This is a genomic window from Neobacillus niacini NBRC 15566 (assembly GCF_001591505.1).
Taxonomy (GTDB): Bacteria; Bacillota; Bacilli; order Bacillales; family Cytobacillaceae; genus Neobacillus; species Neobacillus niacini.
The window spans coordinates 1-57,671 of sequence record NZ_BCVA01000028.1; the positions used below are offsets into that span (position 1 = coordinate 1).

Below are 57,671 nucleotides of genomic sequence, written 5' to 3' on the forward strand. Positions count from 1 at the left end.
GGGTCAGTTCAAAATCTGTCGTTTTTTTTCGTTACCGGATTAATTGTTTTTTAATGAATTCGCATATTCTTGTACCATTTCAGTGGTAACATTTTTTCTAAGTGTAATGATCCGCAGGTTAATTCTGTTCATTTTATTGGTGACTTCATTAATTTTATCTGTTGTAAAAGGTTTCCCTTGTTTACATAACTCAACGGCTTCTTCAATAAACCTTTCACGTATTTCGTCCAAAGCTTTAAACTCTTGGTAACTTTGATTTTGATTTTTCGCATGTTTAATTAAGTCTTTATGTACGCTCATGATTCCACTCCTCGATAGTAACTTTTATTATCATAACACATTTTAAAAGGAAACAGGCATCGCACGTAAGCAGGATTTTTGTTTTTATATACGTAAGTGCTATTATTTTTTATATAGGAAAAAAGGAGATGCTTCTATTGGTAAAAGAGATTGTCTTAGATGAAACCTTGATTAAAGTTTACAAGTATGAAGAAGAAAAAGTAGATGATTTATATAAGATTTCTGTCGAATTTAACGTAACGAGTGAGGAATATCATGATATCACGACACTTTTGTATAAAGGTACTTTTAATGTAAAAGTTCCTGAGAGGGATTTATCATTTAGAGCAAGTATTCAGCAATACTCTACATCATTTACAAATTTATATATTAAAGGACAAGTCGGTGAGTTTAAGTTAAGTTTGCTGGAAGTAAAAGAATAGGAGAGAGGAATCGTATGAGGTTAAGCATTTTGGATCAAGCACCTATATCTTCTAATCAGAGTGCTGCTGAGGCACTTAAAGAATCAATGAAGTTAGCTCAAGCTGGAGAAGCATTAGGGTATACCAGGTTTTGGATTGCCGAACATCATGACTTACCTGGCCTTGCATGTTCAGCGCCAGAAGTAATGTTAGGGTATATTGGGGCCAATACTAATAAGATAAGAATAGGCTCAGGGGCAGTATTATTACCTCATTATAAACCATATAAAGTAGGGGAAGTATACAATATGTTAGCTACGTTATTTCCTGGCAGAGTCGATGTGGGGATTGGACGAGCTCCGGGTGGTTCAGCAGAAGCAACCAATGCATTATCTGATAACTTTTTACTGCAGGTGTGGAACATGCCGAACACGATACAAGATTTACTGTATTTTCTAGAGAATAATATACCCCCTGAACACCAGCATGCGAAAGTGACGGCCTCGCCAGTACCAAACATCCCACCAATACCTTGGCTGCTTGGCACGAGTAAAAAAAGTGCAATACTTGCAGCAGAAAGCGGTCTTGCGTACGCTTTTGGACAGTTTATGAGTGATCAGGACGGTGGTGCCATCATTGAACAATACAAAAATGACTTTAAGCCTAGGAAAAACAATGATGTCTCACAAGTAATTGTAACAGTGTCAGTGATATGTGCAGAAACCACAAAAAAAGCAGAAGATGTGGCTTTAAGTTCACTGGTATGGGGACTGCAAAGAAAAAGAGGAGAGGGGCATAGAGGAGTCCCTTCCATCCAAGAAGCAAAGAACTATCTTGAAAATGAAGATAAAAATATACTTGGAGAAATGAAAAATAGTATGATTATTGGTAATCCTCAACAGGTAAAAAAGAGAATAGAAGAACTTCAAAAGAAATATAATGCAGATGAAATTATGATCGTAACGATCACACATTCACCGGAAGATAAAATTCAATCCTATAAATTGATTGCAGAAGAATTTCTAAGTAGGCAATGACTAAGGAAATAGGGGAGTAATAGGTATAGGGCTTGGTGGGACTCGAACCCACAAACTACTCGGGCAGTTTACGTTTGAAACTGTCGGTTGCTCTACAATTGAGCTACAAGCCCTGTTTTTATTTTGGTTTTAAGACCAAATATTATTCATTCATTTTCTTGGTTTCATTTTAGCGATTTCCTCAGTCACAACAAATGCAAGATCATCATTTCCAAATAACGACAAGACACCAAGAAGTGTTTCGTCGCCAATTTCTCCAGCTTCATCTTTCGATACCGCTAATTCCATTGCTTCTTTTAAAGCGATGTTCTTGGCCTGGTGCGGATAGGCGCGTAAATACAATTCCTCTGGATTTAAATCATGATTGATACACCATTGAGCAAAAACGAGGATCATCATTTTTTCTTCGCCTTGATAGTTCTGAATAATTTTTTCTTCTAACTGTTTTTGATCCATTAAGAAAACTCCTTTAAAAACAACATAACTTCATTATATCGGATTTGCATGAATCACAATAGTAATTCCAAAATGTAAAAGGTGAAGAGTAAATAGAGAGACAAAAAGACAGGAATTGATATTTTACATAATTACGTAAAATATAAATTTGACGTAATTAACCCAGTTAGGTAATATATAGAAGTGAGGTGATTTTATGGTAAATCCATTAAAACAAAATAATTTTAATAAATTACAATCTCTTCTTTCCGAACTTCCTTGGTATGTTGATGAATATATCAATCATAAATTAAGAAAGCTTTCGACGGCTTCCTTATTTAATTACTGTCATGATTATAAGATCTTTTTCAATTGGATGATCCGTGAGCAATTATTTATCGGAAATGTTAAGGATATTCCTTTAAGCCGTTTAGAGCAAATGACCGTGATTGAGATTGAAAGTTTTTTAAATTTCCTTCATTACGAACTAAATAATAAAGAATTAACCGTCAATCGGAAATTATCAGCGTTAAAGTCCCTGTTTAATTACCTGCAGAACATTGCTGAAACCCCTGATCTACAGCCTTATATTAATCGAAATGTATTGGCTAAGATTGAATTTAATGAAGTCAAAGACAGCATGGAAACAAAAGCTGCCAAAATGGAAGGCAAAATTCTTCTTGGTGATGAATACGAAAAGTTTCGTTTATTTATTGCTCATGATTATGGTGAATTAAACAAAGATAACAAAAAACTTTATAACTTTCATCAATTGAATAAAGAGCGTGATACGGCCATTGTTTCCTTGATTTTGGGGTCTGGGCTTCGTCTTTCTGAGTTAGTTGGAATTGAATTAGACGATATTGATTTTAAAAAGTACTGTGTAAGAGTAATTCGAAAAGGAAATAAAGAGCAATTCGTGTTCTTTAGTCAGACTGCGATGGCTGATTTGCAAGCATATTTAGCTGTGAGAACCACTAAGTACCAGGTTGAAAAGAATAATAAGGCTTTATTTATCGCAGCGTCAATCGGACCAAAAGGAAAAACACGAAGACTTACGGGACGGTCCGTAGAAAAATTAGTTGAAAAATACGCGACTGCATTTGGTAAACCATCATTATCTGTACATAAGCTGCGTCATTCCTTTGCAACAAGATACCATGCCGAGATTAATGATGTACCAAAATTGCGGCGACAATTAGGTCATTCATCGATTCAAACGACCATGATCTATACACATATAAAGAATGATGACTTAAAAATTGCTGTAGATAAAATGGATATACCAAAAGAGCAATTAGAATGAAAGTCAGCAGTAAATGCTACTGACTTTTTTATTTATTCTAGTTTACATAATATTGTTATGGAAACAAAATTATAAAATATCTCAAATCACAAGTATACTTAAGATAATGAGACGAAGAGAAAAATTTCGTTTTTTTGATTAATGATGATTGTTCGTTTCCGTTTTCACGCAAAAAAACACAGATATTTCTGTGCTTTTTTGCGTTTTCTTTTCCTGGTCTACTTACTCTTTTTGCTAGTGTGAACGCTTGTGTTATTTAAATTCCATTTATGGTCCCCATATTTCCAGGTGGATTCCACAAGTGCGATTGTGTCGGCATTTGCTATACCTGTAATTCTTTGCACCCCTTTTAACACCATCTCACCTGTGTTTAACTTAACGGGATTTAGAGACTGAAATGAATTTACTGTTAGTTCTGTCGGCTCATTTAACCGTCCTTTATAATAAAGTCCTAGTTTTTTGTAATATTTTTTGCGATCTTTTAAATCGAACATATAGGTTTTCCCTGTTTGAGGAATGGTTATTTTCGCTTTATAGCCATTTTCAAAGGTACTCGCAATCTCTAATGGTTCAGGCACAGCCAATTCTTTTTTGATAAAATCTTTAAATGTATATAAATAATTAAGGGTTATACCTCCGCTCCCCCCTGTTAATACATTTGAAAAAATATCCTTTACTCCATCCTGATTGAGATCTACCAGCTTTAAAGACGCTTTTGAGCCGCTTTCAAGTGGAATTTTGTATTGTTTTTCATCGGTAGTTGATATATCAATAAAGATCTCTTTTAAATAGCCTTCTTCCTCTTCATAAGGAACCCCTTTCAACTGAATGTTTTCATTGATTCCATCTCCAGTAACATCCGATTCAAGTTTTGAAATCGTGACGGTTTTCGCTTTTTCATCGAAGGCGTGAACACCGGTAATCGCAGTGACAGACATGAGAAAAAATGCAGCAGCAACTAGTAGTAATTCCTTTTTCATTGTATTCCCCTCCAAAATCTGATACACGTAGTATGCCCAATTTTGGAAAAAACATGAAAAAGACTCCCAATATTTAGGGAGTCTTTCATTATAATTTTATTCATCTTCTTTCGATGAACCTTCTACCTTCCAAATGGTCGAAACTTTTCCATTATCGTTTTCATCAAGGATAAAAGATCCATTCGAATAACGGTCATTTAACCGAATTTCTGATGTTAAAACTGTTTCGATGTGACCCTTTTCGGTTTGAATGTAGATCGTATCTTCTTCATTCGCAACCACAAAGCCTACAATTCGATGAGGATTCGCTTTTAACTCTCGTAAAATGACAACCCCGCGTTTCGCACGTGTTGTTTTTTCGAATTCCTTTAGCTTCATTCTCTTAATGGAACCACGTTGTGTGGTAATCACAATGGTTTCTTTACTTTCTGGAGTAATCACCTTACCGCCAACAACAACGTCCCCATCCTTCAAATTAATCCCTTTTACACCGGCTGCTCGAATACCAACAATACTGATTTCCTCTTCATGGAACCATAATGCATAGCCGAAATTTGAAATTAAGAAGAATTCTTTCGTTCCATCGGTAAGATGTACATCAATTAATTGATCATCATCCTTAAGATTAACACCCACTAATGGCTTCGAATAGCGCTGTGCTTTATACTGCTTAAGTTCTGTTTTCTTTACCATTCCATTTTTGGTGACAAACACTAGGTAGGCGTCAATCTCAAAATCTTTCACCGGAATCACTTGGATGATATCTTCATCGCGGTCAATTGGAATGATATTAGCAACGTGCTGCCCTAAATCCTTCCAGCGAATATCAGGCAGTTCATGAACAGGACAGTATAAGTAATTTCCTTTATTCGTAAACAGGAGCACTACGTCCTTTGTGTTCACATCAAGCTGAGCAAGTAAACGGTCTGAGTCCTTCATGGCCAAATCTTGTCCATTAGAAGCTGCAAAAGAACGCTGGCTAGTCCGTTTGACATACCCTTCTTTTGTAATCGTTACAATAACATCCTCACTAGGAACGGTTACTTCAAGATTAATTTTCAATTCTTCAATTTCTGCTTCTATCTTGGATCTGCGAGGGTCAGCAAATCGTTTTTTGACGTCTTTTAATTCTTTTTTTATGACAGAAACTAGTTTCTTATCACTTAATAAAATGGAAGTCCATTCCTCGATTTTATTCGCTAATTCTTCTGCTTCATTCTGCAAGGCGGTTATATCGGTATTAGTTAAACGGTAGAGCTGCAAAGAAACAATCGCTTCTGCTTGGGCTTCAGTAAACGCAAATTTTGCAATTAAATTATCTTTTGCATCACGTTTATCTTTGGAAGCACGGATCGTCGCAATCACTTCATCAAGAATCGATAATGCTTTCATCAACCCTTCAACGATATGCTGACGTTCTTTTGCCTTGTCTAACTCAAATTTAGTTCTTCTCAGAACAACTTCTTTTTGGTGCTCAATATACGCATCAAGTAATTCACGTAACCCTAATAATTTAGGACGTTTTTTAGCAATCGCCACCATATTAAAATTATATGCTACTTGCAAATCACTATTTTTATATAGATAGTTTAAGACACCATTTGCGTCCGCTTCCTTCTTCAATTCAATGACAATACGTAACCCAGTTCGATCTGTTTCATCACGAACTTCTGATATTCCTTCAACTTTGCGATCGAAGCGGAATTCGTCTATTTTCTTAACAAGATTCGCTTTATTCACTTCATAAGGAATTTCGGTTACAACAATCTGCTGCTTGCCGCCCCGTAAATCTTCAATATCAGCTTTACTGCGAACAATGATTTTCCCTTTACCAGTTTCATAGGCCTTTTTAATACCGTCAATTCCTTGAATAATACCTCCGGTTGGGAAATCAGGACCCTTAATAACTGTCATTAATTCATCGATCGAAACATCAGGATTGTCCATCCGCATGATGACGCCATCAATGACTTCACCAAGATTGTGTGGCGGAATATCGGTTGCGTACCCTGCTGATATTCCTGTTGAGCCGTTTACCAGCAAGTTTGGGAACATCGCTGGTAAAACAGTTGGTTCCTTTGAAGTATCATCAAAGTTAGGAATAAAATCGACTGTTTGTTTTTCAATATCGCGAAGTAATTCTCCAGAAATTGCTGATAAACGTGCCTCGGTATAACGCATCGCAGCTGGAGGATCTCCGTCCATACTTCCGTTGTTTCCATGCATTTCAACAAGCACATTTCGAACCTTCCAGTCCTGGCTCATCCGGACCATCGCGTCATACACAGATGAATCACCATGCGGGTGATAGTTACCGATTACGTTACCGACAGTTTTTGCTGATTTTCGGAAGCCTTTTTCATGTGTATTACCCTCTACATGCATGGCATAAAGAATTCTTCGTTGAACAGGTTTTAAACCATCTCTCGCATCTGGCAAGGCCCGTTCTTGAATGATGTATTTACTATATCTGCCAAAACGATCGCCGAGAACATCCTCTAGAGGTAAGTCACGGAATTTCTCATTTGTGCTCATTCTTCAGATTCCTCCTCAACGACCATAATATTTTCATTTTCAAGGATCGTATCATCTTCTTCTAAACCAAACGCCACATTGCTTTCAATCCATTTACGACGAGGGTCAACTTTATCCCCCATAAGAGTGGTAATACGGCGCTCTGCTCTTGCGGCGTCATCTATTTTAACACGTATTAATGTCCGTGTTTCTGGATTCATCGTTGTATCCCAAAGTTGGTCTGCATTCATCTCGCCTAGACCTTTATAGCGTTGAATCATATAGCCTCTGCCAACTTTTTTTATGGCGCCCTGAAGTTCATCCTCGTTCCAGGCATATTCGATAATTTCTTTTTTACCGCTGCCTTTACTAACCTTATACAAGGGAGGCAGAGCAATAAATACTTTACCTGCTTCGATAAGTGGTTTCATATACCGATAGAAAAAGGTTAACAGTAACACTTGAATATGTGCACCGTCTGTATCAGCATCCGTCATAATAATGACTTTATCGTAGTTTACATCCTCTATATTAAAATCAGTACCTACACCTGCGCCAACTGTATGAATAATCGTATTAATTTCTTCATTTTTAAAAATATCCGCCAGTTTCGCTTTTTCTGTATTAATGACTTTACCACGCAACGGCAGTACAGCTTGAAAGCGGCGGTCACGACCCTGCTTCGCTGAGCCGCCTGCGGAGTCACCCTCAACCAAGTAAATTTCATTTCTTTGCGGATTTCTTGATTGAGCAGGTGTCAGCTTCCCTGATAAAAGGGCATCAGAACGCTTTCGTTTCTTGCCGCTTCTAGCATCTTCCCGTGCTTTACGTGCTGCTTCACGCGCTTGGTATGCTTTAATTGACTTTTTAATCAACAACGAGCTAATGTCTGGGTTTTCTTCAAGGAAGTAAGTCAGGTGTTCAGAAACGACTGCGTCTACTGCCGATCTAGCTTCACTCGTACCTAATTTTCCTTTGGTCTGCCCTTCGAATTGTAATAATTGCTCGGGAACCCGGATAGAAACAATCGCAGATAATCCTTCACGAATATCTGCACCCTCAAGATTTTTTTCCTTTTCCTTCAATAGTGAAACCTTGCGGGCATATTCATTGAAAACACGCGTCATCGCTGTTTTCGAACCCACTTCATGCGTTCCGCCATCTTTCGTCCTGACATTGTTTACAAACGAAAGCATGTTCTCTGAATAGCCATCATTAAATTGAAAAGCAAATTCAACTTCAATCCCATTATGGCTTCCTTCAAAAAAGACGACCGGATGAAGGACATCTTTTTCCTCGTTTAAGTAAGAAACAAAGGCCGAAATCCCATTTTCATAATGGAAAACTTCATGAAAATCATTACGAGCATCAATGATTTCAATCTTTAACCCTTTTAAAAGAAATGCTGATTCTCTTAACCTTTCACACAATGTTTCGAAATTATAGGTTGTGGTAGAAAAAATAGTGGAGTCTGGTTTAAAGTGAATCGTCGTACCTGTTTGATTGGTTTTACCGATTTTCTCCAAGGTCGTTACCGGTTTACCACCGTTTTCAAAACGTTGTTCATAAACAAAGCCATCTCTTTTTATCGTTACCGTTAACCATTCAGATAAGGCATTTACGACAGAGGCACCAACACCATGCAGGCCGCCGCTTGTTTTATAACCGCCTTGACCAAATTTACCTCCAGCATGAAGAACAGTTAAAATAACTTCAGGAGTCGGTTTCCCCATTTTATGCATGCCAGTCGGCATTCCGCGTCCCTTATCCATGACACTTATTGAATTGTCTTTGTGAATTTTTACAATGATTTGGTCCCCAAATCCTCCTAGAGCCTCATCGACAGAGTTGTCGACAATCTCATATACAAGATGGTGTAATCCGCGTGTATCAGTGCTCCCGATGTACATTCCTGGTCGCTTCCTGACGGCCTCCAGTCCCTCTAGTACCTGTATGGCATCATCATTATATTCAAAAGCTTTCTGATTACTTGCCACTAAAATACCCCTTTCATTCCCTGCAAAAGAAAAAACATCTTTTAATTGCTATCTTTATGAGTAAGTTAATTCATTCGTGTAAAAAAATTATTTCTATTATTTAGAACGAATGTTTGCCGCTCTTAATTGTAACACATGTTTGCGGCGTCTATGCTTTATTTTAGCGATTTATTTTGATTTGGCAAATGTCTAAATTGAAACAACATCATTTTGTAACAGAATTTTTAGTAAAAAAATGAAAAAAAACTGCCAAATGTTAGCAGTTTTCTTTGGTATAACGATTATTTTGTTAACGCATGTGCCACTTTTATACAAAGATCCATGATAACGGTATATCCTTTTTCTTTCAAAAATTCATATGCTTCTTCATTTACTAAGCCTTGCTGTGCCCAAAAAACATCCGCATCGACTTCGTCAAAATCTTTCGCAACATCGAACAACTGTTCTGAACGGCGGAAAACATTAACGATATCAATATGTCCCTCGATATCCTTTAGTGAAGCAACCGCTTTCACTCCGAGCACTTCATCAACCGCAGGATTCACAGGTATGATTTCATAACCTGCTTTCTGCATAACTTCCGAAACCATATAAGAGGTTCTGTCAGGTTTGTCACTTAAGCCTACAACAGCGATACGCTTAGATTTTTTTAGTATAGCTCCGATTTCTTCCAAGGATGGATTTTCAACTGCCATGAACAAACACTTCCTTTATTTCTCGTATTTAACTATCACTTTCACTATAACATAAATCAATTATTTGCCCAAAAAAATAGCTCCCGTGTAACGGGAGCATGTGTGTTAAACACAGATAGTTGATGGAATGGTTTCGGAAGCAGCTTTCGGAACCGTAAGGCGAAACTGTACACCGTTCTCTGTATTTTTAACTGCAACACTTCCATCCATATTTTCTATCAATATTTTCGTCATAAATAATCCAATCTCCTTACCATAGTTCCTAGTAGTAGTGAGATCGAACATACTGGTAAGAAAGGCTGGCTCTAGGGGACCTGCGTTATCAGTAATATCCACAACTAAAAAGCAGTCTTCTGTCCCTATGTTTATATCTATTTTTCTATTCTTAACTTTGTTTGTTACAAATGCATTGCGTGTATTGGTTAGAATCATTAAAACAACCTGACTGTATTCATTAGGAAATCCATAAGCCATATGCTGTTCGCGGTATTCAAACTCAACATGTATGTCGTGATTCTTAAGGCTGTAAGAGAAGATTGATAGTGCCTTTTCTATTGAATCTGAAATAGAAAAGGTACATTTCTGTTTAGTCGGTTGATAGATTTTCCGTAAATCATTGATTGTACGTGACATAAAATTGATTTCATTCATGCCTTCTTTGGTAAAAGTATTAATATATTGATCATTTATTTCACTAAATTGAAGGGCCTCACGGACGTCCTGAATTAAGAGTGAAAGGCTATTAAGCGGCTCCTGCCATTGATAGCCTATGGTAGAAAAAATCTCGTCCATCGAAGAACGACTAGATTGTTGAATGAGGAAATGATCTCTCTGACTATTCTTTGCTGCTTCCTCCACGATTTTGTTTTCTAAGTTTCTTATTACAACCTCATATTTCTCTACCATCTCCCGGTAGTTTTCTTCACTTTCTTTTTGCTTTTTTTCAAGCACTTTACGCAAAAAGATATTGCTTATTACAACAAATAGTATTAATACTACTAAAATGATTGAAATATATATACCAAGCACTTTTTATCACCTATTCAACTGTTTTAAACGGTCACACAGTTTCTTCCCTTAATTTTTGATTGATATCGTGCTTGATCTACCTCAGAAATCAGTTCCCTTTTTGATTTTCCAACAGAGAATTCTGCCACTCCAAAACTGCAGGTTACGGAACCTATTTCAGGAAAGGCAAAGTGATTAATTAATGAGCGGATAGATTCAGCAAGGACCATCGCTCCTTGACTGTTCGTTTCCGGTGTTAATAAAATAAATTCGTTGCCGCCCCATCTGGCAAATACATCTGATTCTCGGATTCTTTGCTGAACAATTGTTGAAATCGTAACGAGCACTTCATCCCCTTTTTGATGGCCGAAATAATCATTTACATTTTTAAAATAATCGATGTCCATCAGAATAATGGAAAAAGGATGGTTATACCGTTCTGACCGTCTTATTTCACTTGAAAGCAGGTCCTCGAATTTTGTCCGGTTCAAACTCCGTGTTAATGGGTCCATCGAGGATAGAATTTCATTCTTTTTATACTCTTCTTCTAGAGCACTGATTTCTGTACAGACAAACAAAATTTGTTCATCCTTGGTGTTATGAGTGGCTTTCATTAAATAAATCCCTTGTTTGTCTGTTTGACTTTTCCACATTACCTTTGCATAATTTTTTTCAGTCTGAAAAAATTCATCTATCCAATTTTCCTTGTCCTTAGGATAAAAATAATTTGGGTCTTCAACAAACAAATTAGCAACTAGATTAGATTTATGTAAGCTATTCGTGTCTTCTATGCCTGTAAAGCTAGAAAATGCATGATTGAAATCTACAATATGACCGTGTTCTACAATGAATAGTACATGATCCTGTGTTTCTAAGAGAGCTCTTATTAATAGGTTTTGTTTGCATGATTCCTTTTCGTGCTGAATTTGCTGGACTGATTTTTGAATCGCGAGTAAAAATCTGTCTAAATCGATTGGTTTTAAGATAAACTGATTGACGCTATGGTCTATACAATGGATAAAGGTTTCGTTATCATCCTGTGCCGTGGTTACAATAATTTGAGCTTTTTTATTGTGTTTACGGATATTTTGAATCATCTCTAAACCGCTCATAGAATTCATTTTTATATCTGCAATAATCAAGTCAGGAAGGTGCTGCTTATACAGTAGAAAGCCTTCTTCACCGTCTATGGCAACATGGACATCTGAAAAACGGCGATTTAAGATTCGTAATAATTTTTCGCGTGAAAACACCTCATCTTCTACATATAAGACCTTTACATCTTGGTATTGATGACTTTGATTTTGTGGTTTGGTAATCGCCATGATATTTCACCTCTTTCGTGATGGTTAAAATTGTATATGACAAAACCGACCACTCGGCCGGCTCACCTATTGTTTTAAATATTATAGTTAAATTATATTTCCTGTGAACAATCACATCAATCGATAACCAAATGGTTTGAAAATTCTCCATATATTTGTAATAAAATCGACTCTAATTGTTCTTAACTTAGACAGAATATTATTTAAAAGATGCAAAAAAAAATAGACCATCTTTGTGGTCTATTTCTGTGTTACTGCCTTATTAGGGTCGATAAGCAACGCAGTCCACGCTGTCTCATCTCCAAAGACTCTTGACCAGGAAGCCATTCCCGCAAGTTGATAATTGGCTGCAAGGTTTGCTCGTTTCCTTAACGATAATCCATCCTCAACCCATACTTTATAGGTAGTATTCTCTTCCGCGGCATAATATTCTGCATAATTTTGACCGCTTGCCTCGTCATAGACAGGCTGAATTCCTTTTTCTGCAAGCCATTCTTTTACCTTTGCCATTGACATTGATTGTGAGGAAACCTCAATTGTACCATCCTCTTTCATTTGTTCCTTCCACAATCTAGTATATAATGGGACACCAAGTATTAACTTTTCTTTTGGTACTTGCTTTAACAAGTTTTGCAGATTTGTCTCTACCCATGGAAGGCTAGATACACTCCCAGCCACAGGAGAAGATCCCGGATGTTCATCATATGCCATAATAATTAGGTAATCCAGAATACCTGCAAGCTTATCTCTTTCGTAGAAGGATGACCAATTATTATTTTCACCTGCATAGAACGTAATGTCCATTGAAACAAGTAATCCGGCTTCATGCAAATAGGGTGTTGCTTCTCGCATAAGTTGAGTGACAAGGAGACCATCTGCGGGATAGACATTTTCAATATCAAAATTAATCCCTTGTAATTGGTACATTTGACTGTAATGGAGCAGCTGGACAATGATTTTTTGACGAGTCTCAAAGTCTTTTAATGCTTCATGCGTAAGGACTGGGTCAAAAGAATTTGAGAATAATCCCCATACTTGATACCCTTTGGATTGTGCCCATTTGCTATATTCTAAGGAAGCTAAATTACTTATTGTCCCGTCATTTCCAGTCAAGGAAAACCAAGTTGGTGACACAACATTTACTCCCATCATATCTTGTATTTGGGTATGATCTGGATTCTTCGTGTATACGGCTTCCCAGGTAAGATGAATTGGACCGTTAATTTTTGGAATAGCTGCCGTTTGGTTTTTTTGTGGGATTGTAATGGTAACCTCTTTGTTTTTATCTACAAATTTCTTGTTGATGTATCCGCTTATTCCATTTTTTTTTCTTACTAGGTAAAATTCATCTTCTTCTGCCTCAATCATTACAGTCTCTTCTTTTGATAGTTCGGAGGTATAGGGTGCTTTTAGAGAGGGCTCCGTTCGCAACCGTAGCTTTTCAGGGTGAACATCTTCAGCCGTGATTTCCGCTTGCACATAGTGGTCACCGGTTTTTTGAATCCAAATAGCTCCCGTTTCCTTTAAAACGTTATACTGAATTGGATAAAAGGCGAGCAGCGGATCAAGTGCCACAAATAGTTGGCCATCTTTTGAGATAATCGGTGAAACTTGAAGCTCCACCGGCTTTTGATTAACAAAGAAGGTTAAGGAATCAGAAGGCATTTGGATAACTTTTTCTGAAGTGGTAATGATGATAGAGTTCGATTTTTCATCAAAAATAATGCTGTGATCTATGTTCTCCTTCATAAATGAAAGTGGAAGAAAGATAGAATTCCCTTCAATAAATGCATTTCCCCGCTGACTTCCTTCAAAAAGGATCGGATTTTTTTCTTTAAAGTAAGTTGCTCTTTCCTTAGAGGCAAATGGATAAAATAAAAAAAGAATAGAAGTTGCAATCAGAAGAATTGCAATCATCAATCCCCCTAGAATCCACTTTGGTGATAAAGATTTCTTTTTCTCGTATTCAATTTGTGCCATGTTTTTCCCCCTCACCTCTATCGTACGGGAAGAAAGAAAAAATGAGAAGGTATTTTTATGAATTAGTTTAAAGCAGTGGTAGTGTTTTTTCACTATTACATGGTAAAATAACAAGACATGCACTATTTATAGAAGGAGATTTGGTTGATGGTTCAAATTATATTAGTTCTAATACTCGCCTACCTGCTGGGATCCATTCCGTCAGGTTTAATCATTGGGAAAGTTTTTTATAAAACAGATATCCGTGAACATGGTAGTGGGAATTTAGGGGGAACGAATACGTTTCGAACATTAGGAGTAAAAGCTGGTATCGCTGTAACACTGGCTGATATCCTAAAAGGGACGTTAGCGGCCTATCTCCCTGTTTTGTTTGGAATAGATATCAATCCTTTGCTTGCAGGAGTTTTTGCTGTTATCGGTCATACCTATCCAATCTTTGCTGGTTTTAGAGGCGGGAAAGCAGTAGCAACATCCGGCGGTGTTTTATTGTTTTGTGCCCCGCTTATGTTTTTAACGATTTTCGTGGTCTTTTTTGTAAGTCTCTACATAACCAAATACGTATCGTTATCATCTATGCTTGCTGGTATTTGTGCAGTGATATATGCAGCGATTGATGGGGACATTCCTCTTCTTATTGCAGTCACTCTTTTGACATTATTTGTGATTTATCGACATCGCGCTAATATTAAACGAATCATGAACAAAACAGAACCTAAAATAAAATGGCTTTAAGGAATCGAAATTGGCTCCTTAAAGCCATTTTTCATTAAGGCTCTCTTTGAAAAACTTTCATTAAACATTCATAATCTCAATCATTTTCTTTCCTCTTTTTGAAGTAAAATAAAGGTAAAGGTATCCTTGGAGGGATGAATCATGACTAACGATAATCAAACCTATTTGTTTTCAACCGACGTTACAGACGATGAAAACCACGAATTTGTCGTTGAATTTTATCAGTGTTTAATGGATGACCTGCCGGAGAAATTTCCTTACAAAGTAACCAAGACTTTCGACGAACTAATTGATTTTTTCGAAGAGATGGACTAGTAAACCTTCATACAAACGGAGTCCCGCGATGGGAGACTCCGTTTTTTATATTTTTACAAGTTTAAATGCAAACTTTCCTTTCTCATTCTTACTATAATCAAGCTTTGTTTGGTGAAAGTGAAGATAATCCTGTTCATGAATAAGGATCTTTAGCCCTCCAAATTCGAATAGCTGATCCCCAGTAATTTTCCGCTCTTCCAGAGACAGATTGAGTTTTGGACCGCCTCAGCCAACCCCCATACTCAACCGGACTAAAAGCTCCTCATTCGGTGTCTGCCTTTCTCTCTCGATAACATTTTCTAATATATGGCATGCACTCTCCGTTATCTTAAACAAAACCAACCACCTCCTTGAATTTTTTCGAAATATAAAGGAAAAAGTCGAAAAATAGCATATAAATATATTATAGTATTGGTAGAATGGTTTAAAATATTTTGCCTCAAAACAGAACATGAAGGAGAAATTATGAAAAAGAAAGCCATTGTTACGTCTGTATTTATCATTACTACTTGTATTTTGCTGGCGTCAGCAGTTCTGATTCAACAACAGAAGAATAAATCTGCTGCAGCGAAGGTACATCCGTCAAAAGAGCATTCTTCGAGATATCAACCCGTAATTGCCAGGACATTGACGGAAAAATTAACCATTGGTGCCATTGGAGACATATTAATTCATGATACGGTTTATCAGGACGCTTTTAATGGAACACAGTATAATTTCAATCCTATCTTTGAAAATGTAAAAAGTACATTGGAATCGCCAGATATTCTTACGGCTAACCAAGAAAGTATGTTAGGCGGCTCTGACATTGGTGTTTCAAGTTATCCCATGTTTAATAGTCCGCATGAAGTCGCCGATGCGCTCGTTAATACAGGGGTTGATATTGTCTCTATGGCAAATAATCATACGTTAGACAAAGGAGAACGTGGAATTCTGTCCGCAACAGATTATTTAAATAGTATTGGTCTGCCTCATGTCGGGAGTTTTTTAAATGAAGAAGACCGTCAAAAATTAAGAATCATTAATAAAAAGGGCATAAAATTAGCATTTCTATCTTATACTTACGGAACTAATGGAATACCTGTACCAGATGGCAAGGATTTCTTAGTAAACCTGATTAATCGTGATCTCATGAGCGATGAAATTCATAGGGCGAAAAAAGAAGCGGATGTTGTGATCATGAGTATTCATTGGGGAAATGAATACCAGCGAATCCCCACAAGTGAACAAAAGGACTTGGCTAACTTCCTTGCAAATGAAGGTGTAGATATCATTTTTGGGTCTCACCCTCACGTCCTCCAGCCGATGGAATGGATTAAAACGGAAGATGGCAGGAACTCATTCGTTATTTATTCCTTGGGTAACTTCATTTCCGGTCAGGTACGGGACTATAAAGATATTGGCGGGATGGCAACAGTTGAAATTACGAAACATGTTTCGGAAAAGGGAAATAAAATTGAATTATCAAACCCAGTTTTTTATCCAACCTATGTATCCAGCCAAAGGAATAGAAATTATCAAGTAGTGCCACTCGAAAATGCTGGCTCCTTTGGACTTCCAAATGCTTCGGCTAAATATCAGGAAATTCAAGATCATATGACTCAATGGCTCCGTTAAATCGGGGCTTTTTTATGAGTATTTTGGAAGGATGTTTCAGAATGAAACAAAAGAATTATCAGGGTCTATTTTTATCTATGTTGTTTATCGTCCTAAGCTATTTCTTTACTAGGGATTATTATAGTCCCTTCTTTTGGATCCTCCTTTGTTTATTACTAGTTCTATTGTTCCTCAGGGAAGAGAATCGGTTATTCGCTTGGCTGATGATCTCCTTCTTTGGGGGCCATTTGATTGTGATTTATCTAGATAAGTTTATCGAGGGTATGATTGTTGCTCCTTTCTTTCGGGTAATGATAAATCAAATTTTGTTCATCGTTCCAATCCTATCAATGTGTTATGTCATCATTCAGTTTAACAAAAGGATTAGCTGCTTTTTAAAAAAACCTGAACCTTTTAGTATAAGTAAATCTCTTTATATCGTTTTCCTGCTTTTAACCATTGGATTAATTTTTTTATTTATTTTAACTGAGGATATGAACGTTTTTCTTTATCTTATTTCATTCTCACTTATTCATGCTGTCGTACAGGAAGTGACATGGCGGGGTATTCTGCTAACCCAAATGATCAACATTACGAGTAAAAAAACTGCAGTTCTTCTAACAAGTATAGCCTTTAGTGTGAATACCACGATATTTGGATTTGCTCCCATTATTTTTCTGCTGTATTTAACTTTAGGCTTGGCCTATGGTTTTTTAACAACCAAATACAATAGCATTTTACCAGCAATTGTGGTTCATACAGTGGTGTTACTATTTTCTTTCTTAAATGGCTGGATTCAACTGCCAATATAATAGGGTGAAGCAACATCATCGATAATTGCAGGAGCTTTATTATATAATAACAACATAGGTATTTTGAAAGGAGAAACAGATGAACATCCAAATCAGCAGTGCAGCAGCAGCGTGGTACAAGCAAGAACTTAATCTAAAAAACGGTGAATTTGTCCGTTTCTATGTACGATATGGCGGGTTTAGCCCGGTACAAAAAGGATTTTCGCTTGGGATATCGAGTGATGAACCGAATGATATTGGTGCAAAGACAACACAAGATGGAATAACGTTTTATGTTGAAGAAAAAGATTTATGGTATTTCGATGATCACGATTTAATTGTGAATTTACATGAAAAATATGAAGAGCCTATCTTAGATTATAAAAAAGCTTAATCAACCTAAATCAAGCACACATGTCATCATGTGTGCTTTTCTCATACCATTCTCTCAAGCTGTTCGACAACTTGCTCACATATTTCATGTGTCCTTAACGAATCTCTTGCAGTAATCGATGGGAATTGGTTAGTGCGAATGGCGTTAATAAATTCTGTTACGATCTGTTCAAATCCTCTTTTATATAGGGTAGAGTCCCAGTTGTTAAAAGAGACGGCTATTTCTTTCTGATCACGATAGATGGTTAATCGATCTAAATCATTAACGACCCTTTTCTCATTTGGTCCCATTACCTCTAGCTTTTCTTCAACCGCTCCGTTGTCGCGATTCATAATTGCCAGACCTGTCATATCCTTAGAGATCAATTGAACCACAACATGATAAAGCATTTCATTCCTAACTCTTCCATGAACGACAACATCCTCAATTTCATCTTTAAACAGGTTACGGACAGTATCAATAACATGAATAAAATCATCATAAACAAAGGAACGAATCGTACCAGGAAGTGCATGGCGATTCTTTTGCAAAATAATCATATTTGGATCATTCACTTCTGCCATCGTCTGATAAAACGGGGCAAATCGCCTATTAAAACCAGTCATCAAAATTAGTCCTTGTTTCTCAGCTAATTCAACAAGCTCCTTGGTGGTTTCGAAGTGATAGGTAATCGGCTTGTCTACATATACATGAATACCATTCTGCAAGAGTTCTCTAACAATGTTTTCATGTGATTCAGTAGACGAGTGGACAAAGGCTCCTTTTATCCCGCTGTTAATGATTGATGTAAGGCTAGAATGAGTATTGGGAAAGCGGTAGTGATTACTAATTTCCCTTAAGACCTCTGTATTTCTAGTGAATACGTGAATTTCAACATTAGCAAGCTTACTAACCACAGGCAAATATGCTTTTTTTGCAATATCCCCAATTCCGATGATACCCAATTTCACCATGGTCTCATCTCCCTCTTTTAATCTCAAATCACCAAATATGATGTTGTAATCCTTCTTTATTTAATATTTCGATTTGCCTTTCTCCAATTAAATCAAAATGTGAATAGCCGTCCCGGCGGCGGTGAATCCATTCTTTTTTTAACCCATATTGTCTTCCCCATTCAGCCAATCTTACAAGATCATGACAGCCTACCTTGGTGACGGTTTTACAGCCTGGGAAACGATCATCCAGCCAATAATGCGTTAAGAATGCGATTTCCCCATTATCAATTTTTTGTTTCCAATCCATTACTTCCTGTTTTTTGATTCCAAATGCCATAAACTCACCCCAACGTTCATTCCCTTACTTTTTCTTTATTTCTTCATATTTCATGAACCATTCAGGAAACGCCTTTTTAAAAGCGATCGGTCTAAAGTTGTCTTTTTTGACCACAATATGAGTCGATGTTCCTTCTGCACAGACTTCCTCGTCACCATTCATAATGGCATAGCCATAGACGGTTTTAAGCCCATCATTTTTTTCAATCCACGTTTTTACGAAACCCCTATCGCCGTAGCGCAGCGGTTTTTTATAGGTTGCCTGAATGTCATATACAGGTGCAAAATATCCCGCGTTTTCCATATCTACATAACTGTATCCAAGATCCTCAATCAACCCGCTTCTCCCGAGCTCAAAGTATTTTAAATAGTTTGCATGATAGATAACACCCATCATGTCTGTATCTGCATATAAAAGTTGAATCTCTCTTGTAGAAATAAATAGATTGTCCATTTTTCTATTCCCCTTCCCTGCTTAAAGAAAATTTAGTTAGCGCCTTTTCTACATCATCACTCTCTATATGAATGGCTTTTTCTAATAAATTCTCTGTATGTTCTTCTCCCATAAGCCTCATTGCTTGGGCTTGAATCATTTCATCTGCTAAATTGGTTGCAAATCTTCCGTTTCCCTTAAAGGTATGATTTTCAATCCTTTGTTTTAAAAGAGCCCTTGCTTCTTCATTTATTTGGTATTGAAAGCTTTCTATATATGTCTCGATAATCGCTAGCAGCTCTTCCGCTGAATAATCCGGGAACAGAAAGAATTTCTTAAAACGGGAACGCAGCCCAGGGTTGCTTTCTAATAGCTGGTCCATTTCTTTTGGATAACCTGCAAGCACCACAACAAGATTTTCATTATGCTTGGTCATTTCATCCACAAGGGTATCCACTACTTCTTTACCAAAATCCCCTGCTGTTTGGCTTAAGAGTGAATAAGCTTCATCAATAAATAACACGCCTCCAAGGGCTTCTCGTATCTTTTTCTTTGTTTTTCCCGCGGTTTGTCCAACATATCCTGCAACGAAATCAGCCCTGCTGGCCACAATTAAATGACCTCTTTTTAACATCCCGCATTCTTTTAGAAGTTCTGCATAAATTTTAGCCACAGTTGTTTTACCAGTACCAGGGTTACCTGTGAACACGGAATGAAGCTGAATCGGTACCGTTGGCAGCTTTTTTTCTTTTCTAAACTGCTGCATTTTAACAAAGGAAACGAGCTTCTCCAATTCACCCTTCAGTTCAGTCAATCCTATTAACCGTTCTAGTTTTTCAAAAGGTGATTCCCGGCGTTCATCCTTCTCGACTCCAAAGTCTTTTTTATCCAATAGCGTGTAGGTGAGAATATCCTGATTTGAAATAGGATTGTCCGACCCTTTTTTAAAAATTGCATCTAACACAATATTCCGTACGGATCTTGCGTTTCCAAAGGTATCATCTACCCTTTCCTGTTCAAGGCGATGATTGATTTCTATCTTAGCTTCTTCTGTAAGGATATAGTCGTTTTCCGACGCGATTTTTTCCGCGATTAATAATAATTCCTCATTGGAATAATTAGGTAAATGAATGAGATTGGATTGGGGAAAGCGGCTCCTTAATCCTGGGTTGGCATCTAAAAAGACTCGCATTTCCTCTGGATATCCTGCTAGAATAACAGCAAATTTACCACCGTATTCCTTTCCCGTCATAAGTGAAACAAGCGTATCAACCGCTGTTTGCCCATAATCATTTCCAGTTTGTCCTTCTCGTTTTAAACTATAGGCTTCATCAATGAACAGGACGCCGCCAATCGCCTTTTCAACAACTGCCCTTACGTTCTCCTCTGTTTGACCAACAAACGCACCTACGAGCTGTGAACGGTCTGTCTCAATTACTTCTGGACGCGGCAGGACCTCGAGTTCGTAATAAATTTTGGCTAATAAACGAGCGATAGTTGTTTTCCCTGTTCCTGGATTTCCGGTTAGCACCATATTAAGGCTTAGTTCATCCTTTATTTGAAATCCAAGTTCTTTACGGTCTTTTTGGTATTTTAAAAATTGATAAAAATTATTAACTCTTTTCTTTACAACATCCATTCCGATCATTTCATTTAACTCATCTAAGGCCTTTTCTGCATGTTGTTTCTCGTTTTCTTCAATCAAAAAGACCTTCTGCCAGTCTTTCTTAATGTCTTCGAGGCCTGATAAATGTAATTTTAAGTCATCATAGTAGGTTGCTGTATGAAAAACACCCTTTATCGATTCCTCATACTCTTCTGCAGCCTTTAAGAGAAGACCGCTAACCTCAATCGCGGCCGTAAGCAGTTCAGAAAGATGCTTATATTGCTTAGAAAGCGGCTTGTTTCCAAGTGTCTCTGCAAGATTCATCTTTTCCGTGAGATCTTCAACTTGATCATCTGCCTCAGATAAGAAACTTTGACAAATTTGTATGTATTGTTCCGCTACTTTTTTCTTAGCTGTTCGGTTATCTGTCTCCCTCATGGCAGGAAACGTTAAAACATCAAGAATATCTTTTTTCTTTTTCCAATCATATTGAATGAAATAAGACCTTGCCTTTTCATTCTCAGGGTATAGTTCTAAAGCTTTGTGAAGCCATGCAGAAGCTAAAGAATCTTGATTCTTACGTTCTAGACGCGAAAGTGCAGCTACAGTTAACATCCTTGATAAAAGGACAGGGTTAGATTCATTCTGAATGGCGGTTAGAAGTTCATTTTCATTTGAAATAAACCCTTTGTCATTCAGTTCACTCTCCCACTGCAGTAATTTTTCATTATGGTTTAACGAATTTGGAATTTGTCTAATCAATAGGATCACTTCTTCTTAAAAATTTCCTTTTTATCTTACCACAATCGATCCACTTACACGAAACTCAAGGCTTTAATAAAATTAGTCTGTGGATTTGTGCTAATAGTGAAAAATTAAAAAGGACCTGTACGAATTGAACAGGTCCTGGTTTTAGTGCCTTAGACTTCATCCTTAATTTCTGCACGGAAGGATTCAATGCTTTCGCGGCGTCTCTCGTTCTTCGCTTCGATCTCCCGGCGCTGTGTTTCGCTATTGGTAAAACGAAGTGATTCTTCAGCCGCTTCCATGTTTTCAATCGTATCATGAATCATTGATTGCAGCTTTTCTACATTATCACTTCGATCATCTGGTTTTGGTTTGTTGTTATAAGTCATCGATAGGTTCCTCCTTCGTGGTGTCGTGGTACAGATATAGTTTGGTTTCGAACTGAAAAAAATATCACAGAAAAAATTTGCTATAAAAAAGACCCGCTGGCTAATGCCTGACGAGTCTTTATCATCTAATTATTCACCTTTAGTTTGGATCACTTGGGCGTGTTTACCAGATGTATCTTGGTATTTTTTCCCTTTGTTGCCTCCGTATCGTTGGGACTTATTCCCAAGTTCATCGGTACTGTAGCCTTGTTGACTATGTTTCGGATTACTCATGTAATATCCCTCCTCCTTAACATTTTGTCCGTTTTAAAGGAGGAACATGATTGGTAATCTATGTGAGTTTACTCGGCTTTACCAAGTCGCTTTTCTTCTAATCGCATTTCAATTTTCTCCATTGCAGCTCTATCTTTTAAAAGTTGACTTTTATTTTCGGATACAAGTTCTGCAAAAGAACGTTTTCTAGGTTTTCTCATGTCTATCACCTTCCTTATGACCTATTCTAACAGTTATTATGCCCGGAAACGGTTGCAATTATTACAACTTTTTGAAAATTATAAAGAAAAGTATGCAATAAAGCTTTAAAGGACTAAATCATGAAAAAAGACAGTGGATTCCTCTATCCACTGTCTACTTCAGATCCTTGGTATATTGTTTCATCGCGTCAAGATTCATCGCACCAATATATTTATTTCCGATATTCCCTTTGGTGTCAATAAAATACGTTGTGGGAATCGATAGGACTTGATACATCTCATTTACTTTATCTTCCGCATCTAACGGAATCGGAAACGTAATCCCATTTTCATCAACAAATGCTTTTACATCTAAATGTGGGTCAATGTTTACAGCTAAAATAACAACATCATCCCCAGCTTCTTTGTGAAATTCCTCCATGGCTGGCATTTCTGCCTTACAGGGTGGACACCAAGTCGCCCAGAAATTGAGCATTACCTTTTTTCCTTTTAAATCAGACAGTTTAACGGTATCTCCGGCCAATGTTTTTAGTTCAAAATCCGGAGCTTTTGCACCTACTTTTAGACCACCCATACTTGCGGCCTCTTGACTTACATTTTCGGGTTCAGCCTTTTTATCCATAGCCTGCACGATCGCAACTCCAAGTAAGGCTATTAATACAACAGCGGCTATTATTTTTTTTACCATACCCCGAACCCCCTTGATTCAATAATATGCTATATTAATTTTACACTATAAAGTAAGTTGAAATACAGGTTGTATATGCCAAATATGTGACAAGTTAAAATTAGTTTATTAAACGTAATCTAGAAAAGCAAATAATGTTATTTATTTAAAGCGTTTAGGACACTAGTTGTGACGCGGTCTACAATCAAATCGATATCCCTTTCAGACAAAGTTTGTTCATTCACAGCGGTCACTTTCATTGCCTGAGTGCCTTCAGGTACATCAACACCTAATGGTGAAATACCTTCTAATCCCATCATCGCTTTAATATCGATGAGTTTCGCTACATTTTCTTTAGAAAGTTCGCGATCGCCTTTTAGTTGTCGTGATATCCAATTTATTTTTGAAGTGAATTCTAAGGATTCCATTAAGTAATAAGCGTGTTCTAAATTCTTCCCCCATGTTAAGGCGCCATGATTCTCTAGTAACACACCCTGATGATCATAGACATGTTTTTTGACTGCTTTTGGGACCTCATCTGTTGAAGGTGTTCCGTATTGGGCTAATGGAATGGTTCCTAAGGAGACAACAGTTTCAGGCATAATTGCCTGATCCAAAGGTATCCCAGCTATAGCAAAAGCCGTTGCATATGGAGGGTGAACATGTAAAACGGCATGAGCATCTGGACGTTCATGATATACAAGGAGATGCATTTTCATTTCCGAAGTGGGTTTATAATCTCCTTCCATTACATTTCCTTCCCCATCTACTTTTATAATCATTTCTGGAGTCAAGAACCCTTTGCTTACATTGGTTGTAGTAATTAAAAATTCATTTTCAGCGATGCGGACAGAGATATTTCCATCATTAGCAGCAACGAAGCCTTTTTCGTACACACGTTTTCTGATCTCACATAGTAGTTTTTTATATTTAATCTCGATAATCATTCCTGAACCCTGCTTTCCTTTTTGAAAACCAATGTTTTCATTAGTATACCCTTATTGTTTTTGATATTAGGAATTTATACATCATTTAAATGAACACAATCTTATGAAAATTTGTTAAGATGTAACCACAGAGAAGAGTTGTGGATATGAAGATACTCGTTTTAGGGGGAAGTCTCTTTTTAGGAAGGACATTTGTTGAGGAAGCACAGAGGCAAAACCATGAGGTGACCATTTTTAATCGCGGAAATCAAAATGAAGGTTTGAAAGATATTGAGATAATTACTGGTGATCGTCTTACTGACTTAAACAAGCTTAAAAACGGCTATTGGGATGCTGTTTTAGACACGAGTGGCTTCATCCCTTCTTCAGTTTTAAAGTCTACAAAAGTGCTAAAAGATCGGGTAAAGCATTACACATTTATATCAAGCATCTCTGTTTACAAAGATTGGGTACAGGAAGGTTTTAATGAAACTTATCCTGTTTACGACATGTCATTAGAGGAAGCAAATGGGCTTTCAAAAGATGGTAATTTATATAAGTACTATGGACAATTCAAAGCGTTATGTGAAGTCGTTGCTGAGGAAAATATGCCTGGGCGTGTTACAAATATTCGTGCTGGTCAATTAATTGGACCTAATGATTATACGGACCGCATCCCTTATTGGATACATAGAATTGCAAAGGGTGGCAAGGTCTTAGCACCAGGCAATCCAAACAGACCTGTACAAATGATTGATAATAGTGACCTTTCAAAATGGATATTAATGTTAATGAAGAATGAGACAGCAGGAACTTTTAATGCAACCGGACCTGATTATATTCTTACAATGAAAGATTTATTTGAAACATGTATCAAGGTGACCGGATCTGACGCGGAGATTGTTTGGGTGTCTGAGAAGTTTCTCCTTGATAACCAGGTTGCACCGTGGACGGAAATGCCTCTTTGGGTGCCTGAAGAATTTCCACTCGAACCAGAGCTTAAGGAACCATGGAAAGGTGCCTTTACGGTGAATATTGATAAAGCAATTGGTAGTGGACTTACTTTTAGACCTTTAGAAGAGAGTTTAGCGGACATTTATGAATGGGAAAAGCAGCGTAATTTGGCTGATGACGAATGGAAATCCGGAATGCGTGCTGATCGTGAAAAAGAATTGCTTGAAATGTGGTCTAGAAAATAAGAAAAATCGATTATCGCTGATACATAAGAACTAACGCAGATATATTTCATTTAACGCTGATATATCTCAATTATGGCTGATATATTGGAACTAACGCTGATATATATCGAGTTACGCTATAATAAGAAATGGTCCCTGCTAGAGGGACCATTGTAATGACAGTTTACGCTTCTTTTTTGATTTTTTACATTAATTTTCTTTTTTCCCTTAACAGTGCATTAAATTCACTGTCTAATTCATTGTATTTAGGATTTTTTTGGTCAATTAGGGATAATTCACCCAAAATCGTAGCAATTCTGTTTTCGATTATCATTAAAGTTTCTTTAATATTAGTAGGTTCAGCACTATTTTTATTAAAGTACTCTTCCGGTTTCATTTCCAAACGCTTTATCCGCTGATTTTCAAATACAAGCAGTTTATCACAAAGCTTATTTAAAAAATAGTAATCGTGCGAAACAGTAATAATCGCACCTTCGAATTCATTTAGTGTTTTTTCAAGCTGTTCCCTGCTTGGCAAATCCAGGTGATTGGTTGGTTCATCCAATATAAGAACATCATACTCCTTCATTAGCATGTCGACTAGTTTTACTCGTGTTCTCTCACCAAGGCTTAGTGTGCCAATGGGCTTCGTAATAAACTGTTCTTTTAATCCGAGATTTGCAAATAATGTTCTTGCCTTAAGGATATTTTCACGGTCTGTAAACCCTAATGCTTCTAAAGCCGTTTTATCAGGGGGTATATTATCAACATCTTGGCTTAGGTATGCTACCTTTAATGATTCACTTTTCCAAAGCTCTCCGCTAATAACAGATGTTTCCCCAAGGATCATTTTAATTAAAGTGGTTTTACCACAGCCATTTTCTCCTAACAAACCAATACGCTCTCCGTGATTAATATAAAAATGTGAATCGCGGAAAAGGGCTCTCTCATCGAAGCTTTTTGTTAAACTCTTTGCCTCAATGATTCTTTTTCCTCTATTTCCTTTCGTATCAAACTGAAATCTGACTTTTGTCTCCTCTAAAGGTTTGTCGATTTTGTTCTTTTCAAGCTCGCTCTGCAATCGTTTCATTTTAGATTTTACTTGAGCATCACGTTTTTTTGCCTTAACTCGGTGATATTCCTTATTACCAAAATCTCTTCCTTGTTTTGTTGAAGTTCTATGAGCTTTCTCTGACCAAGAGGTTAATTGCTCCATTTGCATTTCGATTTCTTCTTTTTTACGTTGTTGTACCTCATAATGATGCATTTGAGTTTCTAGCCTGTGCTGTTTTTCCTTCTGATAATCACTGTAGTTTCCATTGTAGAAATGAAGTTTGGAATTTTCAATTTCAAATATCCGTGTAACGGTCTTATCTAAAAAATGCCGATCGTGAGAAATAATTAACACAGGCCCTTTAAATTTTTCCAACTCTCCAATCAACCAGTCAATTCCTTTAAAATCTAGGTGATTGGTCGGCTCATCGAGAATTAAGAAACCTGGCTTGGAAGCCCACACGTTGGATAATGCTAGTTTTAACTTTTCTCCACCACTTAAATGATTTAGACGATTCTCTCCCCATTGATATACCTTTTTCAGACCCAACTCACTAGAGTGCTGCAATAAGTCTCCGTCAATTGAAGATATTTCATTACCTTCATAGTCTATAGATTGTGTAAGGTAACCAATCTGTAAATCAGGTGACTTTTCAATAACCCCATTATCAGCAGTAAGTTTACCTGTTAAGATATTCGCTAAAGTGGTTTTACCTGTACCGTTATATCCTACGAGCCCAATTCTTTCACCATTTTTTATTTCAAATGAAATATTGTCTAAGATTTTCCTTAGATTAAAGTTCATTTCTAGTCCAGTTGCTTTTATAATAGATAAATTGTTTTTGTTCATAAAAAAACTCCCTTCCATTGAACCTGAAGAGAGTGTTTGAGTCATGTCGTTTATGCATCATAAAAAGCATACGTTAATAAACCTAAAAAGGCCTTTATTAACTATGTTTTGATTGAAATATAAACGTTCAGGACTAAAAAAGGATAGACTAATCCTATTCTTCAGGTTCACCATTTTTCGTTATTCGAATAAATGTGCTGAAAAAATAAGATTATAACTTCATTCCTCTTTACCATTCCTTTACGTTTGTTATCACTATTTTATTTTATCTAAACCTAAATTGTCAATGATTTCCGTGAAATTTACATCTGAATATGGTTTTCCACTCTCGATATTATTTTTTAAATTGGTAAGTGTATACTTCTGCCAATCATGCAAATTCTCCATATCCCATTTCTCTAGGAATAAAGTATGTAAAAAGATCTCTCTAATTTTTAAAAAGATCGGAATCTGTTGAATAAGTTCTTTGCTGAGGGTGTTTTCCTGCTGATAACCGGTTAAGAAATGCTCCCAGAAGTCCTTGCTGAACTGATTGTTTTCTGGAGTAAAGGAGGAAGTTTGCCAATAAGCATGATAAAAGGTAGTGGCAAGATCATAAGCAAACCAATGATAAGCGCAATCATCAAAATCAAAAAGTGTTAACCTTCCCTTATTCACAAAAACATTACCCTGGTGAAAATCATTATGTATGAGCCCAAATACGTCAGGAGTTTTTGGAAACTGTACTAACTGATTTAATAGTTGTTTGTACTTATCTGCTATGGTTTCTGAAGGTATTTTTGGGAAAAGATTTAATAAATCAGGTTGATGTACTGTCCAAATGGGCCGGTCTACTTTTATCCTTTTTCCCGCACTATGCATCTTTCCCATTACATTTCCCCAATGGTAAAATAGCTCTAGGTTCCAGACGTCACGATTGGTAACATCAATGGATGTCCCCTTCGCTTTCTCGAATGCCACTACAAAATGGTGATCGCCTAATGATTCGATCAAATTCTCATGAACAGATTTTACAGGTAATGATACAGGTACACCATACTTCCATAATCCGTTTATAAATGCTAATTCATTCATAATATTTTTTTGCTGTCGTACAGAGGAAGGTGAAACTCTAAATATGAGATTACCATAGGAATAGACAGTATTATGAAAGCCGTCATTGATTGGAACAAGTTCCCCTTCCGTATAGCCATATAAAGGTAAAATATTGTCAGTAAACATTTTGCTCTCTCTTTCTTAATGGGCAGCTATTTTAATTTTTTATAAATTTTGTCTGCATAACTCCCAAAACGAGAATTCGTGGCAGTCCCTCTTTTTTCAAGCAGCCTATCCATTTCCAGCCTTTTTTTCAACAGTTTTGCTTGAAGGCGTTCTCTCTGTTCATTATCCGTTGCTGCTTCCAGCAATTCTTCAATTCTAAAAATTTCTTTTTTTACATCTTCAGGAGAATATCCTGCGTTTTTTAACACGCGATATGCCATTTTCCATTCATCAGACATCCCTGGAAAATGATCCTTTATTTCCAGTGGCTGTCCTATGCCAGGAAGATCTTCGAACTCATTCTTCTTTATGGCTTCCTTAATTTTATCTTCAGCGATTTTTGAAAAGTCCATTTACACCGCACCCTTCGAAAAGTAACTAGTATATTTTTCACTGAAATATATGTTATTACCCCTAAAAAACCACCATGCAAATGCTGCATGGTGGTCTGAAAATTAAGCTTCTTGTAATTTTTCGCGAAGTACCATTGGAAGGATACCGCCATGACGGTAGTAATCAATTTCAACTTCAGAATCGAAGCGAACAAGTACTTCAAATTCCTTCTTGTTTCCAGCTTCGTCAGTAGCTGTAACTTTTAGAAGATCACGTGGTCTAACGTTTTCATCTACTTGTACATCGATTGTTTCTTTACCAGTTAAACCAAGTGTTTCAGCGCTTTCGCCATCTTTAAATTGAAGTGGAAGCACGCCCATTAACACAAGGTTTGAACGGTGAATACGTTCAAAGCTTTCTGCAATAACTGTCTTAATACCTAATAGGTTTGTACCTTTAGCAGCCCAGTCACGTGAAGAACCCATTCCGTAGTCTTTTCCAGCAAGAACAACAAGTCCAGTGCCGTTTTCTTTGTACTTCATGCAAGCATCATAGATTGATGTAACTTCACCAGTTGGCCAGTAAGTTGTGAAGCCGCCTTCCGTACCTGGTGCGATTTGGTTACGGATACGAATGTTTGCAAATGTTCCACGCATCATAACTTCGTGGTTACCACGGCGAGAACCGTAAGAGTTAAAGTCACGAGGTTGAACACCTTTTTCTAATAAATACTTACCAGCTGGAGTATTCTTACCAATAGCACCTGCAGGAGAAATATGGTCAGTTGTTACTGAATCCCCAAACTTACCTACCACACGAAGTCCAGTTAATGGTTCAACTGTACCTGGTTCAGGTGATAAGCCTTCAAAGAATGGAGGATTTGCAATATAAGTGGAATCCTCATCCCATGTATATAAAGGCTCATTGCTCGTTTGGATTTCGTTCCAACGTTCGTTGTCTCCGAATACATTCGCATATTCTCTACGGAATAATTCAGGAGTTACAGTACGTTTTACTACATCATTTACTTCAGCAGTTGATGGCCAAATATCCTTGAAGAATACATCGTTTCCATCTTTATCTTTACCGACTGCTTCAGAAGCAAAGTCAATGTTAACAGTACCAGCTAGAGCATAAGCAACTACTAGTGGTGGTGAAGCAAGGTAGTTACCTTTTACAAGCGGATGAATACGTCCTTCGAAGTTACGGTTACCGGAAAGAACAGATGTAACTAGAAGATCGTTTTCAGCGATTGTCTTTTCAATTTCTTCTTTTAATGGACCGGAGTTACCGATACAAGTTGTACAACCGTAACCAACAAGGTTAAAACCGATTTGCTCTAGGTATGGAAGTAATCCAGAATCACGAAGATATCCAGTTACAACCTTAGATCCTGGTGCTAAAGAAGTTTTAACAAACTTAGGAACTTCCATTCCAAGTTCAACTGCTTTCTTCGCAACTAGACCTGCCCCAACTAGAACGTAAGGGTTAGAAGTATTAGTACAGCTAGTGATAGAAGCAATGGCAACTGCACCAGTTTTAATCGTTGTTTCGTCACCATTTTGGAAATTAACAACTGCTGACTTTTCAAGCTCATCTGCTTGTAAGCCGAAGCCTTGGTTTCCTTGTGGTGCAGAAACTGCCTTAACGAATTCTTCTTTCATTTTTGAAAGTGGAATTAAATCTTGTGGACGCTTAGGACCAGAAAGATTTGCTTCGATAACGGAAAGGTCAATTTCAACAACATTTGTATAAACTGGCTCTAATGCTGGATCAAAGAATAATCCGTTTGCTTTACAATATTGTTCTACAACATTGATGTGTTCTTCTTCACGGCCAGTTAAACGCATATATGCAAGTGATTCATCATCAATTGGGAAGAATCCACATGTAGCACCATATTCAGGAGCCATGTTCGCAATTGTTGCACGGTCTGCTAATGGAAGTACGGATACTCCAGGACCGAAGAATTCAACAAATTTGCCAACAACCCCTTGGCTGCGAAGAACTTGAGTTACTTTTAATGCTAAATCAGTTGCAGTTGCGCCGTTTGGAAGTTCGCCAGTTAACTTAACACCAACTACTTCCGGAACTGGGAAGTAAGAAGGCTGTCCGAGCATTCCTGCTTCTGCCTCAATACCACCAACACCCCATCCTAAAACACCAATACCATTGATCATAGTAGTGTGAGAGTCAGTACCAACCAATGTATCTGGATATGCTTCTAATTCACCGTCAGCTGTCTGTGCTACGTGTACCACATCTGCTAAGTACTCAAGGTTAACTTGGTGTACGATACCAGTTGCTGGTGGAACAGCACGATAGTTATTAAATGATTTTTGAGCCCAGCTTAGGAACTGGTAACGCTCTGCATTACGTTCAAATTCATAATCCATGTTAACTCGTAAAGAGTCAGCTGAACCGTAAGCATCTACCTGTACAGAGTGGTCGATAACAAGGTCAACAGTTTTTTCTGGATTGATTTTATCTGGGTCGCCGCCTAGGTCTGCCATTGCTTTTCTTAGAGAAGCAAGGTCAACAACTGCAGGTACTCCAGTAAAGTCTTGTAGGATTACGCGAGATGGCTTGAATGGAACGTCCACTTCTTTAAGCTCATCTGTTCCCCATTTTGCTAAGTTTTCAACGTGCTCCTTTGCGATGACACGGCCATCGTACTGACGAAGCACGGATTCAAGTAATACTTTTACGGAATATGGCAATTTTGAAACGCTGCCAATACCAGCCTCTTCAAGTGCACTTAAGCGGTAATAGTGATAACGTTTACCGTTTACTTCAAAGGAAGTGCGTGCGTTAAATACATCATTTTTCACCATCGTGAATCCCCCTCATTCGTCATCATTAACTAAATTAACGAAAAGTCGAAAAGTTTGAATATTCCTATCCATCCCCACTTTTCTCACAATTCTAATCTTAATACAACCTTTTACATAAGTAAATAACAAGAAAGTTATTGCGATTGATAAGTTTTTCTTATGGTTTTTATGTATATTGTTCAAAATATTTAGAAAAATCTTATAATGCCGTATAACTGAATAGTCTCAAAGATTAGAATTGTGTCTAATTTATTATCTCAAAAAACTTATTTCTTGTCATTTATTTTTACTTAGAAGGAAATATTATCTCTATTGGAGAGAATTCTCCAGAATACCCATAGGAGGTGAATGGCATGCAACGAAAAAAGTCAAACCATGTAATTCCAGGCGCAAACGCTGCTAAAGGACAAGGAATGGGTGCTGGATATAATGAGGAAATGTCAAACGAACCATTAACAATAAAAGAAAAAATGAACAACAAAAAACGTAAAAAGAATCAATAGTGGACATATAAAAAGCAGGAGTTGATCCCCTGCTTTTTAAAATGGTTCTATTCGGTAAGATTTACTTCTTCCACGATACCTTGTAAGTCTTGTTGAAAACGCTCAAGCTGGGCTCTTTGATGTTCTGAAGCCACTTCTAATGCATTTTCTATCTGCTGATAAGCTTCATTTACTTCTTCTTTTAAATGCTTTAATTGATGACCATAACTGGCACTGTCACTAATAATGGTCTTAAATAGTCCTTGCGCTTCTTCATAGCCCTGCTGTGCGGCCTGAAAAGCCTGCTGCTTATCCTTATTATATGGAAATCGATCAATCTCCGGCATTGACTGGTTCACTCCCCTCACGTTTCTATAACGTTAAATTGCACAGCACTTCAACAAATTATTCAGCATAAAAAGTCACAAGCATTGCATCCTAACAATATAGGAGGAGGGATGAAAATGGTGAACAAAAACGACGGCAAAGATATGCGCAGAAATCAACCGAAGATCTCTGGTCAGCCTGAGCCTCTAAGTGGATCGAAGAAAGTAAAGAACCGTAACCACACACGCCAAAAAAGCAAATCACATCATGATATGTAGGAAAGCGGTCCAAGTCTGAAGGCTGGGCCATTCACATGGATAAAAAAATAGGTATGATGGGACCTTTGAAATAGTGCTAACCCCCTCTAGACCAATGAGGGGGTTGCTTTTATAATTGAAGTAAGGCTTGAAGTATTAGCTGTTCTTCTTCCTCCGTAACGGTTCTCAAATCAATGATAAATTCATCTTTTTGAATCCGTCCAACAATTGCTGGTTTAAATTCTGTTCGTAACTTTCTTCCAACCTGTTCTGCTGTTAGAGTTTGATGTTTTAAAGAAATGACCATGGTTGGCAGCTGGACATCCGGCATCGTTCCCCCGCCTACTTGACTTGTGCCAGGAAAAATTTTCGCCTGAAAATCATCTGTGCCTTGTAACAAGTTTGTAACAAACCTCTTCGCTCTTACGTCTAATATATCAATAGAAACCAACAAATCACGGATTGTGGGAATATTCTGTACACCCCTTTCACCGCGTGCATAATCAATTAGCGTCCCTTCTAGCGCTGCCAAGGTCATTTTATCCACGCGAACGACGCGTGCTAATTGGTGTTTTTTTAGACAGTCAATGATTTTCTTTTTACCAGCAATAATCCCTGCTTGCGGTCCGCCGAGGAGTTTATCCCCACTAAAAGTAACAAGATCTGCACCCATTTCAATGACCTCTCTTACAACGGGTTCCTCTCCTATACCATGTTTTCTGAAGTTAAAAAGGGCACCACTGCCAAGGTCTTCATAAAAAATAACATCTTCTGCACTCTGAGTGAGCTTAATTAGTTCATCTGACTCGACTGATTTGGTAAAACCAATCACCTTGAAATTACTGGTATGTACTTTCATGATAATAGCCGTTTCAGAATTAAGGGCTTTTTCATAATCATATAAATGAGTTTTATTTGTAGTCCCGACTTCGACTAATTTTGCTCCGCTTTCTTCCATTATAGAGGAAATACGGAATGAACCGCCAATCTCAACCAACTGTCCTCGTGACACAATAACTTCCTTATTTTCCGCAAGCGCTCTTAAAACGAGGTAAACCGCGGCCGCATTATTATTGACGACCATTGCAGCTTCAGCACCGGTAATTTCTTTAAGAAGATCTTCTACATGGCTATGCCTGGAACCTCGCTCCCCTTCAATAAGTTTGTATTCAAGGTTTGAGTAATTTTGCGCTGTGTCCACCACATGACGGATGGCATTGTCACTTAACCTTGCTCTTCCTAGATTGGTATGAAGGATGGTTCCTGTAGCATTGATTACTTTTTCAATGGTATATGAAAATTGATTTTTTATATTTCTGCCTAAAAGTTGAAAAACATCATGTATAAACTCATTTGTGCCCGGAATGGCTCCATTCCAGTCACCATTTACTATTAGTGATCTAATTTGATCAAGCGCTTCCTTTAGCTGCTTGGTTAATGGCGCAACATCTAGATGATTTTCCCTAAGGAGGGATTCAAACTGCTCGTGGTTTTGCAGTTCATGTACTGCCGGAATTGAACGTAACCATTCTTTCACGAAAAAAACTCCTTTACTCTACCTACTTTAGTCCCGCTTTTTCATTTCACCCTTTCATTCTGAATGAATAAAATAAACCATGCAAGGGGGATTGCTATGAAACCTAAAAAAAATATACAGCCCATCGATTTTGACCTTGTGGAAAAGTGGTTAGAAAACTACTGTCTTGATCCTTTAACTACACAAGATGATCTAATTCATTTTCGAATTGATTTATATGAGACAGACCAAGAATGGATTGTTGAGGCACTACTTAACGAGTATAACAGCTCGGAAATTAAAGTTTTTATAAAAGATAATAAGCTCGTTATAACTGCTGTTAAATCTACCACTCCCGCTGCTCAACAGATGAAAGAACGCACAATCGAGTTCCCCTTTGAAGTTATTCATCAAAAGGTAAGTGCCAATTATATTAATGGTATATTAGAGGTTCTCATTTCAAAAAATGAAAAAGGTCCGGGGAAGAACTGCTATATTACACTGCCTTAAGTTATCTTATGGCATTATTTTTTTGAGTTTTACAGTTAACATAATATATTTATATACACAATAAACCCTCATACCAATTCTGATATGAGGGTTAGTTTTATTTTTGTGAGATTTGATTTATGATATCATCCGTGTCAGGGAATACCCCAGTGTCTAATTTGGAATAGATTTTCTCCCCGTTGACAGTTACCTCAAATGCTCCGCCTGAAACAGGAATTAATTCCATTTTTCCAATGGTACGATTAAAGTGCGTGAATAGTTCTTCCGCGAGACCCGCGGCTTTTGGTGCATAGTTTCACTGCATGCAGAATTCAACAATAACGTGATACTTGTTCATCTTAACTCCTCCATTACCTGTAAATCTAATTTCAAACATCACTATAGTAAAAACATTTTAACGCAGTGCTATTTGTCGTGCAAATCTTTTGCTTTAACATAGTGTGTGCATTTTTTTTGGAAACAGTTATACTAAATGAATGGAGGTGGAAAAATGAGTGAGCAAGAGAAAATACGCCTAACCTCTTTATCAACAAAAGCGGGCTGAGGCTGTAAAATTGGTCCTGAGGACCTGGCGCAAGTTTTGCGTCATTTACCAAAGCAAGAACCTGTTCCAGAATTATTAGTGGGACATGAAACTTCTGATGATGCAGGTGTGTATCAGTTAACGGACTCGATTGCTCTTATTCAGACAGTCGATTACTTTACACCAATTGTGGACGACCCATATATGTTTGGCCAGATTACTGCTGCAAACGCACTAAGTGATGTATATGCAATGGGTGGCGAACCGAAAACAGTCTTAAATATTGTCGGTTACCCTATTAAAAAACTTGGTGCTGAAATGCTTTCTGATATATTGCGCGGTGCAGCGGATAAAGTAAAGGAAGCGGGTGCCTTAACGGTCGGAGGTCATTCGATTGATGACCAAGAGCCAAAATTTGGTCTATCTGTAACGGGAATTGTTCATCCTGAAAAGGTGTGGAAGAACGTTGGAGCTAAGCCTGGCGATGTGTTAGTTTTAACAAAACCAATTGGTGTGGGAATCATCACTACCGGGATTAAGCGGAGCGTGGTAACACCAGAGCAAGAACAAATTGTTACAGATACCATGGCAGAGTTAAATAAAACAGCTGCAAACATTTTAACGAACTATCATCCTCATGCTGTAACGGACGTAACTGGATTTGGGTTGTTGGGACACAGCAGTGAGATGGCACGCGGCAGTGACGTGAGTTTTGAAATCTTCTATTCAAAGGTTCCGATTCTGGATGGTGCGCTGGAGTTAGCTAGGGATGGAGTGGTTCCAGGAGGATCAAAATCGAATCATAAATGGATCCTTGGAGATGTCGAGTATGAGGACCTGTCCCCCGAGGAACAGTTAGTCCTATGTGACGCGATTACTTCTGGCGGCCTTCTAGTTTCCATTAGTGAAGAAGAAGCTATTCAATATGTGGACAACCTGCACGCAGCCGGTAAACACCATGCTGCGATTGTTGGAAGGGTTACGGAAAAGAAAGAGAAATTAATTTATGCACAAAGATAACAGCGTGGCTTGGGCTACGCTGTTTTTTTGTGTACCCTCATCAAAACGAGTACAGTTTTTATTTGAAAGTGTACAGATTTTACGAAAAACCGTACAGTTTATACAAAGAACCATACAGTTCAAACAAAAAAGTATACAGTTTATACAAAGAACCATACAGTTCAAACAAAAAAGTATACAGTTTATACAAAATACCGTACAGCTTCTACAATTCAGCCGAAAACAAAATAGATGACCCAATCATTCAGGTCATCTATCTAAATCGTGATTAAATTCCACTCGCTTTTGTTTTGTTCATGGTCAGTTTATAGGTTAATTTATTTATCATATCTTCCGTCATTTTCGCTAAGTCATATTCATATTTGAAGCCCCACTCTTCTTCTGCGGCAATCGCATCAATGGAATTTGGCCAGCTGTCGGCAATTCTTTGGCGGACAGGATCTACTTGATAAGTGAGTTTAAATCCTGGGATATGTTTCTTAATCTCATTTGCGATTTCTTCTGGATCAAAGCTCATTGCCGTAACATTGAAAGAGTTACGGTGTTTAAGTCTGCAAGGGTCTGCCTCCATCAAGTCGATAATGGCATTAAGGGCGTCAGGCATATACATCATATCCATATACGTACCTTTATCAATGTAAGATGTATAGCTTCCATTTTTAATGGCTTCATAGTAGATTTCTACAGCGTAGTCCGTCGTTCCACCACCTGGCAGTGCTACATATGAAATTAAGCCTGGGAATCGAAGTCCCCTCGTGTCGACTCCAAATTTATGATAATAGTAATCGCCTAAAAGCTCGCCAGCTACCTTGTTAACGCCATACATAGTCGTGGGGCGCATGATGGTATCCTGTGGTGTGCTGTCTTTTGGTGTAGACGGTCCAAATGCACCGATCGAACTTGGAGTGAAAAATTGTGCATTTAACTCTCTCGCTGTTTCTAATGCATTCATCAAACCGCCCATATTTAAATTCCAAGCTAAGACGGGTTTCGCCTCTGCTGTGGCCGATAATAATGCTGCCAAGTGCATGATGGTATCAACCTTATATTTTTTCGCGATTTCGCCCATCTTGTTTAAATCGGTAACATCTAAGACTTCAAACGGGCCGCTCTGAGCAGCTTCACTGTCATTCTTTCTTATATCCGTAGCAATTACATTATCAGACCCATACGTTTCTCTTAATTTCATGGTAAGCTCAGAACCGATCTGTCCAAGTGCACCCGTAATTAAAATTCGTTTCATTCTTCTCCATCCTCCTCACTAATTGTGTATTGAAGGGTTTCTAATTAAATAATGCTCATTCCCTTACCGACTTTCTCATAAATAGAAATGGCTTGATCAAGCATTTCTTTGGTATGTGCAGCAGTCGGCATGTTGCGAACGCGCCCTGTTCCTTTAGGAACGGTTGGGAATACAATGGCTTTTGCATAGACTCCCTCTTCATTTAAACGTTTACTAAATTGCTGTGTAAGAGTCTCGTCGCCAATAATACATGGAGTAATCGGTGTTTCACTGTTTCCAATATTAAAGCCTAGTTGCTTTAATCCTTTTTTGAGGTAATCTCCATTTTCCCAAAGCTTTTTGTTAAGTTCAGTGCTTTCCGTTAAAATCTCAATGGATCTCTTGCTGGCCGCTACGTCCGCCGGTGTGAGTGATGTAGAGAACAAGAACGGACGACTTCTTACCTTTAGCCAATCAATTAAATTCTTCTTTCCTGCTACATATCCACCTACTACACCAATCGCTTTTGATAAGGTCCCAATTTGAAAATCAATTTTATCAGACAAGCCGAAATGCTTAACTGTACCAGCACCATCACCGAGAACACCAGATCCATGTGCATCATCTACATATGTAATTAGGTCGAATTCTTCAGCAATTTTTACGATTTCTGGTAATAATGCAATGTCCCCATCCATTGAGAATACACCATCCGTAATAACCATAATTTTATTGTATTGACCAGAATCTTTCGCTTCCTTTGCCTTTTTTCGCAGATCTTCCATATCGGAATGATTTACACGAATAATCTTTGCTTTCGATAACCGGCAGCCGTCAATAATAGAAGCGTGGTTTAATTCGTCAGATAAAATGGCGTCATTTTTATCCATTACCGCCGAAATCGCTGCCATATTACAATTGAAACCGGATTGATACGCGATTGCGGCTTCTGTATGTTTAAATTCTGCTAATTTTTCTTCTAGTTCAACATGAAGCTTTAATGTTCCGTTTATCGTGCGAACTGCTCCAGCACCTACCCCAAAAGTTTCGATTGCCTCTGCAGCTGCTTGCTTTAAGCGTTCATCAGTGGCTAACCCTAAATAGTTATTGGAAGAAAGATTAACCAACTGCTTTCCATTTATTGTAATCATCGGACCATTTGGACTTTCTAATGGATCGATAACATTGTATAGACCTTTACCTTTTAAATCTTCTAGATTTTCGTTCAAAAATTGCTCCAAGATAGTACTGGACACATTTATTCCCCCTTATTGTCACTATTAGAAAAACATTTGTCCGCCTCAGACGGACACTTGAATATTAGAAGAATGCCTACATGAAAGGATTTCTTTAATATACTTTATCACATTTTTTTGGATTTGTTCATACCTAGTGGACATTTGTTATAAAAAATTTTGCATTTTTTAGTTTATCCATTAAGAAAGCAGGATATTTTTTAAAAGAAGCAAAAAAGGTATAATGGATACCATACTTTGTTGAGGAAACAGAAAGGATGTAACACGTGGAGTCAATTTCATCACTACTATACACCATTATGGTTGGCGGTCTATTTGTCTTTATTTTTATTTACCTTTATGATTGGCTTTTTGGGGAAAAACAAGATAAACAAATACGTAAGATTCACAAATACTATCGAAATGAAACCGTCCAAAAGGTCGAAATGCTGGAGCACCAGCCTAAAAAATTCACTCTGTATCAAGTAAAAACGACTAAGGAAACGAGACGAGTCAAAATTAAGCCTGGCTATAAAGTCGTTAAAATGGTGCCAAAGAAAAAAGAACCTTCCCGATAATGGGAAGGTTTCCGTTTTTAAGTACTTTTATTGTGGGGTTTTGTATAAATAAGGTAATAAAGAATTCGCCAATAACAATGACGAGTTAGTCCATATAGTTAAGTTGTCTTGTCCTTAATCGAGTAACTAGCAAAAGAAAATTATCGGAGATTTTCCGGTTAGATGCAAAATAAAGCTCTTTTCGGGGTAAATAAGGGGGGATTTTCCGCTTAATCAAAGGAAAATCCCCTCCTTATTGAATATTTCGAGTGACTAGACGGAATTCCTCCATCTATTTAAGCCTTTTTTAATACTTTTGATTAATTAAGCGGAATTCTTCCACCTATTTTTCCCCTCAGTTACTTAACAGAATCCCGCAACCCTATAAATGCGGACCCGGAACCGTACCCTGCTAGATAGTAGGATAAGTTCTGTTATTTAACTGTTAACCTGCTCACTTTTGCAGCGGTTTGGTTTACTTTTTTGAGGGCTTCTTGATATTCTCCTTCTAATCGTTCAATGATTTCTGAAGCGGTTTCAATTTTATCAATGGCACCTACACCATGCCCTGCACTCCAGATATCACGCCACGCTTTGGCTTCTGGTTTACCGTGCATATTATCAAAATCAACTTTTTCTTTTTTAACCAACTGAGCGGGATCAAGTCCTGCTTTTTGGATACTCGGTATAAGCATATTTGCCCTGACACCAGAAAATGCATCGGTTAGGATGATATCCTCCTGACTTGAATTCACCAGCATTTCACGATACTCATCATTTGCCATACTTTCTGTCGCAACAATAAAACGTGTACCCATATAAGCTAAGTCAGCACCAGCCGCCTGTGCAGCTAATATCCCCTTCCCCGTTGAAATCGCACCAGCAAGGACAATAATCCCATCCCAAAAAGTACGGACCATATCGACAAAGGCAAAGCTATTAATTTGACCTGCGTGGCCGCCAGCACCGCTTGCTACTAAAATGAGTCCGTCAACACCGGTTTCTGCAGCCTTACGGGCAAACTTTAAGTCGCTGACATCTGAGAATACTAATCCACCATACTCGTGAACAATGTCTACTACGTGTTTTGGACTGCCTAACGAAGTTATGACCAATTGCGGCTTATGTTTTTTGATTAACTCCAATTCGTCTAGCAGACGGCTATAGGTGCTATGTACAACCATATTCATTGCCCAGGGAGCAATTTTTCGGTCAGGCTCCGCTGCTCTTACTTTTTCTAGTTCTTCATTTAATTGACCCATCCATTGATCAAGCAGCTCAATCGGTCTTGCATTTGGAGCTGGGAATGACCCAATAACACCATTTAAGCAGCAATTTTTCACTAGTTCCGGACCGGACACTAAAAACATAGGTGCAGAAATAACAGGCAGCCTTAGTTGGTTCCACCAATTTTCAGGAATTGTTTTTTGCATGGTCAACTCTCCTTTGGTTTAGAATTTTCTGAATAAATTTCCTATTCTTATAGTAACGGAAAATGAATACTTATTCAATCGCAGAGTGAGTCCTTTTAGAATAAAGAATAAAGCGCTTTCCTTAGACGAACAATGCACCTTTAAAAAATACTATCGTTCGTCTTTTGATAAAAAAACAATTGCTATCCATTTTCACCATGTTATAATGAGGATAAATTTATAAGGTTTCACTCATATAATCGCAGGGATATGGCCTGCAAGTTTCTACCGGATTGCCGTTAACAATCCGACTATGAGTGGGTAATGTTTATGACGTTATTTTGCGTCCATACATTTGGTTAATAAGCCCAAATGTCATTGCCTCACTCAAATTTGATGTGAGCAATGGCGTTTGGGCTTTTTATTTTTTCATAGGGGGATAAACATGAAATTACTAGAAGAAAAAATTCAAAAAGATGGCAGAGTTCTTAATGACAATGTATTAAAGGTGGATTCGTTTTTAAATCACCAAATTGATCCTCAATTAATGAATGAGCTTGGAAAAGAATTTGCACAGCGATTTGCAGCTGAAGGAATTACGAAGATTGTTACGATTGAGTCTTCTGGGATTGCTCCTGCTGTGATGGCTGGTTTATATATGAATGTTCCAGTTGTTTTCGCGAGAAAGAGAAAATCAGTTACGTTAACAGATGATCTTCTGACAGCAAGTGTCTATTCTTTTACAAAAAAAGAAACAAATGAACTTGCAATTGCAGGCAAATTTTTAAATGATAACGATAAAGTTCTTATTATTGATGACTTTTTAGCTAACGGTCAGGCCGCTCTCGCATTAGTGGAAATGGTGGAGCAGGCTGATGCCTCCGTAGCTGGAATTGGTATCGTGATTGAAAAATCATTCCAGCCTGGGGCTCAGAAATTGAAGGATAAAGGATTACGAGTTGAGTCATTAGCTAGAGTAGCCTCTCTTTCAAATGGAGAAGTAACATTTATTACGGAAAAAATGGAGGAATTAGTCTAATGAAACAAAATCCATTCAAGATTGCCTCGTTAGGTATTCAACATGTATTAGCTATGTATGCGGGAGCGGTCATCGTCCCTCTTATCGTCGGCGGTGCCTTAAACCTTACTGGAGAGCAATTAACCTATTTAGTTTCAATTGATATCTTAATGTGCGGAATCGCGACAATCTTACAAGTTTGGCAAAACCGCTTCTTCGGAATTGGTTTGCCGATCGTTCTTGGTTGTACCTTTACTGCTGTGGGTCCGATGATTGCCATTGGCGGTGAGTACGGTGTTTCAGCTATCTATGGTTCCATTCTAGTCTCGGGTTTAATTGTTGTTGTCATTGCCAAGTTCTTTAGTAAGTTAATTAAATTCTTTCCTCCTGTCGTTACAGGATCTGTGGTTACGATTATTGGTATTACGCTCATTCCAGTTGCAATGAACAATATTGCAGGCGGACAAGGCAGCCCTGATTTTGGCTCCCTCTCAAATATCAGCCTTGCATTTGGTACACTGCTATTCATCATTCTTCTTTATCGTTTCACAAAAGGATTTATTCGTTCTGTTGCGATTCTCCTAGGTCTTGCTGCGGGGACAATTGTCGCTGCAATAATGGGTAAGGTAAACTTTACAGCCGTTGGGGAGGCTTCATGGTTCCATATGGTAAAGCCATTTTACTTTGGTACCCCTACTTTTGAATGGACGCCAATCATTACAATGACACTTGTTGCGATTGTTAGTTTGGTTGAATCAACGGGGGTTTATTTTGCACTGAGTGATATCACTGGAAGAAAGCTGAAGGAAAGCGATTTAGCAAAAGGTTATCGCGCAGAAGGACTTGCAATTATGTTAGGTGCATTATTTAATGCATTCCCTTATACTACTTACTCACAAAACGTGGGGTTATTGCAGTTAACAGGTGTTAAGACTAAAAATGTAATCTATACCATGGGTACAATGTTAGTAATCTTGGGGTTCGTTCCTAAAATCGGTGCATTAACAACGGTTATACCAACCTCTGTTCTAGGCGGTGCTATGGTGGCCATGTTTGGAATGGTTATTGCATATGGTATTAAAATGTTAAGTAAAGTAGAATTTGCTTCACAGGAAAACCTCTTGATCATTGCTTGTTCAGTGGGAATGGGCCTTGGTGTTACCGCGGTGCCGGACCTTTTTGGGCAGCTTCCTGAAAGTGTAAAAATCTTAACGAACAATGGAATTGTTGCTGGAAGCTTAACGGCTATTTTCTTAAACATTGTATTTAATGTGGCTAGAACTTCGAAGCAAAGTCAAACATCAAATTCAAGCAGTCAAGGTGCTGCTTAATAGTATTTAAAAAAAGCTGCCAGATTCAATGGCAGCTTTTTTACTCAATAAGCCCTGTTCTTTTTACACTAAAGTCCACGTTTACATTTACTTTAGCCTCTTTAAACATACTGTACCATTTTTCATCGGTAAGTTTTGAGTGCTTCACTGAACTTCTATATATTTCTCCGAGACCAAAAATATCAGTTTCCTTTGTTTGGCAATAGGCAATGAGTTTCTCAATCTCTTTTGTCATGCTCTTCGTAATGGCCTTCTCGATTAGTTTAATCGATTCCGGATTTCCTAGGTCAATTTTACTCGTAACTTCAAGCAGTCTGCCAGAAAGTTTAATATTGATATCAAATTCCGGTTTTTCTTTGTTTATTAGCTTAATATCACTACTGCTGTCGAGGGAATCGATAGAGGCAACCGTCTTATTAAGCCGGCGGTTCCGTGGCTTAAATTTCGAACTTTTAATCTCGATATCCTTGATTCCGCCTTTATATTTATCAATGATCAGGGTTAGATAAAAGCTTTGGTGTGTGCTTATTTTTCCAACAAGTTTACTGCCTTTAAATAAAGCTACCCCAGAAAAACCTATTCCCTCCTTCCCTTCTTTTCTTAAAATCGGCATAATTGGTTCTATGCCAACCGCGTAATGGTTATGTAAAACTTCTTGCAAAGTAGCTGACGGTATTACTTTTCCTTTTGTGTTTTGATCGATAAGGTCAAAAAGATGAATTCCGATATCGGGAATATGTATAGCTTTCACTTGTAATATTTCACGAGCTGGCCCATCTGCCATCGCTAAGTATGTCAAATCACTTACGGATGGGTCATTGGTCAGGGTTTCTGCTATCCCTGTGTTACCTTGTTTAAGAAATTCTTCACCATATACAATGACACGAAGCTGCCCAGAGGCCAGTCTTTTAGAGGACTTTTTATTTGCATTATTTCGAATTCCCCTAATAGAAAATGCCTCTGTTTCTAAAATAACAACATCTTGGGCTGCTCTAGGGTCAATTTTTAACTCAACGATTGTTCCTAAGATAGAGCCATTTTTTGCAAGATCAAGTCCATAAGTAGTAATAAGACCGACTTCTTCAAGAATCCTAGGTTCTGCACAGCCACACAGCAACAAAATGGAAAAAGTCCAAAGCCAAAAACACGCTTTTTTTCTCATTTTTATTTCTCCTTAAGGGATGTTATCTTCTTCTTGATTAAAGCTAGGAAAAATAGAATAAATGGATAACAAAACGTAACATAAAATCCAATACTAGCAAAAAGGTCGTTAAAATGATTGATTTTAGATCGTGTATTGAAAAACAAACTGGCTAAAATAACGACAAATGAAAATAACCAGATGATTCCTTTTGTTTTTTTTTCAAAAGTACGCCTTACACCGCGTAGAGCAGCCCACAAATATAACATTAGATTTGGAAGTATGATAAGCAGCCAAAAAGAAACGGCTACATACTCCGTTCTTTCGATAAAAGGGAGTTTGACGATTTTAAATAAGGAAAGAGTTGGCCAAATCGTATTTTCTATTTGACCAGGACTAAAATAAGTAATGGTTATAAGCATAACGATCAAGTATAAGAGGTTCGTACCGGCAATTCCAAGTTGTGCAAACTTTGTTACTTTCTCTCTTTCTTTTAAGAAAGGGTAAACCACATAGAGAATTTCAAAACCAATTATCGTGAGAGTCATTTTATGGGCACCCTTTAAAATAGATGTTATATTTGATTCCATCACCGGTAAAAGATGATGAATATCAGTAAACCGTATAGGAAAGCCAATCAAACCCAACATCCAGATTGAAAGAATAAAGCTGAAAAAACATGCACCCGCGATTACCCTTAATCCGCCATTCACCCCATAAATAACTAATAAAACGATAGAGATTGAAAATAACCATGTGGGTACGACGGGGAAAACCCATGTTTGCATAACCTCAATATAGTTAATTAAAACAATCACAAACAACCATAAACAATAAAGAATATATATACTATTAACGATCTTTCCGATCCATTTTCCATACACTTCAATGTGGATCCCATATATATCTGTCGGTGCATAAAGGTGTAACGTCTTAATCATGATCATTACAACAATGTGTGTAAAAAGACCAGCTACAATAACGGAAATCCATGCGTCGTGCTTTGCTTCAAAAAAAATGATCCGTTGGAACCCCTGTATTCCTATCCCAACTTGTATCGAATGAATAATAAAAAATACAATAAAGGTACTTAAAAGAGATTGAGGGTTAGGTTGAAATTGAGCTTTCATTTAGTCACCCGCTGCCTAAGGTCAAGTATGTTTTTTTGCCCTTATAGGATCATATTTATATTCGTCTTCGGCCATTGTTAAATCCGGTCTTTTGTTTGTGAAGGATAAAGGCAGTCGTATTATGCTGTCCTTCCAGTCTGCAAAACGCGGCGGATAAAATGGTGCTAGATAAGGACTTCCCAGGCTCGATTGTCTTAACAGGTGAAGGAGTAAAAAGCAAAAACCGTACATCATGCCGTAAAATCCCAAGCAACCAGCCAATATGATTAGGGGAAATCGAATGATACGAATGACATTTCCCATTGTATAACTTGGAGTTACGAACGAACCAAGTGCTCCTAAGGAAATGATGATAATGAGAATGTTACTTGTAAAACCTGCATCTACAGCAGCTGTTCCGATTACGATACCGCCAACGATGCCCATTGTTTGACCAACTTTTGTCGGAAGTCGGGCACCCGCTTCTCGTAATAATTCCATAATAAATTCTAGTAATAGGGCCTCTACAATCGGAGGAAAAGGTACCTTTGCCCGTGACTCACTAAGTGTAAACAATAAAGTTTGTGGGATGACCTCATAGTGATAGGTTAAGGAAGCAACATATAGAGCCGTAAAGAAAACGGAAAGGAATAACGCAATGAATCTTAATAATCGCCAGAATGTAGCAATCTGCCAATTTACGTTACTATCCTCCATACTTTGAAAAAATTCCATAAAAGATTGTGGACAAACAATCGCCAAAGAACTACCATCAACAAAAACGGCAAGCTTTCCTTTTAAAAGCCAATCTGAGACCCGATCGGGTCTTTCCGTTAACGCCATTTGTGGGAATATGGTTAAGGAGTTCTCTGCTAAAAGCTGTTCTAACATTGAACTGTCAAGAATTCCATCGATTTTTATCTCTTGAATCCTTTTTCTAAGACTGCCAACCATTTGCTCAGATGCAATACCGTTAATGTAGACAATGGAAACCAATTTATTTGTTCGTGCCCCAGCTTGTAAATTTTCAATACACAAAGATGAATTCTTAATATAATTCCTAACCAGCGTGATATTGGTCATTATGCTCTCAGTAAACGCCATTTGTGGTCCAATGACCAGCGATTCATTTTGAGAATAAGAAACTGAACGTCCAACTTCAGAAGGGATTTTGGCTAATAGAACGGTTGAATTCCCCTCTAAATAAATGATTACACATCCGTCTAGAGCAGCTTTGACAGCCTTTTCCATCGAAGATGATTGATCAATCTCACCAATTGATAAATGCTCCATAATTTTTTGCATAGAATCGAAGGGCAGATCCTTTAGTGGATCAATAATATCTCTATGAAGCATGTTTTTGTCTATTAATGTCCCTATGGAGAATAAGGTCATTCCTGAAATTCCAATTTCATTCTCTAAAATATCTGCGCTATCTTGCAGTCTTTTTTTAAACTCCGCGGACATTTTATCTCTTGTTTCTGGAATTAGATCCATGTTCTTATGTTCTAATGTACTTTTAGACGAGAATAGCTTCTTAAAGAACAATTTCAGCACCCTCCTTCCACTAAAGACATTTGCTTAAGTATTATTTACCAACTAATCCTCTTTATACCACCTCTCTTTAATGCATAAAAAAAACGCGGTGCTTTTTAGCAACGCTTAGGAAATTTCATGATTTGCTCAGATTCTGCATCCAAGCCAGAATCAGGACTGGTGTTGTCTTCGCCAGAGCCACCGATGGTTTTGGTAATAGAAATGGGTGAAATATAAACAGCGCCGCCAAAGTTAACAATGCCGCCAGAAATTGTCCCAATTGAAACATTGTTATGGTTTGTGACCAAAGTAACCCCTCCTTGGTGTTACTACTATGTTATGTACGGGTTGGTTTAGCGTTCTTAATAAATGAAAAAGATAAAGCCATTATAAACAGGCTTTATCTTTAAAAATTTCTGTAGCTTCTTAAAAAAACGATTTAAACAATTCTTGATGATTGTTACATTCCTTGCAGATATATTCGATTTCCAAGGGGTCTTCTCTCACCATATGTACCGTTTCTCTGCCGCAGTTTTCACAAAATTTAACTTCCTGGAGTTCTTCCATGAAATAAGCACCTCGTTTTCTTAATTCATAAGAAATAGTATGCCCAAGACTTCCATGCATTTATCATGTATTTCTATGGTTTGCCTGCTCCAGGTATAATAGTTGTTCCTTCATATCTAATCCGCCGCGAAAGCCAGTAAGCTTTCCGTTCTTCCCAATCACGCGATGACACGGTACTGTTAAGAGGACGGGATTTGCCCCAATGGCAGCGCCAACGGCACGGACAGCTGTTGGTCGGTCAAGGGCATTGGCAATATCTGAGTATGTCCATGTTTCACCGTAAGGAATTTTACTGAGTGCATTCCACACATCTGTTTGAAATTTGGTTCCTTTTAATTCTCTAGGAATGGTAAAAGTATTACGTACACCTTGAAAAAACTCTTTAAATTCAGCTGAATATGGAGCCATGATGTTATCATCCTGTACCAATTGACTATCAGGATAATGTTTTTTTACCCAAACTTCCATTTCCTCAAAGGGCTTATCCTGCGAACCAACGAAACAGAGTCCATTAGAAGTTGCGGCCATAAACAGTTTCCAATTATCATAAACTAACTGTGTCCAATATAGTATTTGTTTCATCAACATCACGCCACCTTATTATCTACTCTTCTTTCAGTATACCTATTTTAAGAATTACTTTTAAGTGTTTTCAGAATGAAAAAATAAGATTTTAGTTTTCCTTAGTCCAATAAACTTAAATTATTAGTATTAAAGAGGTGGTATATCATGATTAGCCAATCTTGGGTGAATCACGGGAATGAACTGAAACTCTTCCTACCGAAAGAATTCAACTTTCAAGAAAATATAAAATATCTTGCGAGGAATCATAACGAATGCCTTTTTCACATCGATAATAATTGTATTTACAAAGCCATTCCGATAGGGGAAGAAACACCAATCATTGAAGTTAGGTCAGAAGATAAAAACCATTTGATGATCCGCTTTTTAGGAGATAGTAAACCAACTTGCGAAAAAATGAGTGATGCAGTTGCCCGCTATGTTGGAGAGTGGTTTGATTTAGAAAGGGAATTGAGTCCTTTTTATTCCATGGCAGAGAAGGATCCCTTGCTAAGTAAGACTGTTAAATCCTTTTATGGTCTGCGAATTATCGGTATTCCTGATTTATTCGAAGCGCTTTGCTGGGGTATTTTAGGGCAGCAAATAAACCTGTCTTTTGCCTACACCTTAAAAAGACGTTTTGTTGAAAAATTTGGTCGTTGTGTTATGCATAACGGTGTAACGTATTGGGTCTTCCCTTCCCCGAAAGATATTGCAGGGTTACCTGTGGAGGAATTGGAAAGCTTGCGCATGACCAAGAAAAAATCTCAATATCTCATCGGAGTAGCACAACAAATGGCAGATGGAAAATTATCCAAAGAAATGTTGCTCGATATTGGAGATCATAAACGAGCTGAGAAAATGTTAGTCCAAATACGTGGTATCGGTCCGTGGACAGCTAATTATGTCTTAATGCGGTGCCTAAGATATCCTTCTGCTTTTCCTATGGATGATGTCGGTTTGCAAAATGCGCTAAAATTATTGTTAGGGAAAGACAAAAAACCAAATAAAGAGGAAATAATGAAGCTGGCTGTATATTGGACGAACTGGGAATCATACGCAACCTTCTATTTATGGAGATTGCTTTATTGATACGAATAGATTTCCATTAGATGAAAAAACTAGGTGAAACGATTGACGTAAGGAGCATTCATCTAATGAAGACGATTAAGCCAATTAAGCTTACCTCTAAACTTACGGATCAACCAGTTGAAAAATTAACTTCAGCTGAAATGGGTAAACTTTGGGCTGTTTATATGGGTAATACCATGTCCAAATGTGTCATTAGTTATTATCTCCAGCATGTGGATGACAAAGACATAAAAGAAATATTGAAAAATGCATTAAATATCGGAACCGAATTTCTAAAAGACATTAAAACGATATTTGATAAAGAGCATTTCCCGATTCCAATTGGTTTCACAGAGGATGACGTTAATTTAGGAGCTCCGAGGTTATTTGCGGATGAATTTTATCTTCATTATTTGAAATATGCAGCGAAAGCTGGGCTAAGTCTCTACTCGACTGCCATTCCATTAATGCTCAGAAAAGATGTTAGAGAATTTATCTTAAAGTGTAACCAATTAACCACTGATTTGTTAGTAACCCTTAATGATACACTAAAAGAAAAGGGTTTTTTAACGAGACCTCCTGTAATTCCTATTCCAGAAAAGGTTGAATTTGTTCAAAAGACAAGTTATTTTAATGGTTTTTTAGGCAATGTAAGACCCTTTCATGGTTTGGAAATTGCCCATTTATACGATAATATGGAGAATAACTCTACAAGTAAAGTACTATTAATGGGCTTTGGACAAGTGGCTAAAAATAAAAAAGTGAAAGATTTTATGCATCGCGGAAAAGAAATTACCATGAAGCACCTTGAAGCCTGCAGGCAGCAGTTACATAAAGAAGATTTGCCTTCCCACCCGCTGCTGGATGACTTAGTAGAACAATCAACATTTGCCCCATTTTCAGATAAATTGATGATGTTTCATAAAATTGATATGTTCAGCATGAAAATCAGATCCTACGCGAATGCTGCGTCCCTTAACGGTCGTCACGATATTGGAGCGATGTATAGCAAATTTTTATTGGATATCGGGCTTTATGTACAGGATGGTGCCAAGATATTTATTGATGAAGGTTGGATGGAACAACCGCCGCAAGCCGTGGACCGTGATTCCGTTTCTTCTACATAACAAAAAGGAATGAGCAGCTCTGGCAGCTCATTCCTTTTTGTATTTCGGGGATTAGTAACCAAAGTTTGGAATGTTGAAGAATGGTCACAAAAATTAAACACTTAATAATCTTCAAACTCTGGAATAATGTGCGGGAGATTTCTTTATTATCAAGGGTTTGACTTAATTCCTCCAGAATTTCCCTATTGATATTTTAGATAGTGATTGATTTGTTAAATAGATAAAATGAATTTAATAGCATTAAACTATTCTTTATAATCAAAATGCAAGTATATTACCACGGTGTTAAACGACAATTCTATGAGGTGAATGATTTTATGAAAAAATGGTTAACGGGGATTATTTTATTTATGCTTGTTTTTTCATTAGCAGCCTGTGGGCAAACTGAAGATAAAACTACTGAAGAAAAAGAAGCAAATAAGGAAACAAAAACAGAGGAAGTATTTAAAATTGGTGCCATTCCCGATCAAAATGCTGCTTTCCTGCAAACAGGAATGGATGCAGTTGCGAAGCAGTTAAGTGAAGAAACAGGAATGAAAGTTGAATTTGTTCCTTCTGTTGATTATGCAGCTTTAGTTACAGGATTCCAACGTGGTGAAATCCATTTAGCATGGTTTGGCGGTTTAACGAGTGTTCAGGCAAGAAATCTTGTTCCGGGAGCTGAATCCATTGTACAGCGGCCACGTGACGCAGAGTTTAAATCTGTCTTTATTACGCAAGAAGGCTCAGGTATTACTACATTGGCTGATTTAAAAGGAAAATCATTCACATTTGGCAGTGAAAGCTCTACATCAGGACATTTAATGCCACGTTATTTCTTAACGGAAGAAGGTATTGACCCTAACACTGACTTTAATGGAAAGCCTAACTTCTCAGGCTCTCATGATACTACCTACAAGTTAATTGAATCTGGTTCTTTCCAAGCTGGCGCTTTAAACATCTCTGTTTGGGAAGCAGCTGTAAAAGAAGGCAAAGTTGATACGAACAAAGTAAAAGTGTTCTATACGACTCCAGACTATTATGATTACAACTGGACAATCAATAGCAATGTTGAAGAAGTATTTGGAAAAGACGCTAAACAAAAAGTAAAAGACTCCCTTCTATCTATGCCAGGTGATTCAAAAGAGATTACTGACTTCTTCCAAACCGACAAGTTTATTGAAACAAAAAATGATAACTATGAAAAGATTGAAAAGGTTGCAAAAGAATTAGAGATTATAAAGTAGCAGGTGTTGTTCCATGTCTTCAAAAACGATGATTGAAGCAAAAAACATAACAAAACATTTTGAGCGGAAGATAGCCTTATCTTCCCTTTCTTTTTCTATTAAACAAGGTGAAATGGTGGCATTAATTGGTCCTAGCGGTGCTGGAAAAACAACATTATTAAATTCCATTGCCGGTCTTGTTCCTCTACAAAGCGGTGAGCTCCTTATAGACAATCTGCCTCTTCGTGATTACAAACGAGGAAAGAAATTCGCAAAAAAAATCGGGGTAATCCGCCAACAGTTCGATTTAATTGGTCCATTAGCCGTTATTCATAATGTTCTTGCAGGCAAATTATCGGAATGGGGATTATTGAAATCATTAGTTTCATTACTCGTCCCTCAAGAAAAGGAATCAGCCCTCTCAGCACTAGAAAGGGTCGGGCTTAGAGATAAATCTTACGAAATAACCGCTACATTATCAGGCGGTGAACAACAGCGTGTGGCAATGGCAAGATTAATGATACAGAATCCAGAGATTATTCTTGCGGATGAACCAGTAGCGTCACTTGACCCTGCTCGTGCTGACGATGTACTTTCCATGCTGACTAAAATTGTTTCAGAGGAAAATCAAACATTAGTTGCCAGCTTACATTCAGTGGAATATGCACGAAAGTACTTTACAAGAATCATTTCTCTCAAAAACGGAGGAATATTTTTTGACCTGCCAACAGAAAAAGTAACGGACGAGATGTTAAGTGACCTTTATCTGCTTAAGGAGCAGGAGTAAAATGATGAAACGGATCCCCTCCCTCCAATTGCATAAAAGATTTATCCTTACTGTTCTGTTGCTGGCTGTTTTCGTTTGGAGTCTTACCTCCATTCATTGGAACTCTGAGCTTTTCCATGCAGGCGGGATTCCTACGATGCTGCAGATAGTTGAAGGGCTAATCCAGCCCAATGTAGAACCAAGAATTTTATTAGTCGGATTGGAATCTGCTTGGATTACACTGGCATATGCTGTTGCGGGTATGTCGCTTGCCATTATCTATGCTTTTATAGTGGGTGTCCTTGCTTCTGGAACGTTAACTTCCAGCAATTTTTCGCGCTTTATTTCGAAGGTGTTTTTTAGAGGTATTCTAGGTTTTACTCGTTCGATTCACGAATTAATTTGGGCGTGGCTTTTTGTAGCAGCAGTCGGATTATCTCCTTATGCTGCAATCCTAGCACTTGCCATTCCTTATGGCGGGATTCTAGGTCGAATTTTTGCAGATATGCTAAATGATGTTCCCAAGGAGCCAATCATTGCTTTAAAAGCAGCTGGTTCCTCACGGCTTCAAACGCTATTTTATGGCTACCTTCCTTTGGTTTGGGCAGATTTTATCAGTTATACGATGTACAGGTTTGAATGTGCAATCCGCTCTTCTGCTATTATGAGCTTTGTTGGTTTAGGAGGACTTGGATTTCAAATTCAATTGGCACTAGCCGACTTAAAATATGATGCAGTTTGGACATTTGTCTTCTACTTAATTGCTCTTGTAATATTGGTAGATGCTTGGAGCCATTGGGTTCGTATGGGATTAACTAATCATAAGAGAATAAAAGGTTTTGGGTCTGGCTGGATGTCTGTTCTATTTGCCACCTTGTTAGTAGTCGGTTCTTGGATATACATTACCATAGGTGAAAACGCTAGATTATTTGAGCTATTATCTGAAAAAAATATGGAATATGCAAAGAAGTTTTTCGGCGGTCTCCTTGGAATCAATCAGGAGAATCCTGCCTTTTTAGACGCTGAAAGCTGGGCACTCGCTTTGAGGCTTACGATGGAAACACTTGAAATGAGCATTATGGCCATTGGTTTTTCCACGATCGTCGCGTTCATTACGGTTATTCCTGCCGCAAGAAATATTGCGAATGGAAATCTCACATTAAAAAAGAGATGGTATAACTGGCCGATGTTTGGTCTGATTCGTCTTCTTTACATCTTTTCCAGGTCTGTTCCAGAATTAGTCTGGGCGATGATGATTATCTTTATTTTTAAACCTGGTATTCTGCCAGGTGCATTAGCCCTGGCTCTTCATAACTTTGGTATATTGGGGAAACTTTGGGCAGAGGTTATCGAAGACATGGACCCTAGGCCCATTCGGAATTTAGCGACCGCTGGTGCTTCCAAAATAGAAATCTTCTTTTACGGAGTCCTGCCTATCGTTCTTCCTCGATTTCTCACCTATATTCTATACAGATGGGAAGTTATCATGAGAACGACTATCGTAGTAGGGTTTGTAGGTGCAGGTGGTCTTGGAATGGACTTTAAGCTTGCGATGAGTTATTTTGACTATACACAAATTACGTTACTATTATTGTGTTATATGATCCTAGTCCTTATTGCAGATTTTGCCTCAGAAACAACTCGGAAAGCAGTAAAATAAAGAGCACATGCCCCTTCGGCTTGTGCTCTTTTATATCTTTATCTACCTACTATCGGTGTGCTAGCAGTTGATAGACTTTTGCTAATATATTGATAGTAGGTATTTTGGCGCCATCCTATCATCTTAGAAATTTATTTTAAATAATAATTTGAAATGCTTGTATTAGATTCATGTTTTCTATTATCCTAAGCTTAGTGCCAAAATTTGTAGTAATTTTTACATACTGTTCAGATCATTTAGGAGTTGGAGTTATTTGGAAACAAAAAGAGCTTTACCAATTTTATTTTTAGTCATGTTCCTAGTCATGATAGGCTTCGGAATCATTATTCCTGTTCTGCCATTTTATGCTGAAGAAATGGGTGCTTCCCCTACGCAATTAGGCTTATTAATGGCTGTTTATTCCCTAATGCAGCTTATCTTTGCGCCATTTTGGGGGAAATTATCCGACCGTATCGGTCGTAAGCCGATTATGATGATTGGAATCGCCGGATTATCATTATCCTTCTTCATCCAAGCGATGGCTACTGAGCTTTGGATGTTATTTGCCGCACGAATTATTGGCGGAGTACTTTCTTCGGCTAATATGCCGACTGCGATGGCCTATGTTGCCGATATTACCACACCTGAAAACCGTGGAAAAGGAATGGGGATTGTAGGAGCGGCAGTAGGACTAGGCTTTGTATTTGGTCCTGCGATTGGCGGAGTGTTCTCAAAATCTAGTATGAGTACGCCATTTTACCTTGCAGGTGTCTCTTCGCTGATAACCTTAGTCATCATTTTCTTTTTCTTGAAAGAATCCTTACAAAAAGATAATGAAGAGTTGAACAAAAATCATAAGCAATCGAGATGGAAGGCATTTTCTGGTCCTGCTGCCGTATTGTTTTTATTACAACTTTTAATTTCTCTCTCATTATCTGGCTTAGAAGCAACATTTGCTTATTTTGCTGCAAAAAAGGCTGGGCTTGGGGCTACTCAGTTAGGATATATTTTCATGATTATGGGATTTGCGGGTGCTATGGTCCAGGGCGGCATGGTTGGTAAATTAACAAAAAAATATGGTGAAGGTACTGTTATTCAAGGAGGAATCATTGTATCTGCCATTGGTTTCGGAATGATTCTGTTTGTAGACAGTTTTACCACTGCAGCTATATTTTTATCAATCTTTGGGATTGGAAACGGCGTTATTCGTCCTAGTGTCTCTTCCCTGCTGACAAAAACTACTGATGCTGGTCATGGAAGTGCAACGGGACTGCTTTCTTCCTTTGACTCGTTAGGCAGGATTGTTGGACCGCCGCTTGGGGGATGGTTGTTCTCCCTTTCAATTGGATTACCTTATATATCTGGAGCCATCATTTCAGTGATAGCCCTGATACTATATCAATTTTATCGGACAAAAGCTGTAGTCTTTAAAACAAACTAGCATATGTGATAAGGACATGCATAAGATAGGTTACGAGGATGTATTTGAAAAAGGAGTCGAGATGAATGAAACTAGTCTCTCATTTCAAGACGTTTTTATTTCTATGTGTCATTATTGCACTTGTAGCCTATCTTGATTCGCCATATTCATTTATTCATCGCAACTATTCCTACTTGACGGTCAGTGAACCTGCAGTGGCACAACCAGTGGACATAAAGCCGCCAACTGATATGCCAGTGTTGGAATATAAGCTCGATGATGTACAAAAAATGAACGGTTATTTCGTGGAAATCTATCAGGAATATGAAGTCTATTACGACGAAGCTGGCAAAGTGGTTAAAAGAGAACCTACATCGAAGACAGAGAGTGTTCGATATTGGGAAGATGATTTGAAAATTGAACCTTAGAAGCTGTCGAGAAATTATCGGCAGCTTTTTTTGTACGTATTTTTTATTATTTCCTTTATCTTAATTTTATTAACGTTCAATCGAAAACCAGTATATTCAACCGCTATCTATGAAAACCTAGTATTAAATGGAGGTGAAGGATATGATAAAACTGCTCTACGGTATAGTCTGTATTGCCTTCCTAGGCTTTTTGACCGCTTGCGGAGGCGGAAACGATGAAACGGAACAAGATAATACAACTACTGAGGAACAGGCTGGCGATGAACAGCAGCAAACAGCAGATGCCGGTGACGGAGACGCCCTTTTTCAGCAAAACTGTTCGTCATGTCATGGCGGTGATTTAAAGAGTGGAGGAGCGCCTGACCTTGACAAAATCGGCTCAAAATACTCGAAGGATGAGATTGAAGGGATTATTTTGAATGGAAAAGGCGGTATGCCTGGAGGGATTCTTACAGGCGAAGACGCAGATGCCGTAGCTTCATGGCTGGCAGAGAAAAAATAAACAGGAAAACCAGAATGGAAAACCCAGTCTGGTTTTTTATTTTGAAAAAAGGTTGTACAACTAAACCAATTATTTGATTGATGAAATAGTTTTCACTACAATTAAAGTGTTAATGCACAATTTAAGTGAATAAAAGGAGTACTATATGAAACCAAAATTACTAGTTCTTTTCTTCATAGCGGTTTTAGTATTATCTGCATGTGGACCAAAGACACTCAGCGAGCCGATTACCTTACATAACCAAAATCAGAAAGAAGTCACTTTTCCATTAGACAAACCGACAGTTTTCTTTTTTATTACTACATACACCTGAGGACTATGCTATCAGCAACTAGTTCAGTTGCATGAAAATCTTGGTAAACTAGATGGTATGGATGTAGAAATGTACATCATTAGCAAAGATTTACCCGAAGAACAGCTTCAATTATACAAAGAATTAGAAAGTAAATATGGAAAAAGTCTCTCCTTCATTTCTGATCCCGGGTTAGAATTAATAGACCACATGGGAATGAAAAATGGTGATGTTGCATATAGAGGTTACGGAATGCTAGATCAAGACGGGAAAGTTGTTTTTAAAACAGTTAATGATCACTGGGGAGAGCAAATTGATAAAACAGTAGAAGAAATTAAAGATGAATATAATAATCTAAACTAAGTTTGAACGATCAAAATCACCCCTTTACCTACGACAAGCCACAAGCAACTAGATTGTGGCTTGTCGTTTTTTTAATTAGATGGAACCAAAATTTGAAGGATACGTCTATATATACGAGGGGTGATGGAATGAGAAAATGGGGTCTTTTCATCTTACTATTGGTTGTTTTAACCGGTTGTCGTTCAACACCATTTGACGGTCATACTGTTATTGATTGGGTTGATTTTATTAAGTGGGAAGGAATCGAGTACAACGGGATATACACCGGTGTTTTAGCGGATGAAAAATACATTGGGGATAAACTAGGTACTGTTAAATATAAAGTCGCTGACAATGTAACAAATCCTAATTATAAAATTAGAAATGGTGATGCTGCCTTTCACGAAAAAGGAACCGAGTTTTTCACCATTAAGGGTAATCCCAATTTACTAGCGGTAAAGGATGATCGCCAAATCAACGGATATAGTGTTTATTATTCACGAGAGGCGGCAGACCAACAATGGCATTTTAAGAATGTGTCACTTGATAAGGTTAATAAAATAGAAATTTATCAACCTAATGCCACTAATGGTGATAAATTACTAAGTAAATATACCAATCAAGAAGAGCTTAATCACATTCTTGAGCTGTTAAAAAATAGTGAAGAATCACCAAATTTCCAGCCAAATATGGAAAAAGGTGACCCAGACTATTTTCAAATTGTTTTGT

General features: G+C 37.7%; 59 protein-coding genes, 2 pseudogenes and 1 riboswitch (1 of these 62 running past the window's edge). Of the genes and pseudogenes, 27 read left to right on the forward strand and 34 right to left on the reverse strand.

The window, feature by feature from the left end; genetic code table 11:
• Positions 1 to 39: 39 nt before the first annotated feature.
• Positions 40 to 300: a DUF2533 family protein gene (locus BANA01_RS18445; RefSeq protein WP_034672470.1), complete on the reverse strand. Its 261-nt coding sequence runs from the start codon at positions 298 to 300 to the stop codon at positions 40 to 42.
• A 137-nt stretch (positions 301 to 437) separates the two neighbouring features.
• On the opposite strand from BANA01_RS18445, the gene BANA01_RS18450 reads away from it, so the two are divergent.
• Both BANA01_RS18450 and BANA01_RS18455 read left to right on the forward strand, forming a co-directional pair.
• Positions 438 to 722 carry a DUF3219 family protein gene (locus BANA01_RS18450; RefSeq protein WP_063254255.1) on the forward strand — a complete coding sequence of 95 codons (285 nt, stop codon included), beginning with the start codon at positions 438 to 440 and terminating at the stop codon, positions 720 to 722.
• A 14-nt stretch (positions 723 to 736) separates the two neighbouring features.
• Positions 737 to 1,738, forward strand: a complete 1,002-nt coding sequence (locus BANA01_RS18455; protein WP_063254256.1) for an LLM class flavin-dependent oxidoreductase — start codon at positions 737 to 739, stop codon at positions 1,736 to 1,738.
• A 150-nt stretch (positions 1,739 to 1,888) separates the two neighbouring features.
• On the opposite strand, the gene BANA01_RS18465 is transcribed toward BANA01_RS18455, so the two are convergent.
• The gene (locus BANA01_RS18465; protein WP_063254257.1) at positions 1,889 to 2,194 is read right to left on the reverse strand and encodes a hypothetical protein; all 306 of its coding nucleotides are present in this window, start codon (positions 2,192 to 2,194) and stop codon (positions 1,889 to 1,891) included.
• 196 nt (positions 2,195 to 2,390) lie between these two features.
• Between BANA01_RS18465 and xerS the strand changes: the two genes are divergently transcribed.
• Complete coding sequence (gene xerS, locus BANA01_RS18470) at positions 2,391 to 3,479, forward strand: tyrosine recombinase XerS (RefSeq protein ID WP_063254258.1); 1,089 nt, start codon at positions 2,391 to 2,393, stop codon at positions 3,477 to 3,479.
• Between the two features lie 218 nt (positions 3,480 to 3,697).
• On the opposite strand, the gene BANA01_RS18475 is transcribed toward xerS, so the two are convergent.
• From BANA01_RS18475 to BANA01_RS18505, 7 genes are all read right to left on the reverse strand, one after another.
• Positions 3,698 to 4,459 (reverse strand): hypothetical protein, encoded by a 762-nt coding sequence (locus tag BANA01_RS18475; protein WP_063254259.1) that lies wholly within the window; start codon positions 4,457 to 4,459, stop codon positions 3,698 to 3,700.
• Positions 4,460 to 4,555: 96 nt separating this feature from the next.
• Positions 4,556 to 6,994: a DNA topoisomerase IV subunit A gene (gene parC, locus BANA01_RS18480; RefSeq protein WP_063254260.1), complete on the reverse strand. Its 2,439-nt coding sequence runs from the start codon at positions 6,992 to 6,994 to the stop codon at positions 4,556 to 4,558.
• Complete coding sequence (gene parE, locus BANA01_RS18485; RefSeq protein ID WP_063254261.1) at positions 6,991 to 8,970, reverse strand: DNA topoisomerase IV subunit B; 1,980 nt, start codon at positions 8,968 to 8,970, stop codon at positions 6,991 to 6,993. Before parE ends, parC begins: the two co-directional genes overlap by 4 nt.
• Before the next feature lie 281 nt (positions 8,971 to 9,251).
• Positions 9,252 to 9,665: a CoA-binding protein gene (locus BANA01_RS18490; RefSeq protein ID WP_063254262.1), complete on the reverse strand. Its 414-nt coding sequence runs from the start codon at positions 9,663 to 9,665 to the stop codon at positions 9,252 to 9,254.
• 105 nt (positions 9,666 to 9,770) lie between these two features.
• The gene (locus tag BANA01_RS18495) at positions 9,771 to 10,694 is read right to left on the reverse strand and encodes an ATP-binding protein (protein ID WP_063254263.1); all 924 of its coding nucleotides are present in this window, start codon (positions 10,692 to 10,694) and stop codon (positions 9,771 to 9,773) included.
• Positions 10,695 to 10,717: 23 nt separating this feature from the next.
• Complete coding sequence (locus BANA01_RS18500) at positions 10,718 to 11,998, reverse strand: GGDEF domain-containing response regulator (RefSeq protein ID WP_063254264.1); 1,281 nt, start codon at positions 11,996 to 11,998, stop codon at positions 10,718 to 10,720.
• A gap of 240 nt (positions 11,999 to 12,238) precedes the next feature.
• Entirely contained in the window at positions 12,239 to 13,978 is a 1,740-nt protein-coding gene (locus BANA01_RS18505; protein WP_063254265.1) for a glycosyl hydrolase family 18 protein, read from the reverse strand.
• Between the two features lie 147 nt (positions 13,979 to 14,125).
• Here BANA01_RS18505 and plsY point away from each other — a divergent pair, with 147 nt between their 5' ends.
• From plsY to BANA01_RS18525, 5 genes are all read left to right on the forward strand, one after another.
• On the forward strand, positions 14,126 to 14,710 hold the full coding sequence (gene plsY / locus BANA01_RS18510; protein ID WP_063254266.1) for a glycerol-3-phosphate 1-O-acyltransferase PlsY: 585 nt from the start codon (positions 14,126 to 14,128) through the stop codon (positions 14,708 to 14,710).
• A gap of 141 nt (positions 14,711 to 14,851) precedes the next feature.
• Positions 14,852 to 15,025, forward strand: coding sequence for a hypothetical protein (locus BANA01_RS29615; RefSeq protein ID WP_157411830.1), 174 nt, complete (start codon positions 14,852 to 14,854; stop codon positions 15,023 to 15,025).
• Between the two features lie 465 nt (positions 15,026 to 15,490).
• The gene (locus BANA01_RS18515) at positions 15,491 to 16,642 is read left to right on the forward strand and encodes a CapA family protein (protein WP_034672810.1); all 1,152 of its coding nucleotides are present in this window, start codon (positions 15,491 to 15,493) and stop codon (positions 16,640 to 16,642) included.
• A gap of 41 nt (positions 16,643 to 16,683) precedes the next feature.
• Positions 16,684 to 17,433 (forward strand): CPBP family glutamic-type intramembrane protease, encoded by a 750-nt coding sequence (locus BANA01_RS18520; protein WP_157411831.1) that lies wholly within the window; start codon positions 16,684 to 16,686, stop codon positions 17,431 to 17,433.
• Positions 17,434 to 17,512: 79 nt separating this feature from the next.
• Positions 17,513 to 17,806: a HesB/YadR/YfhF family protein gene (locus BANA01_RS18525; RefSeq protein ID WP_034672815.1), complete on the forward strand. Its 294-nt coding sequence runs from the start codon at positions 17,513 to 17,515 to the stop codon at positions 17,804 to 17,806.
• A gap of 41 nt (positions 17,807 to 17,847) precedes the next feature.
• Here BANA01_RS18525 and BANA01_RS18530 read toward each other — a convergent pair whose 3' ends face one another.
• The 9 genes from BANA01_RS18530 to BANA01_RS18570 all read right to left on the reverse strand — a co-directional run bounded on the left by BANA01_RS18530 (position 17,848) and on the right by BANA01_RS18570 (position 24,339).
• Positions 17,848 to 18,759 carry a Gfo/Idh/MocA family protein gene (locus tag BANA01_RS18530; protein ID WP_052106270.1) on the reverse strand — a complete coding sequence of 304 codons (912 nt, stop codon included), beginning with the start codon at positions 18,757 to 18,759 and terminating at the stop codon, positions 17,848 to 17,850.
• A 28-nt stretch (positions 18,760 to 18,787) separates the two neighbouring features.
• Positions 18,788 to 19,078, reverse strand: a complete 291-nt coding sequence (locus BANA01_RS18535) for a hypothetical protein (RefSeq protein WP_034672817.1) — start codon at positions 19,076 to 19,078, stop codon at positions 18,788 to 18,790.
• A 24-nt stretch (positions 19,079 to 19,102) separates the two neighbouring features.
• Positions 19,103 to 19,531 (reverse strand): acyl-CoA thioesterase, encoded by a 429-nt coding sequence (locus BANA01_RS18540; RefSeq protein WP_034672819.1) that lies wholly within the window; start codon positions 19,529 to 19,531, stop codon positions 19,103 to 19,105.
• 4 nt (positions 19,532 to 19,535) lie between these two features.
• Positions 19,536 to 21,884, reverse strand: coding sequence for an AAA family ATPase (locus tag BANA01_RS18545; protein ID WP_082799592.1), 2,349 nt, complete (start codon positions 21,882 to 21,884; stop codon positions 19,536 to 19,538).
• A gap of 152 nt (positions 21,885 to 22,036) precedes the next feature.
• Positions 22,037 to 22,252: a small acid-soluble spore protein Tlp gene (tlp, locus tag BANA01_RS18550; RefSeq protein ID WP_034672820.1), complete on the reverse strand. Its 216-nt coding sequence runs from the start codon at positions 22,250 to 22,252 to the stop codon at positions 22,037 to 22,039.
• A gap of 129 nt (positions 22,253 to 22,381) precedes the next feature.
• Positions 22,382 to 22,525 carry an acid-soluble spore protein N gene (locus BANA01_RS18555; protein ID WP_034672831.1) on the reverse strand — a complete coding sequence of 48 codons (144 nt, stop codon included), beginning with the start codon at positions 22,523 to 22,525 and terminating at the stop codon, positions 22,382 to 22,384.
• A gap of 68 nt (positions 22,526 to 22,593) precedes the next feature.
• Positions 22,594 to 22,725: an FbpB family small basic protein gene (locus BANA01_RS18560; protein WP_034672833.1), complete on the reverse strand. Its 132-nt coding sequence runs from the start codon at positions 22,723 to 22,725 to the stop codon at positions 22,594 to 22,596.
• 154 nt (positions 22,726 to 22,879) lie between these two features.
• Entirely contained in the window at positions 22,880 to 23,413 is a 534-nt protein-coding gene (locus BANA01_RS18565) for a redoxin domain-containing protein (protein WP_034672835.1), read from the reverse strand.
• Between the two features lie 137 nt (positions 23,414 to 23,550).
• A complete protein-coding gene (locus BANA01_RS18570) occupies positions 23,551 to 24,339 on the reverse strand; it encodes a class II aldolase/adducin family protein (RefSeq protein ID WP_034672837.1) in 789 nt (262 codons plus the stop codon).
• Between the two features lie 146 nt (positions 24,340 to 24,485).
• Here BANA01_RS18570 and BANA01_RS18575 point away from each other — a divergent pair, with 146 nt between their 5' ends.
• On the forward strand, positions 24,486 to 25,517 hold the full coding sequence (locus BANA01_RS18575) for an NAD-dependent epimerase/dehydratase family protein (RefSeq protein ID WP_034672838.1): 1,032 nt from the start codon (positions 24,486 to 24,488) through the stop codon (positions 25,515 to 25,517).
• A gap of 184 nt (positions 25,518 to 25,701) precedes the next feature.
• On the opposite strand, the gene abc-f is transcribed toward BANA01_RS18575, so the two are convergent.
• From abc-f to acnA, 4 genes are all read right to left on the reverse strand, one after another.
• On the reverse strand, positions 25,702 to 27,399 hold the full coding sequence (abc-f, locus tag BANA01_RS18580) for a ribosomal protection-like ABC-F family protein (protein ID WP_174524434.1): 1,698 nt from the start codon (positions 27,397 to 27,399) through the stop codon (positions 25,702 to 25,704).
• 255 nt (positions 27,400 to 27,654) lie between these two features.
• Positions 27,655 to 28,620, reverse strand: a complete 966-nt coding sequence (locus BANA01_RS18585; RefSeq protein ID WP_063254267.1) for a phosphotransferase enzyme family protein — start codon at positions 28,618 to 28,620, stop codon at positions 27,655 to 27,657.
• Between the two features lie 26 nt (positions 28,621 to 28,646).
• Positions 28,647 to 29,012, reverse strand: a complete 366-nt coding sequence (locus BANA01_RS18590) for a DnaJ family domain-containing protein (RefSeq protein WP_063254268.1) — start codon at positions 29,010 to 29,012, stop codon at positions 28,647 to 28,649.
• A 102-nt stretch (positions 29,013 to 29,114) separates the two neighbouring features.
• Entirely contained in the window at positions 29,115 to 31,826 is a 2,712-nt protein-coding gene (gene acnA / locus BANA01_RS18595; RefSeq protein WP_063254269.1) for an aconitate hydratase AcnA, read from the reverse strand.
• Positions 31,827 to 32,179: 353 nt separating this feature from the next.
• Between acnA and sspO the strand changes: the two genes are divergently transcribed.
• Positions 32,180 to 32,329: a small acid-soluble spore protein O gene (gene sspO / locus BANA01_RS18600; protein WP_034673441.1), complete on the forward strand. Its 150-nt coding sequence runs from the start codon at positions 32,180 to 32,182 to the stop codon at positions 32,327 to 32,329.
• Positions 32,330 to 32,376: 47 nt separating this feature from the next.
• Here sspO and BANA01_RS18605 read toward each other — a convergent pair whose 3' ends face one another.
• Positions 32,377 to 32,655 carry a hypothetical protein gene (locus BANA01_RS18605; RefSeq protein ID WP_034673439.1) on the reverse strand — a complete coding sequence of 93 codons (279 nt, stop codon included), beginning with the start codon at positions 32,653 to 32,655 and terminating at the stop codon, positions 32,377 to 32,379.
• A gap of 117 nt (positions 32,656 to 32,772) precedes the next feature.
• On the opposite strand from BANA01_RS18605, the gene BANA01_RS18610 reads away from it, so the two are divergent.
• The gene (locus tag BANA01_RS18610; protein ID WP_063254270.1) at positions 32,773 to 32,913 is read left to right on the forward strand and encodes a small acid-soluble spore protein P; all 141 of its coding nucleotides are present in this window, start codon (positions 32,773 to 32,775) and stop codon (positions 32,911 to 32,913) included.
• A 109-nt stretch (positions 32,914 to 33,022) separates the two neighbouring features.
• Here BANA01_RS18610 and selA read toward each other — a convergent pair whose 3' ends face one another.
• The gene (selA, locus tag BANA01_RS18615) at positions 33,023 to 34,429 is read right to left on the reverse strand and encodes an L-seryl-tRNA(Sec) selenium transferase (protein WP_034673437.1); all 1,407 of its coding nucleotides are present in this window, start codon (positions 34,427 to 34,429) and stop codon (positions 33,023 to 33,025) included.
• A gap of 96 nt (positions 34,430 to 34,525) precedes the next feature.
• Between selA and BANA01_RS18620 the strand changes: the two genes are divergently transcribed.
• Entirely contained in the window at positions 34,526 to 34,918 is a 393-nt protein-coding gene (locus BANA01_RS18620) for an Hsp20/alpha crystallin family protein (RefSeq protein WP_034673435.1), read from the forward strand.
• A gap of 97 nt (positions 34,919 to 35,015) precedes the next feature.
• On the opposite strand, the pseudogene BANA01_RS30780 reads toward BANA01_RS18620, so the two are convergent.
• A pseudogene (locus BANA01_RS30780) lies at positions 35,016 to 35,201 on the reverse strand (Rdx family protein); the annotation flags it as partial.
• A 207-nt stretch (positions 35,202 to 35,408) separates the two neighbouring features.
• On the opposite strand from BANA01_RS30780, the gene selD reads away from it, so the two are divergent.
• Positions 35,409 to 36,461: a selenide, water dikinase SelD gene (gene selD / locus BANA01_RS18625; RefSeq protein ID WP_082799590.1), complete on the forward strand. Its 1,053-nt coding sequence runs from the start codon at positions 35,409 to 35,411 to the stop codon at positions 36,459 to 36,461.
• A 268-nt stretch (positions 36,462 to 36,729) separates the two neighbouring features.
• Here the strand turns inward: selD and BANA01_RS18635 are convergent, their stop codons facing one another.
• On the reverse strand, positions 36,730 to 37,704 hold the full coding sequence (locus BANA01_RS18635) for an L-threonine 3-dehydrogenase (protein WP_034673427.1): 975 nt from the start codon (positions 37,702 to 37,704) through the stop codon (positions 36,730 to 36,732).
• 44 nt (positions 37,705 to 37,748) lie between these two features.
• Entirely contained in the window at positions 37,749 to 38,939 is a 1,191-nt protein-coding gene (locus tag BANA01_RS18640) for a glycine C-acetyltransferase (protein WP_034673425.1), read from the reverse strand.
• A 266-nt stretch (positions 38,940 to 39,205) separates the two neighbouring features.
• On the opposite strand from BANA01_RS18640, the gene BANA01_RS18645 reads away from it, so the two are divergent.
• Positions 39,206 to 39,496, forward strand: coding sequence for a hypothetical protein (locus BANA01_RS18645; protein WP_034673423.1), 291 nt, complete (start codon positions 39,206 to 39,208; stop codon positions 39,494 to 39,496).
• A gap of 413 nt (positions 39,497 to 39,909) precedes the next feature.
• Here the strand turns inward: BANA01_RS18645 and BANA01_RS18650 are convergent, their stop codons facing one another.
• Positions 39,910 to 40,908: an NAD(P)H-dependent flavin oxidoreductase gene (locus BANA01_RS18650; protein ID WP_034673420.1), complete on the reverse strand. Its 999-nt coding sequence runs from the start codon at positions 40,906 to 40,908 to the stop codon at positions 39,910 to 39,912.
• 211 nt (positions 40,909 to 41,119) lie between these two features.
• A riboswitch (purine riboswitch) is annotated at positions 41,120 to 41,221 on the forward strand.
• Positions 41,222 to 41,332: 111 nt separating this feature from the next.
• Here BANA01_RS18650 and BANA01_RS18655 point away from each other — a divergent pair.
• Both BANA01_RS18655 and BANA01_RS18660 read left to right on the forward strand, forming a co-directional pair.
• On the forward strand, positions 41,333 to 41,926 hold the full coding sequence (locus BANA01_RS18655; RefSeq protein ID WP_034673417.1) for a xanthine phosphoribosyltransferase: 594 nt from the start codon (positions 41,333 to 41,335) through the stop codon (positions 41,924 to 41,926).
• On the forward strand, positions 41,926 to 43,236 hold the full coding sequence (locus BANA01_RS18660; RefSeq protein ID WP_034673414.1) for a nucleobase:cation symporter-2 family protein: 1,311 nt from the start codon (positions 41,926 to 41,928) through the stop codon (positions 43,234 to 43,236). Before BANA01_RS18655 ends, BANA01_RS18660 begins: the two co-directional genes overlap by 1 nt.
• A gap of 40 nt (positions 43,237 to 43,276) precedes the next feature.
• Here BANA01_RS18660 and BANA01_RS18665 read toward each other — a convergent pair whose 3' ends face one another.
• The 6 genes from BANA01_RS18665 to BANA01_RS18690 form a co-directional block, all read right to left on the reverse strand.
• Positions 43,277 to 44,398: a Ger(x)C family spore germination protein gene (locus BANA01_RS18665; RefSeq protein ID WP_052106289.1), complete on the reverse strand. Its 1,122-nt coding sequence runs from the start codon at positions 44,396 to 44,398 to the stop codon at positions 43,277 to 43,279.
• 2 nt (positions 44,399 to 44,400) lie between these two features.
• Positions 44,401 to 45,507 carry a GerAB/ArcD/ProY family transporter gene (locus BANA01_RS18670; RefSeq protein WP_063254271.1) on the reverse strand — a complete coding sequence of 369 codons (1,107 nt, stop codon included), beginning with the start codon at positions 45,505 to 45,507 and terminating at the stop codon, positions 44,401 to 44,403.
• A 21-nt stretch (positions 45,508 to 45,528) separates the two neighbouring features.
• Positions 45,529 to 47,043, reverse strand: a complete 1,515-nt coding sequence (locus tag BANA01_RS18675) for a spore germination protein (RefSeq protein ID WP_411834612.1) — start codon at positions 47,041 to 47,043, stop codon at positions 45,529 to 45,531.
• A 95-nt stretch (positions 47,044 to 47,138) separates the two neighbouring features.
• Positions 47,139 to 47,330 (reverse strand): spore germination protein, encoded by a 192-nt coding sequence (locus tag BANA01_RS18680; RefSeq protein ID WP_063254272.1) that lies wholly within the window; start codon positions 47,328 to 47,330, stop codon positions 47,139 to 47,141.
• A gap of 118 nt (positions 47,331 to 47,448) precedes the next feature.
• Positions 47,449 to 47,649, reverse strand: a complete 201-nt coding sequence (locus BANA01_RS29985) for a hypothetical protein (protein WP_063254273.1) — start codon at positions 47,647 to 47,649, stop codon at positions 47,449 to 47,451.
• Between the two features lie 3 nt (positions 47,650 to 47,652).
• Positions 47,653 to 48,177 carry a methylated-DNA--[protein]-cysteine S-methyltransferase gene (locus BANA01_RS18690; RefSeq protein WP_063254274.1) on the reverse strand — a complete coding sequence of 175 codons (525 nt, stop codon included), beginning with the start codon at positions 48,175 to 48,177 and terminating at the stop codon, positions 47,653 to 47,655.
• Between the two features lie 141 nt (positions 48,178 to 48,318).
• Between BANA01_RS18690 and BANA01_RS18695 the strand changes: the two genes are divergently transcribed.
• The 11 genes and pseudogenes from BANA01_RS18695 to BANA01_RS18740 form a co-directional block, all read left to right on the forward strand.
• Complete coding sequence (locus BANA01_RS18695) at positions 48,319 to 49,242, forward strand: DNA-3-methyladenine glycosylase family protein (RefSeq protein WP_063254275.1); 924 nt, start codon at positions 48,319 to 48,321, stop codon at positions 49,240 to 49,242.
• A 65-nt stretch (positions 49,243 to 49,307) separates the two neighbouring features.
• Positions 49,308 to 50,348: a DUF3231 family protein gene (locus BANA01_RS18700; RefSeq protein WP_063254276.1), complete on the forward strand. Its 1,041-nt coding sequence runs from the start codon at positions 49,308 to 49,310 to the stop codon at positions 50,346 to 50,348.
• A 317-nt stretch (positions 50,349 to 50,665) separates the two neighbouring features.
• Entirely contained in the window at positions 50,666 to 51,574 is a 909-nt protein-coding gene (locus BANA01_RS18705) for a putative selenate ABC transporter substrate-binding protein (protein WP_063254277.1), read from the forward strand.
• A gap of 13 nt (positions 51,575 to 51,587) precedes the next feature.
• Positions 51,588 to 52,340: a phosphonate ABC transporter ATP-binding protein gene (locus BANA01_RS18710; RefSeq protein ID WP_063254278.1), complete on the forward strand. Its 753-nt coding sequence runs from the start codon at positions 51,588 to 51,590 to the stop codon at positions 52,338 to 52,340.
• A 1-nt stretch (position 52,341) separates the two neighbouring features.
• Complete coding sequence (locus tag BANA01_RS18715; protein ID WP_235847179.1) at positions 52,342 to 53,979, forward strand: PhnE/PtxC family ABC transporter permease; 1,638 nt, start codon at positions 52,342 to 52,344, stop codon at positions 53,977 to 53,979.
• A 253-nt stretch (positions 53,980 to 54,232) separates the two neighbouring features.
• Positions 54,233 to 55,399: an MFS transporter gene (locus BANA01_RS18720; RefSeq protein ID WP_063254279.1), complete on the forward strand. Its 1,167-nt coding sequence runs from the start codon at positions 54,233 to 54,235 to the stop codon at positions 55,397 to 55,399.
• A 65-nt stretch (positions 55,400 to 55,464) separates the two neighbouring features.
• Positions 55,465 to 55,806: a hypothetical protein gene (locus tag BANA01_RS18725; protein WP_063254280.1), complete on the forward strand. Its 342-nt coding sequence runs from the start codon at positions 55,465 to 55,467 to the stop codon at positions 55,804 to 55,806.
• Positions 55,807 to 55,948: 142 nt separating this feature from the next.
• Positions 55,949 to 56,308, forward strand: coding sequence for a cytochrome c551 (gene cccB / locus BANA01_RS18730; protein WP_063254281.1), 360 nt, complete (start codon positions 55,949 to 55,951; stop codon positions 56,306 to 56,308).
• Positions 56,309 to 56,453: 145 nt separating this feature from the next.
• Positions 56,454 to 56,621, forward strand: coding sequence for a hypothetical protein (locus tag BANA01_RS29990; protein WP_169803723.1), 168 nt, complete (start codon positions 56,454 to 56,456; stop codon positions 56,619 to 56,621).
• Between the two features lie 15 nt (positions 56,622 to 56,636).
• Positions 56,637 to 56,963, forward strand: a pseudogene (locus tag BANA01_RS18735) (hypothetical protein); the annotation flags it as partial.
• A gap of 128 nt (positions 56,964 to 57,091) precedes the next feature.
• On the forward strand, positions 57,092 to 57,671 hold the 5' portion of the coding sequence (locus tag BANA01_RS18740; RefSeq protein WP_063254283.1) for a hypothetical protein. Its footprint extends 128 nt past the window's final position; the window shows 580 of its 708 coding nt (coding positions 1-580); its start codon is at positions 57,092 to 57,094; its stop codon lies beyond the right edge, outside the window.

Coding starts and splice junctions, on each gene's coding strand:
- BANA01_RS18445 (WP_034672470.1), bottom strand. CDS start 300: ATGAGCGTACATAAAGACTTAATTAAACATGCGAAAAATCAAAATCAA.
- BANA01_RS18455 (WP_063254256.1), top strand. CDS start 737: ATGAGGTTAAGCATTTTGGATCAAGCACCTATATCTTCTAATCAGAGT.
- BANA01_RS18465 (WP_063254257.1), bottom strand. CDS start 2,194: ATGGATCAAAAACAGTTAGAAGAAAAAATTATTCAGAACTATCAAGGC.
- xerS (WP_063254258.1), top strand. CDS start 2,391: ATGGTAAATCCATTAAAACAAAATAATTTTAATAAATTACAATCTCTT.
- BANA01_RS18475 (WP_063254259.1), bottom strand. CDS start 4,459: ATGAAAAAGGAATTACTACTAGTTGCTGCTGCATTTTTTCTCATGTCT.
- parC (WP_063254260.1), bottom strand. CDS start 6,994: ATGAGCACAAATGAGAAATTCCGTGACTTACCTCTAGAGGATGTTCTC.
- BANA01_RS18490 (WP_063254262.1), bottom strand. CDS start 9,665: ATGGCAGTTGAAAATCCATCCTTGGAAGAAATCGGAGCTATACTAAAA.
- BANA01_RS18500 (WP_063254264.1), bottom strand. CDS start 11,998: ATGGCGATTACCAAACCACAAAATCAAAGTCATCAATACCAAGATGTA.
- BANA01_RS18505 (WP_063254265.1), bottom strand. CDS start 13,978: ATGGCACAAATTGAATACGAGAAAAAGAAATCTTTATCACCAAAGTGG.
- plsY (WP_063254266.1), top strand. CDS start 14,126: ATGGTTCAAATTATATTAGTTCTAATACTCGCCTACCTGCTGGGATCC.
- BANA01_RS29615 (WP_157411830.1), top strand. CDS start 14,852: ATGACTAACGATAATCAAACCTATTTGTTTTCAACCGACGTTACAGAC.
- BANA01_RS18515 (WP_034672810.1), top strand. CDS start 15,491: ATGAAAAAGAAAGCCATTGTTACGTCTGTATTTATCATTACTACTTGT.
- BANA01_RS18520 (WP_157411831.1), top strand. CDS start 16,684: ATGAAACAAAAGAATTATCAGGGTCTATTTTTATCTATGTTGTTTATC.
- BANA01_RS18525 (WP_034672815.1), top strand. CDS start 17,513: ATGAACATCCAAATCAGCAGTGCAGCAGCAGCGTGGTACAAGCAAGAA.
- BANA01_RS18530 (WP_052106270.1), bottom strand. CDS start 18,759: ATGGTGAAATTGGGTATCATCGGAATTGGGGATATTGCAAAAAAAGCA.
- BANA01_RS18535 (WP_034672817.1), bottom strand. CDS start 19,078: ATGGCATTTGGAATCAAAAAACAGGAAGTAATGGATTGGAAACAAAAA.
- BANA01_RS18540 (WP_034672819.1), bottom strand. CDS start 19,531: ATGGACAATCTATTTATTTCTACAAGAGAGATTCAACTTTTATATGCA.
- tlp (WP_034672820.1), bottom strand. CDS start 22,252: ATGACTTATAACAACAAACCAAAACCAGATGATCGAAGTGATAATGTA.
- BANA01_RS18555 (WP_034672831.1), bottom strand. CDS start 22,525: ATGAGTAATCCGAAACATAGTCAACAAGGCTACAGTACCGATGAACTT.
- BANA01_RS18560 (WP_034672833.1), bottom strand. CDS start 22,725: ATGAGAAAACCTAGAAAACGTTCTTTTGCAGAACTTGTATCCGAAAAT.
- BANA01_RS18565 (WP_034672835.1), bottom strand. CDS start 23,413: ATGGTAAAAAAAATAATAGCCGCTGTTGTATTAATAGCCTTACTTGGA.
- BANA01_RS18570 (WP_034672837.1), bottom strand. CDS start 24,339: ATGATTATCGAGATTAAATATAAAAAACTACTATGTGAGATCAGAAAA.
- BANA01_RS18575 (WP_034672838.1), top strand. CDS start 24,486: ATGAAGATACTCGTTTTAGGGGGAAGTCTCTTTTTAGGAAGGACATTT.
- abc-f (WP_174524434.1), bottom strand. CDS start 27,399: ATGAACAAAAACAATTTATCTATTATAAAAGCAACTGGACTAGAAATG.
- BANA01_RS18585 (WP_063254267.1), bottom strand. CDS start 28,620: ATGTTTACTGACAATATTTTACCTTTATATGGCTATACGGAAGGGGAA.
- BANA01_RS18590 (WP_063254268.1), bottom strand. CDS start 29,012: ATGGACTTTTCAAAAATCGCTGAAGATAAAATTAAGGAAGCCATAAAG.
- acnA (WP_063254269.1), bottom strand. CDS start 31,826: ATGGTGAAAAATGATGTATTTAACGCACGCACTTCCTTTGAAGTAAAC.
- sspO (WP_034673441.1), top strand. CDS start 32,180: ATGCAACGAAAAAAGTCAAACCATGTAATTCCAGGCGCAAACGCTGCT.
- BANA01_RS18605 (WP_034673439.1), bottom strand. CDS start 32,655: ATGCCGGAGATTGATCGATTTCCATATAATAAGGATAAGCAGCAGGCT.
- BANA01_RS18610 (WP_063254270.1), top strand. CDS start 32,773: ATGGTGAACAAAAACGACGGCAAAGATATGCGCAGAAATCAACCGAAG.
- BANA01_RS18620 (WP_034673435.1), top strand. CDS start 34,526: ATGAAACCTAAAAAAAATATACAGCCCATCGATTTTGACCTTGTGGAA.
- BANA01_RS18635 (WP_034673427.1), bottom strand. CDS start 37,704: ATGAAACGAATTTTAATTACGGGTGCACTTGGACAGATCGGTTCTGAG.
- BANA01_RS18650 (WP_034673420.1), bottom strand. CDS start 40,908: ATGCAAAAAACAATTCCTGAAAATTGGTGGAACCAACTAAGGCTGCCT.
- BANA01_RS18655 (WP_034673417.1), top strand. CDS start 41,333: ATGAAATTACTAGAAGAAAAAATTCAAAAAGATGGCAGAGTTCTTAAT.
- BANA01_RS18660 (WP_034673414.1), top strand. CDS start 41,926: ATGAAACAAAATCCATTCAAGATTGCCTCGTTAGGTATTCAACATGTA.
- BANA01_RS18665 (WP_052106289.1), bottom strand. CDS start 44,398: ATGAGAAAAAAAGCGTGTTTTTGGCTTTGGACTTTTTCCATTTTGTTG.
- BANA01_RS18670 (WP_063254271.1), bottom strand. CDS start 45,507: ATGAAAGCTCAATTTCAACCTAACCCTCAATCTCTTTTAAGTACCTTT.
- BANA01_RS29985 (WP_063254273.1), bottom strand. CDS start 47,649: ATGCATGGAAGTCTTGGGCATACTATTTCTTATGAATTAAGAAAACGA.
- BANA01_RS18690 (WP_063254274.1), bottom strand. CDS start 48,177: ATGTTGATGAAACAAATACTATATTGGACACAGTTAGTTTATGATAAT.
- BANA01_RS18695 (WP_063254275.1), top strand. CDS start 48,319: ATGATTAGCCAATCTTGGGTGAATCACGGGAATGAACTGAAACTCTTC.
- BANA01_RS18700 (WP_063254276.1), top strand. CDS start 49,308: ATGAAGACGATTAAGCCAATTAAGCTTACCTCTAAACTTACGGATCAA.
- BANA01_RS18705 (WP_063254277.1), top strand. CDS start 50,666: ATGAAAAAATGGTTAACGGGGATTATTTTATTTATGCTTGTTTTTTCA.
- BANA01_RS18710 (WP_063254278.1), top strand. CDS start 51,588: ATGTCTTCAAAAACGATGATTGAAGCAAAAAACATAACAAAACATTTT.
- BANA01_RS18715 (WP_235847179.1), top strand. CDS start 52,342: ATGATGAAACGGATCCCCTCCCTCCAATTGCATAAAAGATTTATCCTT.
- BANA01_RS18725 (WP_063254280.1), top strand. CDS start 55,465: ATGAAACTAGTCTCTCATTTCAAGACGTTTTTATTTCTATGTGTCATT.
- cccB (WP_063254281.1), top strand. CDS start 55,949: ATGATAAAACTGCTCTACGGTATAGTCTGTATTGCCTTCCTAGGCTTT.
- BANA01_RS29990 (WP_169803723.1), top strand. CDS start 56,454: ATGAAACCAAAATTACTAGTTCTTTTCTTCATAGCGGTTTTAGTATTA.